Source organism: Paenibacillus mesotrionivorans (assembly GCF_046098205.1).
Classification (GTDB): Bacteria; Bacillota; Bacilli; order Paenibacillales; family NBRC-103111; genus Paenibacillus_AR; species Paenibacillus_AR mesotrionivorans.
Window position 1 is genome coordinate 400,745 of record NZ_JBJURJ010000003.1, and the last position, 56,138, is coordinate 456,882.

61 protein-coding genes (1 of these 61 cut by a window edge) are annotated in these 56,138 nt (G+C 51.8%); 9 read left to right on the top strand and 52 right to left on the bottom strand.

Features of this window, described 5'->3' with window-relative positions; translation table 11 throughout:
- Positions 1–15: 15 nt before the first annotated feature.
- Genes ACI1P1_RS06285 through ACI1P1_RS06300 form a run of 4 tightly spaced genes read right to left on the bottom strand, consistent with a single transcriptional unit; the run spans position 16 to position 2,200 of the window.
- On the bottom strand, positions 16–717 hold the full coding sequence (locus ACI1P1_RS06285; protein ID WP_416215520.1) for a PspA/IM30 family protein: 702 nt from the start codon (positions 715–717) through the stop codon (positions 16–18).
- A 4-nt stretch (positions 718–721) separates the two neighbouring features.
- Entirely contained in the window at positions 722–1,192 is a 471-nt protein-coding gene (locus ACI1P1_RS06290) for a PspC domain-containing protein (protein ID WP_416215521.1), read from the bottom strand.
- Positions 1,189–1,869, bottom strand: coding sequence for a PspA/IM30 family protein (locus ACI1P1_RS06295; protein ID WP_416215522.1), 681 nt, complete (start codon positions 1,867–1,869; stop codon positions 1,189–1,191). The genes ACI1P1_RS06290 and ACI1P1_RS06295 overlap by 4 nt, the downstream gene beginning before the upstream one ends.
- Positions 1,870–1,906: 37 nt before the next feature.
- The gene (locus tag ACI1P1_RS06300; RefSeq protein WP_416215523.1) at positions 1,907–2,200 is read right to left on the bottom strand and encodes a LiaF transmembrane domain-containing protein; all 294 of its coding nucleotides are present in this window, start codon (positions 2,198–2,200) and stop codon (positions 1,907–1,909) included.
- A 242-nt stretch (positions 2,201–2,442) separates the two neighbouring features.
- On the opposite strand from ACI1P1_RS06300, the gene ACI1P1_RS06305 reads away from it, so the two are divergent.
- On the top strand, positions 2,443–2,598 hold the full coding sequence (locus ACI1P1_RS06305) for a hypothetical protein (protein ID WP_416215524.1): 156 nt from the start codon (positions 2,443–2,445) through the stop codon (positions 2,596–2,598).
- Between the two features lie 462 nt (positions 2,599–3,060).
- Here ACI1P1_RS06305 and ACI1P1_RS06310 read toward each other — a convergent pair whose 3' ends face one another.
- Positions 3,061–3,612, bottom strand: a complete 552-nt coding sequence (locus ACI1P1_RS06310) for a hypothetical protein (protein WP_416215525.1) — start codon at positions 3,610–3,612, stop codon at positions 3,061–3,063.
- Between the two features lie 32 nt (positions 3,613–3,644).
- Positions 3,645–4,844, bottom strand: a complete 1,200-nt coding sequence (locus ACI1P1_RS06315; RefSeq protein ID WP_416215526.1) for a GNAT family N-acetyltransferase — start codon at positions 4,842–4,844, stop codon at positions 3,645–3,647.
- Between the two features lie 139 nt (positions 4,845–4,983).
- Between ACI1P1_RS06315 and ACI1P1_RS06320 the strand changes: the two genes are divergently transcribed.
- Complete coding sequence (locus ACI1P1_RS06320; RefSeq protein WP_416215527.1) at positions 4,984–5,103, top strand: YjcZ family sporulation protein; 120 nt, start codon at positions 4,984–4,986, stop codon at positions 5,101–5,103.
- An 86-nt stretch (positions 5,104–5,189) separates the two neighbouring features.
- Here the strand turns inward: ACI1P1_RS06320 and moaA are convergent, their stop codons facing one another.
- From moaA to ACI1P1_RS06400, 16 genes are all read right to left on the bottom strand, one after another.
- A complete protein-coding gene (moaA, locus tag ACI1P1_RS06325; RefSeq protein ID WP_416215528.1) occupies positions 5,190–6,194 on the bottom strand; it encodes a GTP 3',8-cyclase MoaA in 1,005 nt (334 codons plus the stop codon).
- Entirely contained in the window at positions 6,172–6,543 is a 372-nt protein-coding gene (gene lpdD / locus ACI1P1_RS06330; protein WP_416215529.1) for a prenylated flavin chaperone LpdD, read from the bottom strand. The genes moaA and lpdD overlap by 23 nt, the downstream gene beginning before the upstream one ends.
- 95 nt (positions 6,544–6,638) lie before the next feature.
- Positions 6,639–7,163, bottom strand: coding sequence for a hemerythrin domain-containing protein (locus tag ACI1P1_RS06335; RefSeq protein WP_416215530.1), 525 nt, complete (start codon positions 7,161–7,163; stop codon positions 6,639–6,641).
- Between the two features lie 277 nt (positions 7,164–7,440).
- Positions 7,441–7,599, bottom strand: coding sequence for a FeoB-associated Cys-rich membrane protein (locus tag ACI1P1_RS06340; protein ID WP_416215531.1), 159 nt, complete (start codon positions 7,597–7,599; stop codon positions 7,441–7,443).
- A 46-nt stretch (positions 7,600–7,645) separates the two neighbouring features.
- A complete protein-coding gene (gene feoB / locus ACI1P1_RS06345) occupies positions 7,646–9,700 on the bottom strand; it encodes a ferrous iron transport protein B (protein ID WP_416215532.1) in 2,055 nt (684 codons plus the stop codon).
- A gap of 31 nt (positions 9,701–9,731) precedes the next feature.
- Entirely contained in the window at positions 9,732–9,959 is a 228-nt protein-coding gene (locus ACI1P1_RS06350) for a FeoA family protein (RefSeq protein WP_416215533.1), read from the bottom strand.
- A 95-nt stretch (positions 9,960–10,054) separates the two neighbouring features.
- Positions 10,055–10,270, bottom strand: coding sequence for a FeoA family protein (locus ACI1P1_RS06355; RefSeq protein ID WP_416215534.1), 216 nt, complete (start codon positions 10,268–10,270; stop codon positions 10,055–10,057).
- A 287-nt stretch (positions 10,271–10,557) separates the two neighbouring features.
- The gene (gene mobA, locus ACI1P1_RS06360; RefSeq protein WP_416215535.1) at positions 10,558–11,169 is read right to left on the bottom strand and encodes a molybdenum cofactor guanylyltransferase; all 612 of its coding nucleotides are present in this window, start codon (positions 11,167–11,169) and stop codon (positions 10,558–10,560) included.
- A gap of 30 nt (positions 11,170–11,199) precedes the next feature.
- Complete coding sequence (locus ACI1P1_RS06365) at positions 11,200–11,739, bottom strand: hemerythrin domain-containing protein (protein WP_416215536.1); 540 nt, start codon at positions 11,737–11,739, stop codon at positions 11,200–11,202.
- A gap of 281 nt (positions 11,740–12,020) precedes the next feature.
- Complete coding sequence (locus ACI1P1_RS06370) at positions 12,021–13,367, bottom strand: glycoside hydrolase family 30 protein (RefSeq protein WP_416215537.1); 1,347 nt, start codon at positions 13,365–13,367, stop codon at positions 12,021–12,023.
- 83 nt (positions 13,368–13,450) lie between these two features.
- Positions 13,451–14,275, bottom strand: coding sequence for an AraC family transcriptional regulator (locus ACI1P1_RS06375; protein WP_416215538.1), 825 nt, complete (start codon positions 14,273–14,275; stop codon positions 13,451–13,453).
- Positions 14,276–14,297: 22 nt separating this feature from the next.
- A complete protein-coding gene (locus ACI1P1_RS06380; RefSeq protein ID WP_416215539.1) occupies positions 14,298–14,948 on the bottom strand; it encodes an MOSC domain-containing protein in 651 nt (216 codons plus the stop codon).
- A 52-nt stretch (positions 14,949–15,000) separates the two neighbouring features.
- Positions 15,001–15,591 (bottom strand): histidine phosphatase family protein, encoded by a 591-nt coding sequence (locus ACI1P1_RS06385; protein WP_416215540.1) that lies wholly within the window; start codon positions 15,589–15,591, stop codon positions 15,001–15,003.
- Positions 15,592–15,654: 63 nt separating this feature from the next.
- Positions 15,655–15,996, bottom strand: coding sequence for a winged helix-turn-helix transcriptional regulator (locus ACI1P1_RS06390; RefSeq protein WP_416215541.1), 342 nt, complete (start codon positions 15,994–15,996; stop codon positions 15,655–15,657).
- Positions 15,997–16,126: 130 nt separating this feature from the next.
- Complete coding sequence (locus tag ACI1P1_RS06395; protein WP_416215542.1) at positions 16,127–17,314, bottom strand: oxalate decarboxylase family bicupin; 1,188 nt, start codon at positions 17,312–17,314, stop codon at positions 16,127–16,129.
- Between the two features lie 102 nt (positions 17,315–17,416).
- Complete coding sequence (locus tag ACI1P1_RS06400; RefSeq protein WP_416215543.1) at positions 17,417–17,779, bottom strand: DUF488 domain-containing protein; 363 nt, start codon at positions 17,777–17,779, stop codon at positions 17,417–17,419.
- 209 nt (positions 17,780–17,988) lie between these two features.
- Between ACI1P1_RS06400 and ilvB the strand changes: the two genes are divergently transcribed.
- Together ilvB and ACI1P1_RS06410 are read left to right on the top strand one after the other, a co-directional pair.
- Positions 17,989–19,701 carry a biosynthetic-type acetolactate synthase large subunit gene (gene ilvB, locus ACI1P1_RS06405; RefSeq protein ID WP_416215544.1) on the top strand — a complete coding sequence of 571 codons (1,713 nt, stop codon included), beginning with the start codon at positions 17,989–17,991 and terminating at the stop codon, positions 19,699–19,701.
- A gap of 22 nt (positions 19,702–19,723) precedes the next feature.
- Positions 19,724–20,260 carry a flavin reductase family protein gene (locus ACI1P1_RS06410; RefSeq protein ID WP_416215545.1) on the top strand — a complete coding sequence of 179 codons (537 nt, stop codon included), beginning with the start codon at positions 19,724–19,726 and terminating at the stop codon, positions 20,258–20,260.
- A 106-nt stretch (positions 20,261–20,366) separates the two neighbouring features.
- Here ACI1P1_RS06410 and ACI1P1_RS06415 read toward each other — a convergent pair whose 3' ends face one another.
- The 6 genes from ACI1P1_RS06415 to ACI1P1_RS06440 form a co-directional block, all read right to left on the bottom strand.
- Complete coding sequence (locus ACI1P1_RS06415; RefSeq protein ID WP_416215546.1) at positions 20,367–20,660, bottom strand: CGCGG family putative rSAM-modified RiPP protein; 294 nt, start codon at positions 20,658–20,660, stop codon at positions 20,367–20,369.
- A 182-nt stretch (positions 20,661–20,842) separates the two neighbouring features.
- Positions 20,843–21,502, bottom strand: a complete 660-nt coding sequence (locus ACI1P1_RS06420) for a GntR family transcriptional regulator (RefSeq protein ID WP_416215547.1) — start codon at positions 21,500–21,502, stop codon at positions 20,843–20,845.
- A complete protein-coding gene (locus tag ACI1P1_RS06425) occupies positions 21,495–22,214 on the bottom strand; it encodes a hypothetical protein (RefSeq protein ID WP_416215548.1) in 720 nt (239 codons plus the stop codon). The genes ACI1P1_RS06420 and ACI1P1_RS06425 overlap by 8 nt, the downstream gene beginning before the upstream one ends.
- Before the next feature lie 241 nt (positions 22,215–22,455).
- Complete coding sequence (locus tag ACI1P1_RS06430) at positions 22,456–24,588, bottom strand: hydantoinase/oxoprolinase family protein (protein ID WP_416215549.1); 2,133 nt, start codon at positions 24,586–24,588, stop codon at positions 22,456–22,458.
- Between the two features lie 81 nt (positions 24,589–24,669).
- Complete coding sequence (locus ACI1P1_RS06435) at positions 24,670–26,019, bottom strand: citrate transporter (protein ID WP_416215550.1); 1,350 nt, start codon at positions 26,017–26,019, stop codon at positions 24,670–24,672.
- Between the two features lie 513 nt (positions 26,020–26,532).
- The gene (locus ACI1P1_RS06440; RefSeq protein ID WP_416215551.1) at positions 26,533–27,516 is read right to left on the bottom strand and encodes a threonine ammonia-lyase; all 984 of its coding nucleotides are present in this window, start codon (positions 27,514–27,516) and stop codon (positions 26,533–26,535) included.
- Between the two features lie 127 nt (positions 27,517–27,643).
- Between ACI1P1_RS06440 and ACI1P1_RS06445 the strand changes: the two genes are divergently transcribed.
- Positions 27,644–29,068 (top strand): aminotransferase-like domain-containing protein, encoded by a 1,425-nt coding sequence (locus ACI1P1_RS06445; protein WP_416215552.1) that lies wholly within the window; start codon positions 27,644–27,646, stop codon positions 29,066–29,068.
- An 11-nt stretch (positions 29,069–29,079) separates the two neighbouring features.
- Here the strand turns inward: ACI1P1_RS06445 and ACI1P1_RS06450 are convergent, their stop codons facing one another.
- Complete coding sequence (locus tag ACI1P1_RS06450) at positions 29,080–29,280, bottom strand: DUF2188 domain-containing protein (protein WP_416215553.1); 201 nt, start codon at positions 29,278–29,280, stop codon at positions 29,080–29,082.
- 553 nt (positions 29,281–29,833) lie between these two features.
- On the opposite strand from ACI1P1_RS06450, the gene ACI1P1_RS06455 reads away from it, so the two are divergent.
- A complete protein-coding gene (locus ACI1P1_RS06455) occupies positions 29,834–30,799 on the top strand; it encodes a hypothetical protein (RefSeq protein ID WP_416215554.1) in 966 nt (321 codons plus the stop codon).
- Positions 30,800–30,815: 16 nt separating this feature from the next.
- Positions 30,816–31,277: a DUF6630 family protein gene (locus tag ACI1P1_RS06460; protein WP_416215555.1), complete on the top strand. Its 462-nt coding sequence runs from the start codon at positions 30,816–30,818 to the stop codon at positions 31,275–31,277.
- A 76-nt stretch (positions 31,278–31,353) separates the two neighbouring features.
- Here the strand turns inward: ACI1P1_RS06460 and ACI1P1_RS06465 are convergent, their stop codons facing one another.
- From ACI1P1_RS06465 to ACI1P1_RS06505, 9 genes are all read right to left on the bottom strand, one after another.
- Positions 31,354–32,739 (bottom strand): SMI1/KNR4 family protein, encoded by a 1,386-nt coding sequence (locus ACI1P1_RS06465; protein WP_416215556.1) that lies wholly within the window; start codon positions 32,737–32,739, stop codon positions 31,354–31,356.
- 35 nt (positions 32,740–32,774) lie between these two features.
- Complete coding sequence (locus tag ACI1P1_RS06470; protein WP_416215557.1) at positions 32,775–33,329, bottom strand: hypothetical protein; 555 nt, start codon at positions 33,327–33,329, stop codon at positions 32,775–32,777.
- Positions 33,330–33,730: 401 nt separating this feature from the next.
- Entirely contained in the window at positions 33,731–33,925 is a 195-nt protein-coding gene (locus ACI1P1_RS06475) for a hypothetical protein (protein WP_416215558.1), read from the bottom strand.
- On the bottom strand, positions 33,922–34,434 hold the full coding sequence (locus ACI1P1_RS06480; RefSeq protein ID WP_416215559.1) for a MarR family transcriptional regulator: 513 nt from the start codon (positions 34,432–34,434) through the stop codon (positions 33,922–33,924). The genes ACI1P1_RS06475 and ACI1P1_RS06480 overlap by 4 nt, the downstream gene beginning before the upstream one ends.
- Positions 34,435–34,641: 207 nt before the next feature.
- A complete protein-coding gene (locus ACI1P1_RS06485; protein WP_416215560.1) occupies positions 34,642–34,989 on the bottom strand; it encodes a hypothetical protein in 348 nt (115 codons plus the stop codon).
- Between the two features lie 94 nt (positions 34,990–35,083).
- On the bottom strand, positions 35,084–36,289 hold the full coding sequence (locus tag ACI1P1_RS06490) for an L-serine ammonia-lyase, iron-sulfur-dependent, subunit alpha (RefSeq protein WP_416215561.1): 1,206 nt from the start codon (positions 36,287–36,289) through the stop codon (positions 35,084–35,086).
- 22 nt (positions 36,290–36,311) lie between these two features.
- The gene (locus ACI1P1_RS06495; protein ID WP_416215562.1) at positions 36,312–37,076 is read right to left on the bottom strand and encodes an enoyl-CoA hydratase/isomerase family protein; all 765 of its coding nucleotides are present in this window, start codon (positions 37,074–37,076) and stop codon (positions 36,312–36,314) included.
- A 61-nt stretch (positions 37,077–37,137) separates the two neighbouring features.
- The gene (locus ACI1P1_RS06500; protein WP_416215563.1) at positions 37,138–37,977 is read right to left on the bottom strand and encodes an enoyl-CoA hydratase/isomerase family protein; all 840 of its coding nucleotides are present in this window, start codon (positions 37,975–37,977) and stop codon (positions 37,138–37,140) included.
- Positions 37,978–38,005: 28 nt separating this feature from the next.
- Positions 38,006–39,232, bottom strand: coding sequence for a M20 metallopeptidase family protein (locus ACI1P1_RS06505; protein ID WP_416215564.1), 1,227 nt, complete (start codon positions 39,230–39,232; stop codon positions 38,006–38,008).
- A gap of 222 nt (positions 39,233–39,454) precedes the next feature.
- On the opposite strand from ACI1P1_RS06505, the gene ACI1P1_RS06510 reads away from it, so the two are divergent.
- Positions 39,455–40,768, top strand: a complete 1,314-nt coding sequence (locus tag ACI1P1_RS06510) for a transcriptional regulator (protein WP_416215565.1) — start codon at positions 39,455–39,457, stop codon at positions 40,766–40,768.
- A 1,239-nt stretch (positions 40,769–42,007) separates the two neighbouring features.
- Here the strand turns inward: ACI1P1_RS06510 and ACI1P1_RS06515 are convergent.
- The 14 genes from ACI1P1_RS06515 to ACI1P1_RS06580 all read right to left on the bottom strand — a co-directional run bounded on the left by ACI1P1_RS06515 (position 42,008) and on the right by ACI1P1_RS06580 (position 55,642).
- Positions 42,008–42,334 carry a phBC6A51 family helix-turn-helix protein gene (locus ACI1P1_RS06515; RefSeq protein WP_416215566.1) on the bottom strand — a complete coding sequence of 109 codons (327 nt, stop codon included), beginning with the start codon at positions 42,332–42,334 and terminating at the stop codon, positions 42,008–42,010.
- Between the two features lie 64 nt (positions 42,335–42,398).
- Positions 42,399–43,028 carry a stalk domain-containing protein gene (locus ACI1P1_RS06520; RefSeq protein ID WP_416215567.1) on the bottom strand — a complete coding sequence of 210 codons (630 nt, stop codon included), beginning with the start codon at positions 43,026–43,028 and terminating at the stop codon, positions 42,399–42,401.
- A 47-nt stretch (positions 43,029–43,075) separates the two neighbouring features.
- Positions 43,076–44,677, bottom strand: a complete 1,602-nt coding sequence (locus ACI1P1_RS06525) for a phage tail spike protein (protein WP_416215568.1) — start codon at positions 44,675–44,677, stop codon at positions 43,076–43,078.
- Positions 44,678–44,689: 12 nt separating this feature from the next.
- Positions 44,690–48,187, bottom strand: coding sequence for a hypothetical protein (locus ACI1P1_RS06530; protein ID WP_416215569.1), 3,498 nt, complete (start codon positions 48,185–48,187; stop codon positions 44,690–44,692).
- Positions 48,188–48,439 carry a hypothetical protein gene (locus ACI1P1_RS06535; protein ID WP_416215570.1) on the bottom strand — a complete coding sequence of 84 codons (252 nt, stop codon included), beginning with the start codon at positions 48,437–48,439 and terminating at the stop codon, positions 48,188–48,190.
- A gap of 63 nt (positions 48,440–48,502) precedes the next feature.
- Positions 48,503–49,438: a hypothetical protein gene (locus ACI1P1_RS06540; protein ID WP_416215571.1), complete on the bottom strand. Its 936-nt coding sequence runs from the start codon at positions 49,436–49,438 to the stop codon at positions 48,503–48,505.
- A gap of 2 nt (positions 49,439–49,440) precedes the next feature.
- The gene (locus ACI1P1_RS06545) at positions 49,441–50,049 is read right to left on the bottom strand and encodes a hypothetical protein (RefSeq protein WP_416215572.1); all 609 of its coding nucleotides are present in this window, start codon (positions 50,047–50,049) and stop codon (positions 49,441–49,443) included.
- A 424-nt stretch (positions 50,050–50,473) separates the two neighbouring features.
- Positions 50,474–50,719 (bottom strand): cold-shock protein, encoded by a 246-nt coding sequence (locus ACI1P1_RS06550; RefSeq protein WP_416215573.1) that lies wholly within the window; start codon positions 50,717–50,719, stop codon positions 50,474–50,476.
- Between the two features lie 293 nt (positions 50,720–51,012).
- Positions 51,013–51,273 (bottom strand): HNH endonuclease signature motif containing protein, encoded by a 261-nt coding sequence (locus ACI1P1_RS06555; protein ID WP_416215574.1) that lies wholly within the window; start codon positions 51,271–51,273, stop codon positions 51,013–51,015.
- Between the two features lie 290 nt (positions 51,274–51,563).
- On the bottom strand, positions 51,564–51,803 hold the full coding sequence (locus ACI1P1_RS06560) for a helix-turn-helix domain-containing protein (protein WP_416215575.1): 240 nt from the start codon (positions 51,801–51,803) through the stop codon (positions 51,564–51,566).
- 16 nt (positions 51,804–51,819) lie between these two features.
- The gene (locus ACI1P1_RS06565) at positions 51,820–52,770 is read right to left on the bottom strand and encodes a hypothetical protein (protein WP_416215576.1); all 951 of its coding nucleotides are present in this window, start codon (positions 52,768–52,770) and stop codon (positions 51,820–51,822) included.
- Between the two features lie 778 nt (positions 52,771–53,548).
- A complete protein-coding gene (locus ACI1P1_RS06570) occupies positions 53,549–54,298 on the bottom strand; it encodes a DUF3102 domain-containing protein (RefSeq protein ID WP_416215577.1) in 750 nt (249 codons plus the stop codon).
- 684 nt (positions 54,299–54,982) lie between these two features.
- On the bottom strand, positions 54,983–55,321 hold the full coding sequence (locus ACI1P1_RS06575) for a hypothetical protein (protein WP_416215578.1): 339 nt from the start codon (positions 55,319–55,321) through the stop codon (positions 54,983–54,985).
- A 21-nt stretch (positions 55,322–55,342) separates the two neighbouring features.
- A complete protein-coding gene (locus tag ACI1P1_RS06580) occupies positions 55,343–55,642 on the bottom strand; it encodes a hypothetical protein (protein WP_416215579.1) in 300 nt (99 codons plus the stop codon).
- Positions 55,643–56,078: 436 nt separating this feature from the next.
- Here ACI1P1_RS06580 and ACI1P1_RS06585 point away from each other — a divergent pair, with 436 nt between their 5' ends.
- On the top strand, positions 56,079–56,138 hold the 5' portion of the coding sequence (locus ACI1P1_RS06585; RefSeq protein ID WP_416215598.1) for a helix-turn-helix domain-containing protein. The gene runs 159 nt beyond the window's last position; only the first 60 of its 219 coding nucleotides appear in the window; it begins with the start codon at positions 56,079–56,081; the stop codon falls past the right edge of the window.

Consider the following 56,138-nt stretch of genomic DNA (forward strand, 5'->3'; position numbering starts at 1 on the left):
TACTTGAATCTTGCCTTATTCCCCTGCTGCTTCATCCTTAGCGGGACCCGCCAGCTTTTGCTTCAGGGCTTCCAATTGCTCGTTGACCTTCTCTTGTTTGGCCAGATCAACAGTGGTGTAGGAGGCAACACCGGCGCTGGACAGGTACGGCTTGCCGGCAATTTCAGCCTCGGCTTCCAACTGCATGATCTTCTCTTCCATACGGTGGAATCCTCTGGAGGCGTTGCCGCCCTCAATGGTGTTGTGGTTGGTCACTTGGGCCATTTGCTTCTTGGCCTTGGCCAATTGCACACGGGAGATCAGCTCGTTGCGCTTGTTGCGCAGCTTGTAGAATTCATCCTTCATTTCATGCAGCTGACGGGTCAGCTCCTCGGCTTGAGCTTTGGATTGGGCATGCATTTCCAGATATTCATTGAGCTTTTGGTCATGGTACAGCTTCTCTTCCAAGGCTTGACGGGCTACAGCTTCCTGCCCGTTCTTCAAGGCAGCGGCTGCTTGATTCTCACGCTCTGCACCCAGGCGGGAATGCTCAGCCACCCGTTGCTGGAGCTTGCGCTCATTGGCAATTTGCTTGGCAACTGTTACTTCCGCTGTGGCAATTTCCTCTTCCATGTCGCGGATGTACTGGTTCAGCATTACAATCGGATCCTCTACCTTATCCAGCAACTCATTCATCGACGCCTTAGTCATATCCTTCAGTCTTGTAAATACACCCATTGTTTTATTCTCCCTTCTCGTATTTGGCCACTTTGGCCCGGAGTTCTTCGATTTCTTTCCACATGGCTTTCTTCTCTACATCCTTCATCATCTCATCGATGGAAGGGGCTGCAGGCTGTGCCTGCTGGGGAGCGGACGGCCGGGCTGCATGAGCCGGACCGGTGTGATAAGGGTCTTGGGGACGGGCAGGACCGGATTGGTAAGCACCGCCTTGATAAGGTCCGCCGTAGGTATTGCCGTAGTAGCCTTGACCACCGCCGGGCGGGTACATCGGAGGAGGGGGATTAAACCCTGGCTCCTTCGGAATGACCAGACTTGCGATAATATAGATGGGAATCACGGTGCCGCCGGAGAAAAAGGTCGTTATCACCACCACCAGACGCAGAATGGTGGAATCGACATTCAGCTGCTCGGCAAGGCCGCCGCACAAGCCTGTGAGCTTGCTGTCCCTTCTGGACCGGTACAGTTTTGTCATGATTTGTCCCAACCTTCCTTTTCCAGCTTGCTCTTCAGCTTTTCCATCTCCACGTCCAGCGCGGATTGGACAGCTGCTCCTGCGGTATACAGGAAATCGCGGCCGGCCTGGCGGATTTCCCGCAGGGTTTTGGCCTCCATCTCCATATCGGAGACCTTATCCTCCAGCCGGGCGAACATCCGGGGCGTATCTCCCGTTTGTCTGCCCGCCATTCTGGCGTTCAGCTGCTGCTGCAGCCGCAGGGTTTCCAGACGAGCCTGGTAATAGCTGCGTTTGGCAGCTACTTCCTGATAATCGGCTTTCAACTGATTCAGCTGATCCTGCAGCTCCAGGATGGCGTTTTTGCTGTCCTCATACAAGCCGCGGTACTGCTCCGCTTTTTCCTCGTGAAGCATTTTTTCCTGGAGGGCCAGCTTGGCTACTGCCTCTTCCCCGGCCTTCAATGCGATCAGCGCCTGCTGCTCCCGCTTATCCCGCATTTGCTCCGCCGCGGTCAGCTGCTGCCGCAGCCCCTGAGCGTGGTTCAAACATTGCATGTATAAACGCTCGGATTCGTCAATCTGTTCTTTCTGGCTGTACAGGTACCGGTCAATCAGCTTTACCGGATCTTCCGCCTGCTCCAGCATTTCATTCAGCGTGGCTACGCTAATATCCCGGACCCGCTTCATAATGCTCATCTGTTCGTTGCCTCCTTGCCTCTATAGTCTATAATCATTAAATCATGGGGCGGTTGCGCTTCAGAAGAGATACTCCGTAGCCGATTAATGCAATCGCCAGCACCAGGCCGATAATCCAGGAGAGCTTGCTCATCAGCACCAGACCGCCGATGATCAGAATCACCCACCCTATAAACTTGCTGCCGTTTTTGACACTGTAGAAGCCCAGAGCCACCATGGCGGCTGCGATGATGAAGCCGGCGATATTGCCTAAGCCCAGCCTGCCTACCAGAATCAAGGCGCCGCAGGCGATAAGGAGAATGGCGAACCCGCTACCTCCGTTTCGTTTCATTTGTCGTTCACCCCTTTCGTTTATGTCCTTGTGTTGTTCATGTCTTTATTTTAGGCTATACCGGCTTTCTCCAAAACGGACCCGCGACTGTTTTTCGGACTGGACCTAAGTCGGGGACCGGCACCGCCTCAAGGATAAGCCGGGGACAGGCCCTGGCCGGACCCGGATGCGCGGGATGCATATTCAGCCTGCGGCAGGCGAACATTAACCCTATCCTGCAAGCGGAAGGAGGGAGTGTCCATATGCCGGAAAACAAGGTCCACCAAGGCAATTACAAGGGAACAGGCCGGATGAAAGCGGAGAACCAGGATATGGAGTTTGTGAACGATACGCTTCAAGTCGGCGCCGACAAGAATGCCTTCAAGGATGCGGACAAGAACCGGAAGCGGAAGAAATAAAGCTTCTCGGAGAATGCCGGCCTGCCCGCCTCTCGCGGCTTAGCCGGAGGCGGTTTAGGCAAGGTAGACATAAAAGCGCTTACGCAATGACTCTTGTTCGACATACTCCGACGTCCAGGGTGGAGGGGAAACCGCCGCTTTATCCTCAGTATGCTGACTATAGCCCCATCGTTACTGCGTTACCGCATGCCTCCAACACTCTTCCAAACCGCTAACGGAACTATCCGACCCTTACAATGTAAAATCGGGACCTTTAGAAAAATAACGGAACCCAGCGACTCTTAGAGTAACAAATTGCCGTCATTGAACAGCTATTTGTCTGCTAAGTGCTTCTGGGTTCCGTTAACATTACAAACCATCTGTTTTGGGCTTTTAAGTGTCGCTAAGTTCCGTTACAGCCGGAACCCGGGGGCTTCCAGTCTGTTTCGTTCCACTACAACGGTCTGCCCCGCTCCCCGCGTCCTACTCCATCGGCCGCGCATACTCCCAACGGCTCGCATACTCCTCCAGCAACGGATGCCGGGCACCCGCAGCCGGTGGAGCAACAACCAGGCGCAGCTGGCGGATCCATTCCTTGAAGGAATCATACCCCGCCCACTTTAGCGCCAGCCTCTCCGGCATCCACACAAAAAAGGGACCGCGGTGCTTCTCCGTAAGAAAAGCCAACGCCGTATCCACAGGCGTATACTTCTTCCGCTTCCCCTCCCACTGATCCAGAAGGGCCCGGGCTCTCACAGGCAGATATGGCTCCGCTTCCTCCATGGCCGCCTCCAGCTCCTGAACCCGCCGGTAATAAGGAGAAAGCTCCGCAAGTCCCATCCGGCGCCCCGTCTCTTCGTGGATGGGATAGAGCACAATCCGGTCGAAGCCCCGCAGTCCGGCAAAGCGGTAAACCTCCGCCAGCCCGGAGACGGCTATATCCGTGAAATCCCCGTATACGATCAGTGTCCCGGTTCTAACCTCTTGCGGCGGCTCATAACCAAAAGGGACCTGTTTGTTTTCGTTGGCCACCATTTCCCCTCCATTCCTGGATTAATCGGATGCCGTCAGAAAAAGTCCAGCAAAAAGGGCTGTCCATCCGGCAAAGCAGCTTCCAACAGCTCCAGTTGGCTGGGGTCGCCTGTCAATAGACCATGCTCATACCAAAAGGAGGGCCGCTCATAACCCAGCAGCATGGAAGTGAGAATGCCGATCCCGCAGGACAGTCCTTCACCCTCCGCGCTTTCCCCGCCAATGGGTCCCCGCCGAACCTTGGGTCCAGGGCCTTGCTCCTCCGTACGCACCGTATAACTGCCTTCATTCCATGGGGCTTGCTCATCGCGGATATGGAGCTTCAGTTCCCCTGCAGCTCCAGGACGGAAAGCATAACCGTTCAGAAAAGCCTCGGCGTCCACCAGCCTTGCCATAGAATACGGCACCGTTTCATGGCTGATGCGCGGGTCCTTAAGCAGCGAAGCCAGCCTGTCTGCCGGATGAGCCATCTTCAGCACAACCTTGCCTTGGCTGCCCAGCATGGAATCATGATCGGCTACGAAATTCCATAAGCCCCTATAGGCTTCCCCGTCCAGGGCTACCCATTCCTGGATTGTTAAGATGCTGTCTGCCACCTTGTAGAGCATATATCCTGTTGCACGTCCGTCTCTGTCACAATAAACAGCTCCTAAGCCCCCTTGGTTTTTCCGAGCCAATACCCCTTCCACCCACCATTTGCGGGTGCGGACCATCATGCCGTTATGGCGTGTGGCGTAAGCCTCATAAACCGGCGCCAATACCTCCAGGTCAACGGTACGTTTGATCCGTCCGGAAGCCGCCGGAAACCGGGGCAGCTGGTGGGGGGCCAGCTCGTATTTCTTGTATTCGGTATTGGCTTCCCAGCCGAATCTCCGGTAAAACTCGAACTTGAAGGGATGGAGCATAGAGATGGTTTGGCCTTGTTCTTTCATTACCCGCAGCGAATGGGTGAGCAGGTCCGCCACTCTGCCGCCGCGGCGTTTCTCCGGCCAGGTGGCAACAGCGGCGATTCCACCCATAGCCAGCGGCCTGCCGCCCACATAAATCTCCATAGGCAAAAGCATCAGCTTCGCTTCCAGCCCATCCTCTCCATAACAACCCCAGTTCTCAGAGGGCATCAAAGTTGCGGCCCGTTTAGCCCGCTCCTCAGGTGTCAACGTGTACTGAAATGCAAAAGAGGAAAGACGTGAGTATTCCTCCCTTTCATCCTCCTGCATCTGGCGAATCTGTCTCATTCCTTGTCCTCCAATCGGTTTGCCAAAACATTGGCGCAATCCGGGCATACGTCCATACCACCCAGCGGCCCCGGCATATAGTGTATTATTCGTTTCCGCATTACCCCCGCTTGAAACTCTTGAGGGGAGGTGAACAACAATGGGTTATGCTGCTGCAGCTGCAGGTTGCGGTCCCGTAGGTGGCGGTTTTACCACTACTGGCGTTATTCTGGTGCTCTTCATTTTGCTGGTGATCATCAGCAGAGCATGGGTATTCTAATCTGAATCTCCCTTCGCTTTTCAAAAAGCCTTTCGGCTAATGCCGGAAGGCTTTTTGCTAGGGCGTATTTGCAAACACGCCCTATTTTATCCCCCGATCTGGGACATCCTCCGCACCGTTGGGGTATGGGATGCCCCGGTATCGGACATGGCCAGAGCCATCTCATGGTTTTCAGGTTTGGTCGCCAGCGCTTTGCGGATCAGTATACGGAGCGCTTCGTCATCTCCGATGCTGCTTCTTACATGGAATTCATCGGACCAGTACAAACAGGGTTTGATATATCCGTCTGCAGTCAACCGCAGCCGGTTACAGGCCTGGCAGAAATGGTCGCTGACCGGATGGATCAGCCCAAAGGTACCCTCCGCCCCCTGAAGACGGTAATTCTCCGCAGGCCCATTGCCGGTTATACCCCCGGCAGGCTCCACAGCCAGGCCCAAGGCCTCCGCTTGGCGCAGCACCTCTTCCAGAGGCAGATATCCGGACTTCCAATCCTTCCCGCTGTGGCCGATAGGCATATATTCAATAAAACGGACATTCAGTTTGCGGTCCAGCGTTAGCTTCAGGAAATCGGCGATTTCATCGTCATTGACCCCTTTGACCAAAACCACATTCAGCTTCACGGGATCAAGCCCGGCCCGGAGAGCCGCGTCCACACTGGCCAGCACCTTCCGGATATCGCCGCCTCTTGTGATCAGACGGAACCGGTCCTCCCGCAGGCTGTCCAGGCTGATGTTAATCCGGGTAAGCCCGGCCAGCTTTAAAGCTTCCGCTTTTTTCTCCAAAAAGATGCCGTTGGTCGTCAATCCGATATCCTCGATGCCGGGAACCGCCGCCAACATGGCGACCAGCTCCGGCAAATCCTTGCGCAGCAGAGGCTCACCCCCGGTTAGCCGCAGCTTGCGGATGCCCATGCCGGCCAATACCCGGACAACCTCCCGGATCTCCTCGGCCTGCAGAATGTTTTCCTCAGGTTCAAACTCCACACCCTCCTCCGGCATACAATACACACACCGCAGGTTGCAGCGGTCGGTTACGGATATCCGGATATAATCATGCTTGCGTCCGTGTTTATCCGTCAGCTGCTCCTCCATGTCTCCACCTCCTGTCTCTAAGAATCTCCAGCTCCGCATGGAACAATGTCTTTGTTTCAGCCACCATAGCGCGGATTTCAGGCAAGGTGGCGCGGTCAATATGAATACCGGCCACCACCGTAACCGCTTTGCCCAGCGTGCTGCAGGCCATATCCGCCAGCTCACGGGCAAGCTCGGCCTCCTTGTGGCCGGGCAGCCCGATGACCTCCGTATGGACGCCGCCGCCTTCGGTGGGATACGAAACCGCTGTTGCACCGATATGGGCTTGTCCTCCGGTAACCAGCAGAATATAGTCCGCGCCGGCTTCGATGGTCCGCACAGACAGCCCGTAGAGATTGCGGATTGTCATCTTCTGACCCCTTTAACGTTTTCATATGATTATAACAAACAAAAACGCCGCCTGCATGCAGACGGCGTAACATTATGATCACATATCAGGATACTTTAGCAGGAAAAAAACTGTTCCAGATCCATCAGCATTTGCTCCGCCAGCGGAAACAAATTCTCTTCTTCATTGCGGAAGTGACCGGCAAGCACATTGTAGGCCTCCAGCAGGGAAGCCGCAGCCTCCTTGGCCTTCTCACTGTTGACGGGAGCCGAAGCCCCTTCCAGGATTTGCAGGAAGCGCATAATATGGCCGTGAGCCAGCTTATGCTCCTGCTCCAGCGCCATCAGCTGCTCCAGATCCTGGCCGGAATAGTCGCGCACCATGGGAAACAGGACTTGATCCTCCCACAAGGAGTGGGCATCCATTTTCTCCACAAACTGAATGGTTTTGCCGCGGAGATAGTTCAGAGATACGCTCCAATTCAGCACATCCTCATCCTGTCCCACTACCTTGGCCATGCCATAAAGCTCCATCATTTCCCGCTTCAGCAGCTCATGCTCTTCCTTCAGCTGTTCCATTCCGTCTCCCAGCACGTCTACTGTACTAACCACTTGCTCTTCACGGGATAACGTTTGAAGCATGTTCATCCACTCCTCTGTATTCATCGCCACAATCGGGTGTGATGCTTATGGCAACCTCTATCTTCGATAAATATAATTTATATGGCGATAACTTATACCATCAGTATAGTCTCTGCCATATGGTTCATCTGTGATTATAATCACAAAGTATGCCGCTGAATATTGCTAACTTGTGTCATCTCATTTTTTCCCTTCACTCCAAAAAAATACCCGGCCTCCCGCTGCTGTTCACCAGGAACAGAAGGAGAGAGCCGGGCACCAATATGAGGACGAAGAATTAACGGTTGATCATGCCGCAGCTGTCTGCTTTGCCGCAGGTGGAGCTGGCGCTGCCGCAATTGCAGGCGGTGCCGCCGTTTTTGCGATTCTTCAGATAACGGAAAACAGTAAAGCCGACGATGCCGACAACCACTGCGATAATAATTACATCTGCCATGTGAATCCCTTCTTCCTTATGAGTATGGCGATGGATGGACTTGACTCTAGAGTCCGATTCCCAGGAGACGGCCGACTTGATATACAAGAAGCGAGATGGTCCAGGCAATGCCGCATTGGTAGGCCACGGTGAACAGGGTCCATTTCCAGGAGCCCAGTTCCTTCTTGGCTGTGGCGATAGCCGCAAAACAAGGGGCATACAACAGAACGAATACCATGACGGAGAAAGCCGCAAGCGGCGAGAAATATCCATGCAGGGCAGTGCTGAGGGCGTTGGTCAGCTCTTCCGTGCCCTCATTGATGTAGAGAATTCCCAAGGTGCTGACTACCGCTTCCTTGGCGATCAAACCGGTCAGCAGCGCAGCGCCTACCTGCCAGTGCACTTCGCCGGTGCCGTTAATCACACCGAAGCCGTTCCAGGTAAAGATCGGAGCGATCAGCTTGCCGATGGAGCCGAAGATGCTATCTGCAGCGTCCCCCACCATATGGAAGGAGAAATCGAAGGTTTGCAGCACCCAGATGACTACGCTCATGGACAGCAGGATGGTACCCACCTTCACCACATAGCCGCGGGCTTTTTCCCAGGTATGCATCATAACGGACTTCAAGGAAGGCAGTCGGTACGGCGGCAGCTCCATAACAAACGGAGGTGCTTCACCCTTAAATACCGTTTTGTTCAAAATGATACAAGAGAGCATGGCCACAAGAATGCCCAGGCCGTAAATACTGAATGTGACAAGCCCCTGATTGGAGGCGAAGAAGGCGCCGGCGAACACGGCGTATACCGGGATCCGGGCTCCACAGGACATAAACGGCATCAGGGTGATGGCCAGCTTCCGGCTCCGGTCATCCTCCAGGGTCCGGGTGGCCATAATGGCGGGAACGCCGCAGCCATACCCCATCAGAAGCGGAACGAAGGCTTTGCCGGACAGGCCAAAGCGTCTGAACACACGGTCCATCACGAAGGCGATGCGGGCCATATACCCGACGTCCTCCAGAATGGACAGACAGAGCATCAGGATTACAACAAGGGGCAGAAAGCCGAGTACTGATCCAATACCTGCAAAGATACCGTCAATTACCAGGCCCGTAACCGTATCGGATGCTCCGACGGTTTCCAGGAAGGTCGCTACCCAGCCCGGGATGGTTTCCCCGGTGAATTCTGCGAAGGGATCGGCGATAAGTGCAGCCACCGGACCCAAGGAAATCTGGAATACGGCATACATAATCAATATGAAGATCGGAATGCCCAGGTAGCGGTTGGTGACAATCTTGTCCACCTTATCGGAAAAGGTCAAATCCCCTTCCTTTCTTCCCTTCTTCACATGCTTTTCGATGGCTTCACTGATATATTTGTAACGCAGGTCGGCAATCATCGACTCCAGATCACCCTCGGCGCCTTCGGCCTGGGCCACGATCTTATTGACGGAAGCCGTCATAGCCGGGCTCATGTTAAGCTCTTCGATTGCTTTTTCGTCTCTTTCCAGCAGCTTCACGGCATTGTAAAGCGGGTTGGGGTAATTATCCTTCTGCAGAAGCTCACTCAGCGCCTTGACGGGTGCTTCCAGCTTGGTGCGCTCAAGGGCAGTTTTGATGGCACGCTCATGCTTGTGGTCCAAGGACAAGGCCCGCTCCAGCAGCTCCTTGATCCCCTGATTCTTGGTGGCGGTGATGGGAACCACGGGCACACCCAGTTGCTTCTCCAGACTGGCCGCATCAATGCTGTCTCCCCGGAGCTTCACCTCATCCATCATGTTCAGGGCAATGATCGTAGGAATCCCCAGCTCCAGCAATTGGGTGGTGAGATACAAGTTCCGCTCAATGTTGGTGGCATCCACGATATTGATGATTACATCCGGTTTTTCCTTGGAGAGAAAGTTGCGCGCGATAATTTCTTCTTGGGAATAAGGTGACAGCGAGTAAATACCGGGAAGGTCAATTATGGTCACATTTTCCTTTACCTTTTTGCACTTTCCCTCTTTACGCTCCACAGTTACCCCGGGCCAGTTGCCAACATGGGCATTGCTCCCCGTCAGATTGTTAAATAGGGTAGTCTTTCCGCAGTTAGGATTGCCAGCCAGGGCAAATCTGTACGCCGCCATACTCATTCTCCATTCTTACGTGAAATTTGAACTATTTCTCGACTGTGATTTGTTCCGCTTCGGACTTCCGCAGGGTCAGCTCGTAGCCCCGCACATTAATCTCGATGGGATCTCCCAAGGGAGCCACCTTCCGCATAATGATCTTGGCTCCTGGGGTAATCCCCATATCCATCAATCTTCTCTTCACCGGGCCGCTTACCCCGATGCTTTTGATCACGGCGGTTTCGGCAGGTTTCAGGTCCTTCAGGGAAATGTCCATATAGTCCTCCATCTAAGGTTGATTGATAATGATAATCATTCTTAATAAAAAGCGGGACATCTCCCTTGGAGGAGCCCCGCCGCTAGTTATTCAAATTACGGATTGACCATCAGTTGTTGAGCGACGCCTTTATTGAGGGCCAGTCTGGAGCCCTTCACGCTGACGATGAGGTTGCCCTTCATCTCGGATACGACGGAAATAAAGACTCCCGGTACAATGCCCAGTCCAGCCAGAAACTTCTTGGTATCCTCCTTGGCTCTGCACTCATTCACAACGGCTTCTTTTCCTATAGGAAGCATCGTTAACGGCATAATTCCCGCTCCTTTCATTAAGAAAAAACGGATGATAGTTTATCTTATTCATGACCCGGTAGTGATAATCACTTTCACTGTTACGATAAAAATACACCTTCTACCCCCCTGTCGCTGTGAAATAAATCACTAGTCAATAACCGCAACCTGCCCATTTATCCTCAATTTCCACATCATTTGTCGTTTTGTCACATTTATCCGTCCCATGCAAAAGCCTCCAAAGCGTTTCTCCGTCCGAACCGCAGTAGTGTGTTCACCTTTCCGCAATAAAAAAACAGCCCCTCCTTTTAGGAAAGGGCTGCTTCTCCGGCATGCTTCAATGCCGACTCGTATTCTTCGGGTGTGTTCATATTCGTAACAAATTCCAGGCCGATATGCTTTTCTTCAAAATGGGCCTCCGGCGCCTCCTGCCAATAAATCATCCGCAGCATTTCGGAAACCCGTGACTCCCCGGACAGGAGCAGCGCCGATATGGCATCCGCACAGCCTTTGGAATAAATCCCGTGGAGGGGATGGGACCGTCCTTCAATAACCGGGACCACCGCATCGCATTTCAGGGTAGCCTTCAGCTCCTGCATGGCTGTAGCGGCGGAGGAGGACAGGAACGGCATGTCGCAGCCGACAATCCATACCTCCGGATTCCGGGCCAAGGCCAATGCCGCATGCATGCCGGACAACGGCCCCTTGCCGGGATAATAATCGGTAATGATCCGGATGGAGCGGTCGAGAACCGGCAGAAACAGGGTCGGCTGGTTCGTCACCACGATAATTTCCTCACAAACCTCGCTCAGCGTTCTGATCTGACGCTGGATGAGCAATTCACCGGAAAAAGGAAGCAAGGCTTTTTCCTTGCCCATTCTCCGGTTTTGGCCTCCGGCCAATATGGCGCCCGTAAGCATAGCTTCCCATCCTTTCCGTGTATCTATCGGTTATTGCTTCTTTTTGCGGATCATCTGCAGAACGAGCACCTTCTCCGAATCGGTAAGCAGGTTCTGGGCCAGTTTAAAAGCGGCATTCTCTTCCTTATAACAATGATCCCCGATGACTTGGCAGGCCCGCCGGAATTGAGCGGCAACCTTCTGGAATGCAGCCTCGTCGCCGGGATGCTCCGCCAGATGGTCCATGGTTGCTTCCAGCTCATCGAAGGTCTCTTCCAGCAGCTCATGCTCATACTTCATAACAGCAGCCGGACCTTTATCAGTATCCAAATATTTGGACAGGACACCAAGCAGGATTTGCTCCTCCTTCTCGGTATGCAGATTCCAGGCACTCCGCAGCTTCTGCTCCCGGCGGATCCATTCCCGCACGAAGTCCTCCCTGCGCACCGAGGACTTAGCTGCAAATTCCCAAACCTGCTCCATCCCTCTGCGGAGCTTGGTATGCTCCCGGCTCAGCAATTGAAGGGCAGGCGCCATGCCTGTGTTTGGCTTGATGCTGTCCGTTGCCGCAAATCCCTTCAGCCGTGACATTAGCCAACACCTCCCGACGGGCCCTGCAATGGCTTTCTGACATGGTTGAAGCCAATGCCAATAAAAGCTTTTTATCATCAAGCCCGGTAGTTATTTACGTTTATTTATCTACTTCCATGATACCCTGTGCCCGCCGTAGTCGTATGTTAACTATATCACAGCGGCAGCCCCACCAAAAACGCAAAAAACCAGCCCGCAGGCTGGTTAAAAGACTCGAAAGCGTTCGAAGCATGTCCGTTTGACCCGATTTGGAAAGAAGTTTCGAGTGACCGGGCTGGTGCTTAAAATACCAAGGTTTGGATGGCATGGGCAGGGATAACCGCCTCCGCCAGCTCCTCCTTGTACCGGAGGACAAAAGGAAGCTCCTCCTCTGTCCGGTTTAACACCACCACGGCAATGGTGCCGTCCTCATTGAGGAAAGCGGTGGTTTCCAACTGGTCCGTGTATTTGGTGCAGCCGATGCGAACGGCTCCGGGCCGGATATATTTGCTGAAGTGTCCGATGTAATAATAGGAGCTTCCATAGATAACCGAATCCGTAGTGGTATCGGCAATAATCGGCGCGTCGCAGAAATTGCGCACATGGTTGGGTCCGCCCTGTTCGTCCAGCACGATGTTCCAATCCGTCCAAGCGGTCATCCAATGGTTCAGATTGCCCATGATATCATGGCCATAACGCTCCCCGGTTAGCCAGGACCCGGCATGGACGCCGAAGAATTCCTGACAGCCTTCCGTGAAAACCAGCGCCTTATCCGGAAAACGGTCATGAACGGCGGACAGCGCTTCGAAGTGGTCCCCGGAGTACCAGTGGAAGCCGATGCCCCAGATGTACTTGGACGCCGCGGCGTCCGTGAAGGCTACCTTCGCCCTGTCATAAACCCGTTCCTTGTTATGGTCCCAGATCATCACCTTCACATGGGACAGCCCATGCTTCTCCAGGGCGGGACCCAGATGCTCCTTCACAAAATCCCGTTCTTCTTCGGCGGTGTAGATGCAGGAATCCCACCGCTGCTTGGCCTTGGCTTCATTCTGGACGGTTAACCCCCAGATATCCACACCTTCGGCGGCATAGGCCTGTATATACTTCACGTAATACTCGGCCCATACCGGCCAGTATTCCCGGAGCAGGTGGCCGCCATGGTTCATTTCCCCGTTGGACTTCATCCACGCCGGCGGGCTCCAGGGGGAGGCAAACAGCTTAAAGCCGGAGCCCGCCGTCTCCTGTGCCCTGCGGATCAGCGGAATCAGCGATTGTTTGTCCCGGGAAATATCGAAGTGTTCCAGCTCCGGGTCCTGTTCCTCCACATAGGCGTAATTCCCCAAGGAGAAATCGCAGCTGTTGATGTGGGTCCGGCAGAAAGTATACCCCAAGCCGGTTTCCTGCCCGAAGTAAGCCTGCACAATCTCCTGGCGGCTTCCTTCCCCCATCCGGTCGATGGTTACGGATGCGGCCTCCGTCAGAGCGCCGCCGAAGCCGATCACCGTCTGGTACCGCACATCATCATAAATATTGATCAGATGGTTTTCGGTACCCTTTTCGTCAGGTTGAAAGGTTATGCTTTTCTTCTCGGCCAACCGGTCCGCGGTATCCTTTGCCGTCTGGATGAGCCGCACTGTCCTGCCTTCCATAATGGTCACCACTTTTCAATAGGATGTACCTTCATCATAGAAGAAAGGAAGCGCCGGATGTAGAGACTAACTAACCGCAAACCTCAACGATCTGACTGAGCGATAGCTGCCGGATGCTCTCTGCGGTATTTGCCCGGGGATATCCCGTATTTTTCCCGGAACACCCGGTGGAAGAAGGTGTAGCTGCCGAAGCCGGAAGCCTCCGCAATCTGCTCCAGTGTCATCGGTGAAAGCTCCATCAGCTGCAGCGCAATCTCCAGCCGGAGCTTATGGGCGTATTGAAGAATGGACAAGCCGAACTCCTGCTTAAAGAGGCTGACCGCTCTGGATACACTGAGCCCGGCATGGCCCGCCACTTCCTTCAGTACAATAGGCTTCACCGCATGCTCTTCAATATAATATTTCATCCGCAAGGCATAATGGGAGCTGGCCGTCAGCATCCCTGCCGCCTCCTGCACCGTACGGTCCATCATATAACAAAGGGATTGCATCAACGACCGCACCAGCGCGGGATTAGCCTCCGACATCCGCCGTGCCTCCAGCACCAGCTGGTTCCAGACTGCCGTAAGCCGTTCACTGTCCGCTACCTGGGTGAGTCTTGGGCGGGCTGCCGACTTCCACCACCGGTCGATCCATTCCCCTTTGCACATCACATAATAATCGCCGCTAAACTCGGCCTGCTGCCCGTTTTGGACAGTCCGCATCTCATACAATTCCCCCGGTTGAAACAAAAGCAGCTCCCCGGGCAGAATCCGCCGGTAGCCGCCGTCCATCCAGATCTCGCAGAGTCCTTCGGTCTGCAGCCGGAAAATATAAATATCCAGCCCATGCCGGTAAGTCTGCCGGAAGGGCTGGGTATGAAGGGAAAGACCGCACAGCTGAATCTCAATGGAACCGGAATCCTCCACTGCCGACGCCTCCGAACTCTGCTTAACTTAACCGTTTGGCCAGCGTATCCCGCCAGCTTTGGGACAGCTCCGGTACGGCCAGAAGCCGTGCGGTTTCCTCCTTGTTGTCCTTGGCGGTGTACATAATCCGGTTGGCCTCTGCCACGCTGATCCCGGAAGGAGACTGCTCCACCAGGACAACCTCATCCCCCGGCGCAGTGAAACCCTCCTCCAGCACCCGGAAATAATAGCCTGTGTAGCCGGTGGTTTGCACCAGAAGCGGCATGTCCGTCCGGTTGTACTTATGCCCCAGCTTGTAGCAGGGCTGCCGCGGCTGGCTGACCTGCACCAGCGCCTCTCCCATCCGGAAGATATCCCCGATGCGGACCTCCTGCTCCGTGAGCCCTTCCATGGTTACATTCTCCCCGAAGGCGGCCGAGTCCAGGGATAGCCCCAGTTCCTTCTCCCAGAAGGCGTAATGCTCAAAGCCATAGACACAAACAGCCTTATCCGGTCCGCCGTGATTCACCCGGTCCGCCTGGCCGTCCTCCGCATATCCCTCAACCGTCAGAAAGAGCCTTCCTTCTGCCGGTCGTTTGCCCATACCCGTGGTAAACTCCTTGCCGCCCCAAAGGTATGCGGCCGGTTTTCCGACTTGCAGGCTCTTGAGCCTGCCGGTTTGTTCCTTCGCCATCCTGCCAACGCCTCCACATCAAGTGATCCTCACTGCCACGCTTGACCAGGCATTATCCGCAGCTTGTCCCGTTCTCCAGATGTCTGACGCAGTTGTGCAAGCTGCAGCTCCAGCCCTCAGGCGTTTTTTCCAGCACATTCACGCAGGTATTCTTGAGGCCCAGATAACCGAATGCGGGGAACAACGTCTCCACCAGGGCGCCAATCAGCGCTCCGTGGGACACCAGCAGCACCCGTTTGCCCGGATGGCGGCGTTCCATTTCCTCCAGTAGCTGCATCCCCCGCTCTACAACGGCCTCGCGGGTTTCCCCGCCATGCTCCGCATTCTTCCAGTCGGGGCCCCAGCGGTCGATCCGCTCCTGCTCGGTAGTCCCCTCCAAAGTGCCGAAGGAACGCTCCGCCAGGAGAGGATCATACCCCGTCACCTGGATGCCCATATGCCGGGCAATAATGTCCGCAGTTTCCCTTGCCCGACCCAGGTTGCTGGAGTAAATGTAATCCCATTCCTCATCCTCCATACGCCTGCCCAGCAGCTCTGCCTGCCGCCTGCCCTCCGCATTCAGCGGAATGTCGTTTTTGCCCTGCATGCGGCCTTCCTGATTCCAATCCGTCACACCGTGTCTGACCAGCCCGATTGTCGTCATGCTTGTGCGTATCTCCCTCGCGATTAATCCTCTTGCGCCTATCCGCGGCTCTATTTTTCTGTATTATGCTTCCTGCGGCGGGCATTCATCATGCCCTGCCCATTTTTCCGCCCATTCCTGGACTTCCTTCATGGCAAACTCCAGGCCCTTGCCTTTTTCCGTCAGCTCATATTCGATCCGTACCGGGGTCTCGGGGTACACGTGGCGGATAATAATGCCCGCGGCCTCCAGCTCCTTGAAGCGCTCCGACAGCATCCGGTCGCTCATTCCGGGGATAATGTCGGACAAATCCTTAAAGCGCTTGGGACCGCTTAGCAGCACCTGGATAATCAGGCCCGTCCAACGTTTGCCCAGGAGCTCAAAAGCAGCCTCAAACTTCGGACATAATGTATGGGGATTCGACATTTAGCATCAACTCCTTTTGTTAACTTTATTTTACCATAGTCGCTTTACAAAAGTAAGTTTTTTGCACAAAAAACAGATTTGCGGCCGCACTCACGGCTGCCGCAAATCTGTCCTCCCGCTTACATGAACGTTAAGGTTTGGGGTAATAGGCAAATCCGGGGTAGGTGACCACCGGCCATTTTTCCTTCCGCAGCGCATCCAGCACCTCAGGACCAACATTCAGGTTGCCCGCCACCAGTTCCTTCGGGGTTAAGGCCATCCACTGGTTCAGGGACACATCCTGGAACCGGTCGCTTTTGAACATTTCCAGAAACCAGAGGGTTTCATCGCCGGTATTCTGCACGTAATGCCCCTGGGCAAAGGGCACGTAACCCACATCCCCCGCCCGGAAATCAAAGGTTCGGGCTGCTCCATTGCCGGCGAAAACGGTCATGCGTCCCTGGCCGGTGAGATAATACTGCCATTCGTCATTGTTGGGATGCCAATGCAGCTCACGCATGGCGCCGGGTTTGATTTCCACCAGTGCCGCGGCGATGGTCCGGGAAACCGGGAACACGCTGGAATCCACAATCCGCACACTGCCCCCGGGCAGGGCGATGGGAGGCTGAGCCAGCAGTTTGTAGGTGAAACTTTGAGGCACTGTACCATACGGGGACTGAACCTTTTGGGAGTCGATGGGACCGGGCACCTGATCCTGATAAATATAGACCTGGCCGTCGGGAATCCGGGCAAAGGCCTCCATCGGCACCCCGAAGTTGGCGGACAGCACATCCTTGGGCGTATGGGCGAACCAGTCGGAGATGGACAAGGTATTCAGATCGGAGAAGTGCCCGTCATCAAATACCAGCAAAAATTCGCAGCCGTCCTCCAGCCCCTGAATGGAATGGGGAATACCTGGAGGGAAATACCAGAGATCACCCGGCCCCACATCGGCAATAAAATTAGTTCCGTTCTGGTCAACAGCAGTGATTCGGGCATGGCCGAGCAGCATATAGGACCATTCCGCCTGCTGGTGCCAATGAAGCTCCCGGACTCCCCCGGGGGTCAGACTCATATTTACACCGGCCAGAGTCGTCGCCACCGGCAGCTCCCGGATGGTGATCTCCCTGGACCAGCCTCCCTGATTCAGCTGCATATGGGTATCGGAAAAGGAGAAGCGCAAATTGGGGATGAGTCCCGCATCTGTGGCCGGAGGTACCAGCATATCCGGATTCTGGCGGTCCCGCATCAGATCCCTTGGCCCACAGTCAACGTTCCCGAAGCCGCCCTCCCGGATGGGCTGGGGAATATGCTCGGACGGCGGTAAACGGCTTGTCATTTGATCCACTTTCCCACCTCATTATCGAATCATGTCTGCCGCAATGTATATGCGTGGCGGAAGCGGATTATACCGGACGCTCCGAGCTGCAAGTCCTGCCTTTTAGATAAGGTTCATGTTTTCCTCCAAAAATTGCTTCAGCACCAAGGCATGGTTACACTTTGTATCCTTAGCTGCATAAACAAGGGTCACTGGTCCGCTGCGGAGTATCCTGCCTAACCGCTCCAGCTCGTCCTTCCTGTCTTCGCTCTCTAACTCCTCCCTGTACAACCGGGTAAATTCATCGAATTTCTCCGGCCGGTGATTGAAGCTTTTCCGTAAATCCGCGGAGGGGGCGATTTCCTTCATCCAGGCATACAATGCCGCCGCTTCCCGCGTCACGCCCCGGGGCCACAGTCTGTCCACCAATATCCGTTTGCCGTCCTCTTCGGACGGCTTCTCATAAATCCTTTTAATCTGAAGCATGGTCCAACCATTCCCATCCGGTATATTTGCAATCTCATAATTCTGTGATGCCAATCACAAGTTCAGCCATTTTTTTGCGCTAATCTTACTGGAATAACATGGTCCACGCCGAAGGCCGGATGATGTTATGGAAGCCTCGAAACCGGCACAGCCGGTTTGAGGGCCTTCTACGATGAATCATCCTCCATGGTGCCGCTTGCTCAAGCACCATGATGGCTATAGGAAATAGGAGGTGTGTTTTTTTGACAGGGGCTGAATTGTTGATTGACTTATTGCTTGAGCAGGGGGCAACCACGGTATTCGGTTATCCGGGAGGCGCTGTGCTCCCCATCTACGATGCGCTGTACGATTGCCCATCCCTCCGGCATATCCTGGTCCGCCATGAACAGGCTGCGGTACATGCGGCCGACGGTTTTGCGCGGGTAACCGGCAAACCCGGCATCGCCCTGGTAACCAGCGGTCCTGGCGCCACCAACGCCATAACCGGAATTGCCACAGCGTATATGGACTCTGTGCCGCTTATCGTGTTGACGGGACAGGTTTCCACCCACTTGATCGGATTGGACAGCTTTCAGGAAGTGGACATCTACGGGATGACGATGCCCATTACCAAGCATAATTTCATGGTTATGGATGCGGCCGAGCTGCCGAGAATCATCAAAAGCGCCTTTCATCTGGCCACCACGGGCCGCCCCGGACCGGTGCTCATCGATTTGCCCAAGAACATCATGCAGGGTCCTGCCCCCAGCCGGAACGAACCGGTGGAGCTTTCCGCCGTTCCCCAGCTGAAGGGCTACAAGCCCGATACGGTCATTCCCGAGGAAACCCTACAGCATGTATTCGAGAAGCTTGCCCAGGCGAAGCGGCCTGTTCTGCTCACAGGAGGCGGCTGTATGTCCGAAGTGGCCTCCGGGCAGCTCCTCACATTAGCCGGACAAGCCAACATTCCGGTTGCCTCCACTTTCATGGGGCTGGGAGCCTTCCCCACCGGTCATCCGCTGCACTTGGGCATGGTAGGAATGCACGGCACCGTGGCCGCCAATAATGCCATCCAGCAAGCGGATGTGCTGCTTTGCCTGGGTGTGCGCTTTAGCGACCGGGTATCCGGCAATCCCAAGGCGTTTTCCCCCCACTCGTACAAAATCCAGGTGGATCTCGACGAATCGGAGCTGAACAAGAATGTCCCTGTGAATGTGGCCGTTCACGGCTCTGTCCAGGACGTGTTCTCTCATCTGCTGGCCGGCGGATTAACCGGTTCTTGGGAGGAGTGGAACAAGCAGGTGCAGTCTTTTTCCCGGCGGATTCCCGCCCTGTCCACCAAGGGAGAAGGGCTGCTGCAGCCCCAGGAGGTCATCCGGATGATTCATGCCCAATCCTCCGGTGAGGCGGTGGTGGCAACTGACGTGGGGCAGCATCAGATCTGGACGGCCCATCATTATCCGTTCACCCGGCCCCGTTCCTTCCTGTCCTCCGGCGGCCTCGGCACCATGGGCTTCGGCTTGCCGGCAGCCATCGGCGCGGCCTCAGCCGGTATCGGGCGACCCGTGGTTTGCATAAGCGGCGACGGCAGCATCCAGATGAATATTCAGGAGCTGATGACCGCAGTCGATTATGATCTGGATCTAAAAATCGTGATCCTTAAAAACGGCTACCTGGGTATGGTCAGACAATGGCAGCAGCTCTTTCATGATAAACGCTACTCCTCCGTCAAAATCTCTTCCCCCGATTTCGCGGCGCTGGCCCGCACCTTCGGCGCCCGTGGCTATTATGCCCGTACCCGCTCCGAGGCGGAGTCCATTATCCGTGAAGCATGGGCCCAGCCGGGAGTGGCCGTGCTGGAATTTGATGTGACCGAGGAAATGAATGTGTATCCCATGATTCCCCCAGGCGGAGATGCCAGCCAGACCATCGAGCATGAATAACAGAATTGAAGGAGAATTCCCTATGGAAAAGATAAGTGTGAATCTCGAAAAGCTGTATTACGGATTTCCGGTGGTGTTGATCAGCTTTTATGATCAGAACGGCGTTCCCAATGTGACCACCGTCTCCTCCACCTACACCTTGAAGAATATGATGATGGTGGGTCTCAGCAGCAAGGGCTTCGCCGCCCAGCAGATTAAAGAAGTGAAGGACTTCGTGATTAACCTGCCCATGCGCACCATGGAGCAGGAAATCGGCATCTGCGGCTCTCACAGCGGACGCGACGCCAACAAATTCGATCTGGCCATGCTAACTCCGGTCAAATCCTCTGTAGTGAACGCCCCCATTGTCGGGGAATGTCCCATTGCTATCGAATGCACCCTGAAGGATGTCATTGAAAGCGATCATTTCGGCGGGTTAACCAATCTCATGGCTGAAATCAAAGGACGCTGTGCAGATGAAGGTTATCTGTCGGCAGAGGGCGGACTAGAGCTCTCCAGGCTTGATCCTATCCATTATTACGGGGACGGCAAAACAAAGGGCTTCAAATTCACCGTATAAATCGCCCCATACGAACCTCTCTTATCCGCTGGCCGGTTGTGCCGCCGGGCAATCCTGCTTGTTCCGATTACCTGACGGCAAACCGCCTTTATTATGTTCCCTGCATCTACCGGCACACACGGGTGATATACCCGCCGCAGCCGCATTCTCCCACATACACCACCTTCTCCACCGGCAGTTCCTTCTCTGCCAACAACCCTTCCAGCCGGGAAATGAACCATTCCTCAGGATTGCCCATTTCACCCGGTGTAATAATGTTCACATAGTGCTCGTATTTGGTTTGGGTCACCGCCTCTATCGAGGACTCCAGCATCTCCGCCTCTTCCCCGGGCCCATACTCCTCCTCCAGATTTAAGGACCAGTCCCCTTTATGCATGGCATTCAACGGAATCTCTTTCATTTCTCATTCCTCCATTCCCTCACACTATTCGGGTTCCGGCAAAAACCTGCCTTCGTGCTGCCATTTTAGCACATCTGCCGCTTTCTTTTGTGATTCGGCTCACGCTGCAGAGATTTGCCCTGACGCCGCAATACGTAAAAAAACCGCCAGGCATACACCCTGGCGGTCGGTTCCGTATAATTTTAGAAAAATTGCGGGTATTGCTTGGCCATCCCCTGCACCTGCTCCAGCAGACTATTGGAGTGCTCCGCCACAATGCTTCTCATAGCGCCTGCATCCCGCTTCCGGATCGCAGCCACCATCCGCATGTGACAGTCCATGTGGGACTGCTCGGCCCCGTACATTTTGCCGTACAGCAGCCGGACCCGGTTATAATGAGAGGTCACTTCTTCAATGGTGAACCAGGACAATTCCTGTCCCGCCGTCTCGAAGATAAGCTGGTGAAACCGGTTGTCCTTGCAAAAAAATTCGAAGAAATTCTTCTTGTCGGTATACTTCTTCTGCTTGCTGATCAGCTCCTGCATGGTATCCGCCACCAGCTCGCTGCACTTGAGGATGAATTCATCCACAACGGCCGTTTCCAGCGACGTCCGGATAAACCACTCCTCCCGGACCCGCTGCAGGTCAATCTTGGAGACCACGGTTTTGCGTTTGGGGTAGATCTCCACCAAACCTGACTGCTGAAGGCGCACCACGGCTTCCCGCACAGGTGTCCGGCTGACTCCGTAGCGTTCAGAGAGCTTCGGCACACTGACGTCCGTACCCGGCTCCAGCGTCATATTCATAATATCTTCCCGGATCTGGTTGTATGTGACATCATTTAACGAATTCGTGTTATTCATAATCCACGGTTTCCCTACACCTTCCTGAGCTCACTTCCAGAACATCACGAAATATTTTGTGGGCACTAGCAGCATCATAGCCATAATACAGAAGAACATCCAGCACAAAAGGAGAATATTCAAGTCCGTTCAGTTCCCGTGTAAATGCCATTGCTCCAATTTCGCTCAGGGTACGTATTGTAGAGACATTTTTCCACCCCAGAAAATTCCATAAACATATTTTCTCTGTGCGGGTATAAATTTCCTGCTCGAATTGTTCTTCTACAAAATGAAACAATTCATGCCCCAAGATAGTATTTATTATACCCTTTTGTGTAAAAAGTTCAACTATCCCGGGGTCTTCCGCAGCCGTCAGACGGACCGCCTGATCCACAGGCTCCTGCATGATGATGATTTGATCCGGAGGGGCAAAAGAAGCGAACAAAACCCGTTTTCCCACCATGGATACATCCCGGAACTCCACCTTCAGCTCCAGCTTTCCGGCGATTTCAGCCGCATCCGCAGTGCCATGCTGGTGAATGATCCGCCTGGCATATTCCTTGCCGCATGCGGTTGCCTTGGCTATCATCGCGTTCTGCTGGTCCGGTAAAATGCGTTTTTTGAGAAGTTCTCTGGAAAATGCATACCGTCCCCAGGTTTCATCATCCACCTGCAGTAATTGATGAATCATGTCTCTCAGCGTGATTTGCCCCTGCTCCTGCATAGCTTTCATTCCTTCCTCATAAAAAACCCGAGATTAGAAGACTACTCGGCTGCGTTGGTAAGCTAATATTCTGCGATAGGAACGGGAGGGAAAGGATGGCTTGAGGGCGAGTTTTTTGGCGGCTTTGAAACCTTAAAATTCTAATCCAATCAAGGCCGCCAAAACGTGTTTGAGCATCCAAGACATCCCTTTCCCGGAAGTGAGTGTCGCACCCGAATATTTGCTTACCACTATTACACCGGACAACCCTCTAGCTCTGCTTAATATTGGCCGCCACCACGATAATCTGCGTATCCGGCTCGAAGGTGGATACCTCAATATCCATCAGCAGCTCCAGCTGCTCGAAATCGGAGGCCGAGAAGTCCATAATCCGCGCGCCCAGACACAGATAGAAGTCAGGCCGGGCAATCAGCTCGGTTTGATACACCGCCATACTTTCCCACAGCTTCTTCACGGCATCGAGGTAATCGCCTGCCGTGGTTTTGATGGCCATCCCCCGGCCACGCTGCACCTTGATGAAACCCTTGGTGTCGAGAATCCGAATAGCCCCGGCATCTCCCGCCTTGCTGTTTTGCTCCCCGTAGATGGACACATATTTGGTCTTCTCCAAAAGCCGGGTCTGCTCCACGGAAATCCGCATATCGTTGGCCGCCAGCTGCCGGAGCTCCTCATCCGTACATTCCTTCAGCAGTTCGTTGGTTTTCACCTCGGTAGAGCCGGTGGCGATGGCGGTCACCTTGGAGGTCTGCGGGTCAATATCAATGTGGATTTCGATGCTCTCCGGCGTTGCTCCGCTTTGGATGGCCTTATTCATGGCCTCCACCTTCAGCGCGCCGATCATTTCCTTAGTCGGGGAAGGAATAATCCGTTCCACCACATCCCGCACCATGGACAACGCCACGCCGATAGATGAAATAACTTCCGCATTTTCAGGAATACTATACTTCAACCCCATTTTTTCGGCAAAATATATAATTAGGGAAGCGGCGCCCCCGCCAACGCCAACCAGGGAAATCTGATCCTTCTCCAGCTTGTACTTCTCGGCCAGGGACAGAATAACCGGTTCAATCTTGGCGTATGCCTTCTCCATAATTTGCTTCGCAATATCCTCGGCGGTGGTACCGCAATAGTCGGCCAAAGCCTGCATGGCTTTCCGGGCGGCTTCCACATTGCCGTAGGAGAAATGCTCCTGCTTGACCAACCCCAGCACATTGGCCGCACAGGAGTTGGTGATGGTCACCCGGTCGCCGTTTTCCATACGAATGGCCACATAATCGGCAGGATCACCCGGCTTGGGAGAGAAAAACTCCACCTGGGGTCCTTTAATCCGCCCAGGTTCGGTAAATACGGAATAATCCAACCCAGCGATGTGTGCTGAACGCGGGCCCACATCCACAATGCCGCTTTTGTTGGCACGGACCATAGAGCCTCCGGCTACACCCAGCACCCGCACATCCAGGGAATTCACATAAGTAGGGTGACCGCCGACGATGGAATAGTCAATAGCCGGACGGCCGTTTTTGATAACCCCGATATTGGTTGTGGTGCCGCCCACTTCGAAATATACACCGTTGGATGCTCTCAGATACATCAAGGAGCCCATAACGGATGCCGCCGGTCCGGACAGCATGGTGAGCACGGGACGTTTCTTCATCTCGCTGATTTCCATAACGCCGCCGTCGCCTCTCATAATCATCAGCGGAACATGGACGCCGGCTTCCCTGACAGAACGCTCTGTGGAGTTCGCCGTATCCAGCATCTTCGGCAGAATACTGGCATTGATCGCTGCCGTTCTGGTCCGTCGGGTCAGCCCATACAGCTTTGTTATATCCGAGGCCATGGTGGTCGGGATCCCTTTTTTCTCCGCTTTTTCATAAACGACTGCTTCCGGTCTGCCGTTGTCCACACCAAAGGCCATGGACGGCACAATGACCTGGGCTCCCTGCTTCACAAGGTCATTAATGACATCCAGGACGGAAGCATCGGTCATCTTCTTGATATTGATAAAGCTGTTGAAAATCTTGATTTCCTTGCCGTTACCCAAATCTATATTTTGCAGCTTCGTTTGTCTTTTGGCAAAAAAGCCTTCCAGGCCGCCCTTGCTCATGCCGATAATCCCAACCTGGGCAATATCCCCTTCAATTAAAGCGTTCGTAGCTTGGGTGGTACTGTGGGCAACAAATACCACATCTTTGGCTTCGATATTATTTTCCTTCAGACAGTTTTGAAAGCATTTGACAACCCCCGCAGCCACACCCTTGGGATCATCATGTGTGGTTTTTACCGACGATTTGCCGATAATCTCCTGTGTTTCATTGTCGATGGCCACTGCTTTTGTATGTGTTCCTCCTACATCTATTCCCACTCTAACCGATTTACTCATGGTCGTCCTCCGATTCTTTTGTAATGGTGGAATGACCGGCTTTTACACAAGTGCAAAAGCCGGTCAGGTAAACGCGTAAGCTTAAACCAGACTACCGTACATAAAAAATACGATGGCGCACAGAATAATTCCGATAATCCAGCCTGTAGGAATGGACATCTTCATATAATCTCTTGCAGGCACCTTCGTGTAGCCGAAGCCCCACGCAACCCAGGATTGAGTAACGTCCAAATGCTGAGGCGCAACGGTAGTAATGGCGAACAACGGATAGAGGAACTGCACGGGCCATGCGGCCGTGGATACCACTACAGCCAGGATCGCCGAGCCGGAGCCTACCAGGTTCATCGGGCCACGGAAGAAGCCCAGCGGTGTTAATACAGCAAACACGATACACAAGAGAAGCGCCGAGGTAGGCATTACACCGTTCAGCAGGGTTTTGAAGTACGGTGAGGCATAGGTTGCCGCGTTATTAAACATGGACAGAGTCAACAGGAAGCCGATCATAGGCGCAACATCGATGGCCCCGTCGGAAAATTGTTTGGAGAGCATCCGGGACACATTGCTGAAGCCACCCTTCAGCTTTCCGCAGGTCAGCAAGGCGAACAGCGAGGAGAAGATAAAGCCGAAGATAATCGGCACCTTGAACACCACCACGCCAACAACCGGCAGAATGATGGAAATCCACGAAATAGCCGGGGCATCCTTGGTGGAGCCCTCATCCGCAGTTGCCGCCCATGCACGGGTCAGCTTCTTGCGGTTCATGAAGAGGTTGGCCACAACCAGCACAACCAGCAGGGAAACACCCATACCGATCATCCCGAAGTTAAAATAAGCGTTGTAATCATAGCTGGCATAGCTTTTTTCGGCTGTTGCAAAAATCGCCTGGTACTGCTTGAAGTTGACGATATTCCCGAAGATACCGGCCATAATCGATCCCATAAAGGAGAAGAGTGCAATCGGAGCGGGAATACCCAGCGAAAGCATAATCGGCAATACAATTACTGCGATGGAGATAACCGGCCCGATGCCTGTCATGGAGGTGAAGATTATGGCGGTGACGATACATAAGAGGGACATGGTCACCCGGGGTTTATCCCCGCCCAGCTCGACTACCTTCCGGATCAGCGTAGCTGCAATACCTGTGTCAATGAGCACCCTGCCGAAGAAGGCGCCGAAGAAGATGTTGACCAGAATGGCCTTGCCGTAATTCTCCGGCCCTGTCTGAAATACGTTGGTCAAAACGTCGATCAGTGATTTGCCTTCCATAACGGAAGTGGGGTGAATACTGTTGCCGATCAAGGCAATCGTTGTCCAGAGGACCGACATTACAAAAAAACCTACCATGAGGTTATAACCCTTTACGCAATACCACACCAAACCGAAAAACGATAAAATCATGATGAAACCGATTACAACATTCGTAACATCCACACAATTTCCTCCCTTTAATTGATCAACATGTTGGTTGTCTAACATGCTACACACCGATACTAACATGTTAGTTATTTGCCGTCAATATATTTTTTAACCGCTTTCATAATGCACAAAAAACAGCCGTTCCCCGACAATTTCGAAGGAACGGCTGCTGTCAAATTGCCCTTTTATACATGCTTTTCGCCATAGTAATGCGGGGCACCGCACCTGCCAAGCGGAATGGAGAAGATGGATCCGGCATGTTCGTTTCTGGCGATGGTCCATTAAACCGGGATCCGATTCTAACGGCGGGGAAAGCCCTTATTTCAGCGAAAATGCCCCTTTAAAAAATGTAACGGCGGCCACAGCCTCTATTGGGGCTCATTCCCCCATCACATGTACTATTTCCGTTCAATAAGGGCTCCTGCTTCCGTTAGATATCCGCCCCCCTGGTTTTGGGGTCAAATAGGGGCTCTCACCGCCGTTAGAAACATAGTCAGCCGCCGCCACGGACAGAAAGCGAGGGCGACTCTAAGAGCCCGCATGTATACTCAGGACTTCCCGGATACAGTCCAGGCTTTCGTTGCCGCCGCTCATCTGCACGGCTACCTTTTTGCCGGCCAGCCGGCTGCCCAATTTAACGGCGGCCATCAGGGCAACGGCTCCCGCCCCTTCCGCCACCTGGTTGGTATGGGCCAAGGCCAGGTACATGCCCTGCTTGATCTCATCCTCGGTCAACAGCACAAAATCGGTGAGATGATCCTTGTAGATGCCAAAAGGAAGCTCGTACGCCCCCCCGGTTGCGATCCCTCCTGCAAAGGTGGTGCTGGGCGACTGGAGGATGGTTCCGGCCTTCCAGGACAGGTACGCACCCTGGGCCAGCTCGGCTTGGACCGCATAAATCTCTACCGCCGGATTCATAGCCTTGCACACCGTCACGGCCGCCGCCAGCTCGCTGCCGCCCCCGATAGGCACGATCAAGGCATCCACATCGGGAAGCTCCCGCAGGATTTCCGTAAAGCAGGTCCCCACTCCATTGATAAGATGAGGCTCGTTAGCCGCGTGGATACAATAGAGATTCTTCTCCTGCTGAAGCTGGAGGCAGACTGCCGCCGCTTCCTCGAAGCAATCTCCGGCCTCTACCAGATTAGCCCCTGCTTCGCGGATACGACGGTTCTTCTCCGGATTGTTTCCCTTGGGCACCACCACAGTGGCTTCAATTCCCGTCATGGAGGCAGCTGTGGCAATGGAAATCCCGTGATTGCCCATAGAGAAGGTAATAACCCCCGCCGTGCCCGCCTGCTTCAGGTGATGCATCACATTGAGCCCGCCGCGGATCTTGAAGCTGCCGCCCGGCAAATGATTCTCATGCTTTACATAAATGTCCGCACCTGTAAGCTTGGACAAGCTTTTATATGCCAAAAGGGGAGTAGGACGGATGGAACGGTATACCACCTGCTCCGCCCGGAGCACCTCTTTGATGGATACCATGGACATAGTATTGATCGTCGTCATAAGGGTTCCTCCTCTTTGTTTACCATACAATCCATACAATATATATAATAATTCTACTTTATCATGTGGTGTTTCAGTTTCAATGGTATAATTGTATGGAATACAATTTTAGTGAGGAGTCCTGCCCATGCCCGTCAATTCCTTCGAAGATTATCCCATGTCCTGGAAGCCCGACCGGGCCCGGTTAAGCCCTCCGCTTTACGCGTCCATCGCCAGTCTGCTGGAGCAGGACATCACCTCCGGGCTGCTTCCACCGAACACCCTGCTGCCTCCCCAACGGGAGCTGGCGGATTTCCTGGACCTGAATCTGAGCACAGTCACCCGGGCGTACAAGGTCTGCGAGCTGAAGGGGCTGATCTATGCCAGCGTGGGCAAAGGCACCTTTGTCTCCCCCAACATCAACCTGCCCAACGTGGTAGAAAATCACAGCCAGCTTTCCCCTGTTATCGAAATGGGCGTCATCAAGCCTTTTTATAATACCAACTCCATCGTTCTGGAAACCATAAGCGCCCTCACCAAAAAAAACGGGGCCGAAGCCCTTCTGGAGTACAGCCACCCGTTGGGTACCCCTTACCAAAAGCAAAACGCCCAAAAATGGCTGGCCGGGTCCGGGGTAAAAGCAGACATGGATCATATTCTCATTGCCTCCGGCGCTCAGAACGCCCTGACCGTGGCCCTGGTTTCCTTGTTTAAACCCGGCGACAAAATCGCCACCGACATGTTTACCCATCCGAACTTTATCAGCTTGGCCAACATGCTAAACATCCAGCTTGTCCCAATTGCCGGGGACACCTCCGGGATGCTTCCCGATGCCCTGGAAGCCGCCTGTACATCCCATAAGCTCGCAGGTGTGTATCTGATGCCCTGCTTCAGCAACCCCACCAATATCACCATGCCTGCACTGCGGCGTGAGGAGCTGGCCCGGATCATCAACACCCGCAGCCTTACCGTGATTGAGGATGAGGTGTATGCCTTTTTGGCTCCGCCGGACTGTGTCCCGTTTTTCCAATTGGCTCCCGACCATACCGTGTATATCTGCAGCACCTCCAAATCCGTCTGTGCAGGCCTGCGGGTGGCCTTTATGGCATGTGCCCCGCGTTTCCGGACACCGCTCATCAGCGGCATCTACAACATTAATCTCAAAACCTCGTCGCTCAATACGGAGGTTATAGCCGAGCTGATTCACAATGGCACCGCCCAGCTGATCGTCCAGCAAAAAACAGAGCTGGCCCGGATACGGAACCAGCTCTGTGATGAAATTTTGGGGAATGGAGATATACAACCGAAGCAGCGCGGAGCCGGATTTTTCCGGTGGCTGCCTCTTCCGGGTACGCAGAACGGACTCCTCTTCGAGAAGCTTGCCCAAGCTGCGGGTGTGCACCTGTTCTCCTCCGATCGCTTCGCCGTAGGCGAAACCTCAGGCCAGTCCTTCGTCCGGCTGGCTATCTCCTCCCCGGAGGATCATCACGAGCTGGAGAAGGGCTTGCGCATTGTACAGAGCTTGCTTCAGCATCCGGGCAGCCTGCCGGAGGAACCGGATTTTATCGTCTGATTCCATCTTCCTCAATCTTCCGCAGATTTCTTACGGATCTGCTTATCGTGGTTTTCGCCCCATTCCTTCGCCTTGGCGGTGGCGATGGATATGGCTCTGCCTTCATCATATCCTTCCTCCAGCAGGGCGTTGGCAATATCGATGGCTTTGTTGCGGACGGGTGCCATGAAATTCTTCAGGGAATCCGGGTAATCGTCTTTGGTCCAAGGCATAATCCTTCCTCCTCCTGTGCCGCGGGAAGCGGAGTGGTACGTTCCTTAGTTCATTACCCGGATTGCAAGGCCGCGAACCCAGCCCCTAGGCTTTAGTCATGCAGCTTCCTCTTAAGCTGTCTCCAAAACCCGTTATTTCTTCGTGTGATATATTGCTCATTGTTCACCAGCAGACCGTAGGAGGACTACAAGGTGGTAATTTGAATCATGATAAAAGCCCCTATCGCGATAAGAACGATAAAAATCGGGTAATACGGAATCAATAAACCTTCGGAAATCCCCTTTTTTTCAAGTAGAAAAGCACTATACACCCACCACCGATTTTGTTCCGGAGGAGGTTTTCCCGACCTTCTGTTAAACCCTCAATTTGAAGAAATCTAAATCGCCCCTTCATTTGGCTCGTAACCCAGGTTACGGGTCAAATTTCATTTCCGTACCATTTCAGACGAAATATCAACAAAATATACGAATATTCCTAAAATATTGGGTAGTTCGTGTCGAAGGAAAGGTTTAAACTAAGGGGGTGGAAAAACCTGTTCAAGGAGGGCATATCGTGAATCCAAAGAAGGTTTCATTGGCTTATAAAAAATATACAAATAATTATATAAAGGGAAATTTAATTCAAAGGTCTAAAGAGAATTATGCAGACATTATAAGTGAAATTACAGACATCATCGAATCGGATAACACGGAAAAGGATTATATCTTGTCAATCGATCTGGGCACGATTTATACGTACTATTCGCGAACATGGAAGGAGGATGTATTGCTCCAAAACAGGAATCGGAGTGAAGCCCTCAAACTGATGTATATGTCCACATTTTATCAGTGCATCACTCAGGAACTGTATGAACTCGGCATTCCCGATTACGCATTTAGTGATGTCGTCGCAGCCCTGATTCATTTTACAATGTTTGGATGGGAGAAGGAAGAGCAAATCCTGTTCGACTTTATTGCAGAGCATCTTGACGGGAAAATAATGAAGGCGAATGATTGGAACAAGCATGTCTGGTTTTTGCTGGAGCTCTACCTCCAATACCGAAACAAGACCCTATGGGGCATAAATCAGCATGTACATAGAACCGTCAGGGAAAAATTAGAAGCCGCAGAACGGAGATATGAATTAATACCAGATGACCTGGGCATTTATTCAGAGGTATTGGCAAGCTGGTCCACTGCAGATGAGAAGGCGGCTGCCGATTTGATTGGCAGCATGATTGCCTACCATTCGGAGCTGGCCTCCGATTTAGGCAATTCGATTGAATTTGGCGACTACAGGTACGGCTTTTATCCGTATGAAATCTTGTTTCTGATTCATGTCAGGCAGAAGCAAGGGCTGCCGGTTCCCGAACAATACGAGGAGCTCTTGATGAACACAGCTGAAGCGAAGATGACATTTGAAGCTCCTGAGCCCTATCCGCAGAAGGACCCTCTGCTGGTGCAGATCGACGGTTATCATCGCAAGCATTACCCCAAGTATGCTCTGAACCGGTATGACGATACACTTTTTGAGGAGTAGAAAGGGGAGCATTCCTATGTTAATCGATGAAGAAATCCTAATGATTTTGCTTGAAAACAAGGATGAGGTAGAATTTGTGCTGGAGGATCGCGACAATCCTGACTTTTATGATGATTTCCTGAAAGAAGCGCATTCTTTGGGTATCTTTCTGTTTATTGATTATAAGGGTGAGGAAGGCAATGAAATCGTCAATTTTATTATTGATTATGAGGAAACCCACAACATAGAGCTGGCAACAGAGGACGAACTCGAGGAGCTTGGGGAGTATGAATACGATTTTTTCCCGGATAAAATCAAAGCGGCCAATGCATGCTTATTCACTAAAGGGTATGGTTTATTCGTCTTGCCCTCATTCAGCGACTTCTACATCCTGTTTATCTCCCGTTTGGAGAACAAGGAAAAATTAACCGGAACCGAGCTCTTTGACGACGAGTCGATCCCGCCCGGGGAAAGATGTATTCAATATTTTTACGAGTAAAAGGTTAAAAATGGCAGCCCTTCCCTTAATGGAGGAGAAGCGGCTGCCCTTCCATCTGCCTGTAAACCTCCACGAATTATTCCTGTTCTGGGAGTTCCCCTTCCATAATCTCGTCCACATGCTCGATAATCTGACGCAGAAGCGCCTTTTTTGTCCGCAGCGGCTCTTCCTCATACAGCTTCTCCAGGAACTGAACGAATGCCTCCCGGCTGGGCACACCGCAGACCTTAATCGGCTTAAGCGTGTACCACCCATAAGCTGGAATTGTGTCATGCTGCTGCTCCCGAAGCATATCGTCCAAAGCCTGCAGGAGAGTCAGCCTCTGCCGCATATCGCCACCCGCCCATTGTTTCACATCCGCCCAGTCCGGGCGGGAATAAGCATATAATCGGGACCAGCCCTCAGCAGCGGGTAAGCGGCTGTATTCCTCCATCCATCCGATTACGCTGCGGTGCTGGAAGGGCGCCAAATGCTCAAAAGCATCGTACCCGCTCATTTTGCCGTCCGTTTCCTGCTCCAAAAATGTCATCACCCGGCGGCAGCCCTCCTCCAAGGGCAAGCAGCGGACCGTCAGGTATGAGCGTGTCTCTGCTGTCAGAAGCGGCTCTGACTCCTCCCAAAGCCCGCGCACCCATTGAGCTGCATAGCTTCCCAGTCCTTCCCCGACAATCCGGCTGAGCGCGATCCTCTCGTCCGGTGTGCTTTCCGGCAGCTGCTGCAGGACCAGCCGGAATACATCCGCAGCCGGGAATCGGCGGAGCCCCTCCGTTTCCCGGGCTCTCACTGCCCCGTGATACTTGATATAAGTGAACAGCGAATCCAGCGTGCGTGACGCCTCCTCAATCTGTAGACTTTGGAACGTGGCAAACCAGTCTTTCCACCGCCGTGCCTGCGCCGAACCCGTATCCAGACCGTCCGGTCCCAGGAACGCCTCGTACTGCCACAGCTCAGAGCCGATGCAGGACAGCTCCGTCATTCGCTTCACATACTCCTGAAAGCTTGGAGCAAGGAGGCGTACCTCGTCCGTCTCGTGCTCCCAATAAACCACAGGTGGTTCTCCCGCTGCTTCCTGATTCATATCCAGTGCCAGCATATCCCCATTGCCGGCCTGTCCGAAAACCATCATGCCTGCAAGCCCCTCACATCCGCTTGCTTCGGCGCTGTCCTCCTGCCAATACTCCAGTTCCTCCAGGCTCCAGCCCAATTCTCCGGAGAAAATCTCCTTGAACTCCTCCGGCAGAATGGCCTCGTCAGGCAGCGACCATCTGAAGTACAGCTTGCGGGTATGCTCCGCCAGCAGTTCTCTTAATGAAGCAGGGATGAGCACTCCCAGCTCCTGCTCCTTATCATGAAGCTCCTCCGGTAGAGCAGGCGGCTCCAGCTCCAGCTCCTGAATATCTCCTCCCTGCTCGCGGACCTTATTCAGCACTTCGTTCCACGCCTCTACCCATTTTGTAAACATGGTATTCCTCCGTTATATATCCGTTTTTCCCTTTTTTAAGGAGCAAAAACCTCCGGGTTATCGTTCCTCCAGGCGCCGATGCAGCCGATTAAGCAGGCCGTGTAGCTTCTCAGCACTCTATCTTCACCTTGGTCCGCATACTCTAAGGCGATATTAATCCCCGGCTTGCGCCATGCGATAATACGACCCGTGAATCCGGGCCACTCGCATTCTTCATCCAATTGTGGCGGGCCGTACGCTGCAATCGGCTCCTCCGGGGCAGAGCTCATCGTTATCCCCTCAGGCAAGATACCGGGATAAGGCGTTTTGATCCGGTCGTCCGAACCCGGGGCAAGAAAGTGGACTGCGCCGATGATCCATTCACCGGAATTCGTATACTCGAGTCCGGTCAGCTCATTCAGTTTGGGAGCACGGTAAATATCCATACGTATGGACGCCTTCACGCACCAGATGATGTCATCATTGAAATAACTGCTGGGTGCCGGCATCCGCTTGACGCCATAAGGCTGCAGCAAGGCTTGAACGAGCTTGGGATGATAAGGCTGGCCCAACATGGCAATAAGCTGAACAGCCGGTTCATTCATATACATATCCAGTCCTTCCCTTCATCGGATTCTGCCTCTGGTTATTCAACTCTATTATAGCAAAAAGCACTCCCCTCTATATCCTGAGGAGTGCAGCTTGCATTTCTCTGTTCTATTATATCTCCGGCTGCCTGCCCCTAAGCCTCACTTGCTTCAGCGCTCATATCTGCTTCCTTCCGTAATGTTAGCCATTACATCCATGATCTCACCAGTTGTCACATTAACGATGGCCAGGTTAACCGTTGGCATTTTGTCCGTAACCTAATAGTGTGCTTGTTATGGTTTCTAAGCACCCACCATATCTCCCAGGTCATGACCGGAAAAGCATTTCCCGCTCCTGTGAGGATCTAACTAAAATTCCGAAACTTTGAATACCCTGAGAGGCGACGGGCCGTCCCCCCATACTATTAGTTTCCTCCCTTTTGTATAAGCGAGGCTTCTTGTGCTGAAAGCTCCTCCAAAAGTGTATAAATGGCATCTGTCGGTATCATTACACCGCAACCTGCGCTTAATCCTAACAGCATATGAAGGTAGAATTGAACCCTCTTTTTCTCGCGAATGATTCGATCTAATTCTGAGGTTTCCAGTTTTTTTTCCTTCATTGGAGCACACCCCGTACTTCCTGTCCGTAATAGGTTTCAACACGGGCCACCAAATCACTTATAAATTTCCCAATCGTCTGCAGTTCAGCTTCCGTATAGGATTCAATGAATTGATAAAACTTTTCCTCTTTTTCTTTGTGCATCTTTTGATGCAGATGATAAACCTGTCTTCCCTTATCCGTTAAACTAAAATAAATCTCCTTACGGTTGTTATTCAATTGGCTTCTTCTAATAAAATCCATCTCCAACAGCTTGGAGGTAATATTTGTAACGTTGCCTTTGGATAATTTCATTTTCCTTACAATCCCCGTGTGGTTGATCGGCTCATGATCACCGATACAATCCATAACGTGTACACTCGTAATATTATTGGAAAGCATGTCAATCTGATGCTTTTGGGCTTGCTCCCGAAACAAGTTACTTTCATGCTCCGTATACAATTCATTCAAGTGCAGCATTCTGATATATTGCTCATAAAGATGACCTTTAAGATGCTTTTGAAATTCCAAATGTATATTCGCCCCTCTCTTGAGCATTTAAGACTCAGAGCCTATGCTGTAATTTTGTTCAAGACTGAACAAAAAAATCATAACATAATTGATAATGATTATCAATATCATTTTAACGATATAATAAAAAAGTCCACAATGATGTACAGTGTACACCTTCATGGACTTTTTGCGATATGCCGCCGAGAGGACTCGTACGGTGACTTTTTAGACAGCCCCTTCGCTTTTTTTGCGTCTGAAAGATAAAAGGGTAGCGACGAATTGAACCAATAGGATCGGAAAAAATAAGCTCCAAATGCTTGGAATGGAAGCAATGGAGAGATAGAGGGAATAGGGCGCCAGCCAGACCAAAGAAATGGTCATAAGCAAGCGAAGGCCAAGCCAGATTGAAATGGCCATAACGCCTGAAGGTAATAGGAGCATGAGGACCACAATCACTGTTGTGCTGCTGGATACCTCCTGCTCACTGTAAGGGTTAGCAAACAGAAAAAAGAAGCTTAACCCAATACCCAGTATGGATAAGAAAAAGGCTGGCCACCTCATACCAGGACTCAAATGCCCCACCTCCTGTTCATGGGAAGCTACATTATTCCACAAAAGAACATCCCTTCTGTCAACAACAGCTAGGGACGTTCTTCAATCGTAGCATTTAACTGTCCATTCTGTAAAGCTTGGCGAGCCCGCCCTCAGAAGTTTCGCGGTAACGACTGTTCATATCCAGGCCTGTCTCATACATGGTCTGCACAACCAGATCAAAAGAAATCTTACGGGTACCAGACAAGAACTTGGCCAGGCTCAGCGCATTGATCGCCCGCATCGCACCCACAGCATTACGCTCAATGCAAGGGATCTGAACAAGACCGTTAATCGGATCACAGGTTAACCCCAAGTGGTGCTCCATGGCAACCTCCGCCGCATATTCAATCTGGTCGATCTCCATACCAGACAGTTCTGCCAGTGCAGCCGATGCCATAGAGCAAGCCGTGCCAACCTCCGCCTGGCAGCCACACTGAGCACCGCTGATGGAGGCGTTCTGCTTGACCAGATTGCCAATGAGCCCGCCAACGGCCAGAGCACGAAGTACCTGCTCATCCGGGACCTGCATCTTTTCCTGCATATAACGAAGCGCAGCCGGCACGACACCGCTTGCCCCGCAGGTCGGAGCCGTTACGACTGTGCCCGCGGCGGCATTCTGTTCATTGACGGCGAATGCGTAAGCGCTGACGATCCTGTTCTCCCTCGTCTCCGGGCTCTCATCCATATGCTGCTGTTGAAGATATTTCGCCTTGCGTTCAACCTGGAGACCACCCTCCAGAATACCTGTGACGGAAAGTCCTTCATCGATGGAACGCTTCATCGTTTCCCAGATTCCTTGGAGAAAACCCCAGATCTGTTTGCCTTCACACTGCTCCACATAATCGCTTAGGCGGATATGATTCGCTTTACAAAGGGTACTGATTGCTGCGAAGCTGTTCTCCGGGTAGACCTCAGGCCCAAGCGTCTCCTCCCGTCCCTCAATAACGATATCACCGCCGCCGATACTGACAGCACGCATGGATGTGGTTTGCCGCCCGTCTTTGTAAGCGAACAAGTCCATGGTATTGGGATGGGGCAGAACAAAATCGGCTTGTGGAACAAATTGAATCTCGGTCCGAACGGGTGACAGTGCTCTAATAATAGCCTTGTCCGTCATATGACCTCTGCCTGTTTTGGCAAGAGAACCATAAATCAATGCCTTAAATTGATCTGCGTCATCATTTTCAGATTTGAAGATTCTGGCCGCTTTCTCCGGCCCCATAGTATGGGAGCTGGATGGCCCACTGCCAATCTTATAGAGTTCAGTCAACGATCTCATAGCACCCATACATCCTTTCTGGCTACCGCCCATTCCTCTGAAAGCGTTCCTTGATTTTCATCAGCCTTTCATGAATACCCTCTTCATCCATGGCCATGTCAACCAATTGGTGAGTGAGTTGGAGACCCTGATCATGGGCAAGAGCTTTTTTCCACGGGTGTGCTGCAATCGAATGTGTAAGATGTCTTACAGAGCGGGGGGCCTGCATGATCATCTCTGCCAGCTCCCACGCACGGGGAAGAAGCTGTTCACGAGGCAGCACCTCACTGACCAGACCGAGGTTTAATGCCGCTTCGGCATCAATGTTCATCCCCGTGTATGCGTGAATGGCCGCATTCTTGGTTCCCAATATCTTTTGCAGGGTTAAGACAATTCCATCTCCAGGCGGTACACCGCCCAGATAATGGGCATCGAAAAACGCTGTGTCCTCCGCACAAAGGGTAATATCACAAAGTGTCCCCAGCTGCCAGTGTGAGCCTGTGCCATTGAACACCCCAATAGTGGGGATGTCGAAGCAATGAATCATATTTTCAACCATTCGGAGTGACTCATGGTACATTTCCACTTTCCGGCTATTCGGCCAATCTATGAATTTGGTTGTCCAGACCTCAGGATTACCAATCTGCCACAACTCTCCTGTCCCTGTAAGGATCATCACCTCATTCTCAGGATCACGGCCAATATCTGACCATACATGACCATATGCTGTTTGGACCGGCCAGTCGAATTGTAACGTTCCCCCATTAGTGTGCATGCGCACTTCGAGGATGCCATTACGGCGGGTCATGGAAAATAAGTCCTTGTACTTCTCCGAGTATTCTTCGAATCGCGTAGGTCCCGCCATCTGTCTATTGAGCATCTTTGCCCATTAGACGTCCTTGCATTTTCTTCAGCCGCTCCAGAGCTCCTTCTTCATCAATGGCCATGTCGTACATTTGGTGGGCAAGCTGGAACCCTTGATCACTCACCAAAGCTTGCTTCCATGGACGGGAAATAATGGAATGGGACAAATGTCTAGTTGAACGCGGTGCCTGCATAATCATCTCCGCCAGCTCCCATGCCCGGGGAAGAAGCTCTTCGCGGGGCAGGACTTCACTAACGATACCCAGGTCCAAGGCGGTTTGACCATTGATATTCTTGCCGGTGTATGCGTAGTATGCTGCTTTCTTGAAACCGATCATGTTCTGCAGTGTAAGCAGCATTCCATCTCCGGGAGGTGTGCCTCCCAGATAATGCGGATCAAAAAAGTCCGCGTCTTCTGTACAAATGGTGATATCACAAAGCGTTGCAAGCTCACAGTGCGTTCCCGGCCCGTTGACCGCCCCGATGGTCGGGATGTCAATGCAGAAGATCAAATTCTCAAGCAGTCTCAGCGATTCATGATACTGTTCAAGCTTCTTTTGCTTCGGCCAATCCATAAATTTCGTATTCCAGACCTCCGGATCCCCGATTACCCATTTATCCCCTGTTCCAGAAATAATCATAACCTCGTTCTCAGGGTCGCGGCCAATATCTGACCATGCATGGGACCATGCCGTATGAGCTTCCCAGGAATGCTTGTACGGTCCTCCGTCGGTGTGCAGCCGCACTTCGATGATTCCGTCACGACGGGTCATTAATAGAAATTCCTTGTATTTCTCCGAGTACTCTTCAAATTTAGTCGGTCCAATCATACGTCTCTCCGTCATTTCAATACCTCCTAGTTTGGTTTAAAACTTAACTATTACCTTCAAGCCAATCTCTGGCGAAAGTAGCATAAGCCGCAGCTCCTTTATACAGCACCTCATCCGAGAACATTGTCTTTGGATGGTGTACAGGATAACGATAACCTTCTTCGGTATTACCTGCGTTAAGAAACACTGAGGTACTTGGCACCGCTTGTGATACAAAGGCAAAGTCTTCCGATCCCATTAATTTACCACCGGGTATCAATTGAGTTATACCGATTAAGGAATTCGTGCCAAAGTTGTTTGTAATCGTCGTTCTCATTTGCCGGTTAAGCCCGCTGTCCGTTTTCACCTCAGGACAACCCCTGGTATAGATCACCTCCACCTTTGCCTGAAAGGTTTCTCCAATACCTGCAGAAATGTCATGGATGCGGGTTTCCATTGTATCCCGCAATGCGGCGTTAAATGTGCGTACACTGCCTTTCATTCGGGCCGTATCGGGAATCACATTGTTTGTACTTCCGCCTTCCATCACGCCAATGGTAAGAACTGCATTCTCCATTGGCGATATTTCACGGCTTACAATTCCCTGCAGCGCCAGATAAAGATGAGCAGCCACATTTAATGGGTCTACTGCGGCCTCAGGCATCGCACCATGTGCGCCCCTCCCGCGGATGATGATTTCGAACCAGTCCGAGGAAGCGGAAATCGCTCCACCGGTCTCGGGCACTACAAATTGCCCGATAGGAATTGGCATTCCGGTCAACACGTGAAGCATCATGGCTGCATCCACCTTAGGATCGTCGAGAATCCCATTCTCAAGCATCATTTTCGCTCCGTGCAGAGTCTCTTCACCCGGCTGAAACATAAGCTTAACCGTCCCGCGAAGCTGCTCTTCGTTAGCCTTCAGGATCTCCGCAGCTCCCAGCAGCATGGAAGTATGCATGTCATGACCGCAAGCATGCATGTTTCCATTCAACGATGCGTAAGACAGATCCGTTTCTTCTTGAATCGGCAGGCCATCCATATCCGCGCGAAGAAGAATCACCTTTCCTTCATGTTGCCCGCCGATGGTAACCATTAGGCCAGATTCTCCTACGCGAATAGGCTTCAGATCCATCGACTCCAACATCTCTTTTACATAGTCCGTTGTCCTGGGCAAACGTAAATCAAGCTCCGGAACCGCATGAAGATGATGCCTGTACATCATTAATTTTTCCTGCAGCTCATAAGCCATACCCACAATGTCTCCAGCTTTTTCAATCACAATAAACATCTCCCAAAACACAAATGGAATGAACGTGGAACAGAGTTAACATTCCTCCTTCTTATTTTAAGACTTTTTAGGAACAAATTCATCGTACTTACAAATCGATTTACTGTCAAGATAAATTAAGACATTTTAAGAATAATATTTTGGAGGCTGCTTGGACATTGAAATATCACATTTATTGTGATATAACTCTTTTGATTGAAGTGTTTATGAAAGGAATCGATCATGAAAATCAAGCTGGGTATTATTACGCCTGAGACCCATATGGACTATTTCCGCGCCATTGAAGAAGAAATGCGGCCCTTATGCCAGTTCCGGTTTCTTACAATCAGCAACTTCCGGGAAACAACTGACCTCTATCTCCAAAACGTAGATTCGGTGGATGGATTTGTGATCAGTGGCAGGATGCTTTATGAGTCAATCGATAAGCAATGCCTGAATGATAAAGTACCTGTTCACATTTTGCAGGATGATGAAAACCTGCTGTACAGGGAGCTTTTCCGGCTGCTGGTTACAGAGCCCGGGCTTGATATATCCCGGATCTATGTGGATTATGCGTATATCATCGAGTCTTTCAGTGAATTCCAACAATACCTGACTCACGAGGGAAAGCCTGTCGACAGCGGAGATTTGCTCGAACGGGTGGAAACGATGCTGGAGAACCATATCACTCTGTGGGAAAATAAGAAAATAGACCTGTCCATCACGGCGTTCGGCCACTTTGTTCCGAAACTCCAAAAGCACGGAGTCAGATATATCTTAATCCGGCCCACTTTGGAAAACGTCAAAGAGACCATAAGCGAGATCATCAACAAAATTACTATCCTCAAGCTTAAGAACCAAAGGGCAGTTGTTGCATGCTTATCGTCCAAAACGGCAGAGCCATCATCTGAAGAACAGCTTCATGAGCTGAAAGTCCTTGTCGGCAGGTTTCTGCACAGCATGAATCTGGCAGACACGGCCCAAATTTCGGAAGGCTTTGTCAGACTGTACACCACCTACGGCAATTTCATGAGAATCACCTCTAATGCGCATAACTGTACCCTGCTGGAGTATCTGGACGGACATATGAGCGATAAGGTGAAGATCGGATGGGGCTCGGGGCATGAGTATTTTCAGGCTAACGTCAACGCCACCAAAGCTTTCAGACAGGCGGAGGCCTATACGGGCAGCTGCAGCTTTTTTATTAACGAGGAGCAAAAGGTTATCGGCCCAATGCGGAGCATGAATGTCATGCAGTTCTCTGAACAGGGGGACCCGGAAATCATCGCGTTAGCCAAAACCATCGGAATTAACAACATTAACCTGCAAAAAATCATGTCCTATGCAGAAATCATGAGAACCAATAAATTATCCTCAGAGGATGTTGCCGGGTGCCTGTCCATGACCGTCAGAGGTGCAAACCGCATCCTTAACAAAATTGAAGAAAGTAAATACGTCCAAACGGTATTTGAAAAACGGGACAACAGTAAAGGGCGGCCTAAAAAATACTACGAGCTGTTGTTTCTCGACAAGGAAGGGCGAAAATCAAGCAGATGACACGTGATTGTTTCATTTTCACTGTAGCCGCATTTGGATAAACCTGTATGTATTTCTCGATTCGTCGCAATGTCTACTCTAAGGGGTACACTTCAAAGGGACTCTAGCTTAGCTTAGCCTAGCTTAGCAAGGGTCCCTTGTATGGAGAATATCACATTTGGAATACAACAAAATAAAAAAGCCCATTAGAGAATACCTCTAATGAGCTCTTTAGCTAATGCCGGCGAGAGGACTCGAACCTCCACGGTTTCCCTCACGATTTTGAGTCGCGCGCGTCTGCCATTCGAAGGAAACTCCGCTATTAGCGCTGATTATGCCCTTTTGCATTGCGTATTATGCGGTTTTCATCGTGCTATTACCGGACAATCGACGGATAATCATACGCAAACGGATCGTTATTTCAGCCGAATAATGCGCATCTCCAGCGTAACTTTAATATAGGCGGAGACGCGGCGAATGTCAACGCGGATAAAATTGTGCTTTCTATTATATACGCAGAAAAAGCGCCTGTGACCGGAATACTGTTCCGACCAATGAGCGCAAGTTACCGTCAAGTTAAATCGTTCGACACCGCACCATTTCCGCTACGACGTAACACCGTGAGTTATTTTTGCTACGCGCAAACTCCGTACAGCAGAATCGGCCTCACGCAGCGACCGGGTTGGGGGTCCACGATTACCCCGTTGCTTCACCGCATTAATGCGTCTATATGCGATAGTGACCGCATAAACGCTATGCATAAATATTCGCAGACTATTTCATAAAAGTCGCATTTTTACGTAAACTACTATTACTTGACATCCTTCGTAAACCCGCGCCGTATCTACGTTTATACCTCACATGCGCCGTCGTCCGAAATCACCCGTTATACACACGTTATACATAGGCGTTTGCTTAACGCCATTAAACGTAAAAACCCGCATCACTGTAGAGTCCGCTTTAATACGGTAAAGTTACGCAGGATCGCCGCTATACATTGCGTATACATTGCGTATACATTCGTAAATATTACGTTATACATACGGTGACTAGCGTAACCCTACGTAACCCCGTGAGTTTGGCGCTGTCTTCCGGTCCGAGCGTTCCAGCGGCTGAAAATTTCGGAGTGGACGCACGTCTCGACCCTGCTGCGGAAAAAATCCGGAAATGCGAAGTTTTGTAACACGTAGTTTCATAGTGTGAAACCGCGCCACGTATACGCTTATCGCACATTTGCGCAAGGGTGACTATCTTTCGTATTCACACACTATACGAAAGCAATCCAGCGTTAACAAACGCCCATTCGACTATCTCCGCGTCGCCTTTCATTGCATATGCAAGCACGTCCACGCTACGCCCACGCGTTAATATGCGTACCTTCTCGCTAAGGATACGCCGATACTCCCGGTCGAAGTCCGGCCGGTTGCGCCAACGAAATAGCGTCATCCTCGTTATGCCGAGTTCCTGCGCAATCTCTTCGTGATTCTTCCGCGGATGTGTCGTCAGTAAATCAATAGCGCGGTAATGGCGTTCATCCAGCGGAAGTCTGCGCTTCGGATAGTTGCCGCGGCGTTTCTTACGTGCCATAACGTTTCCTCCTTTCGTGAGGCAAAATAAAAGAGCCTCGCGCGGAGGCTCCGGTATTATTGTGTTATTTGCGGAAGTCGTCCGGATAGTATTCCGTATTAATCCAGGTGCTTCCATCCTCGAAAACGATCCAATATCCTTCTTTTCCGGGGTATCTTACTCGCGCCGTTTCGCTTCCGTCCTTGTTTCTAAATATCGTTCCCTCTTCGTAGCTTACCTCTTCAAACGGTTTGAACGCAGCAGATTTATATCGATCCGCGTATTTGTCGTTAAATTCAGTTCGTGAAAAGTATTCAACGCCTTTGTACTCAATAGCCTTAATTCCTTCATACTCAAACCTTCTTGTAATATTACCGGTATAAGCATACCCAGCTTCAGTAGCAATTCTCTCTTGGTAGTCTCCTGCGAATACAGGATTCCCGATAATCCCATTCTGCTTAATTTCTATTGTCAAGGTTTCATCCTTCCAATCTACTTTTTTATTCAAAATCCCGGTGATTTCACGAACCGGCAGGTAGGTGCTGCCGTCATAGACGATTGGGACCGCATTTAACTTTACAGCCTTTCCGTCTACGTTAACATTAAAGTCGGGCCGAAGATAGGCGTCAACTTTCTGTAACGTGCTGGCAGAAAATGCAACAGTAGTGAACGACAATAAGATTCCGAAGAATGCCCCTACAATATATTTTCTCAAATCCAAAAACCTCCAGTACAAGTGGTATGCGCCAATTATACCGCTTATTAGACGCCTCTGGAAGAATTTATTGCTGTCCATAGAGCGTTGATATTTGACCACACGAGCATCATGTCCGACTGTAGGGAGCTAGTTCTCGCTAGGACGTCCACGCCGTTCAGGTATATTTTATTCCCTGCGTTAAGGTAAAGAGAGTACGTGAACACATCGCCTTGAATATTTACACCAATCCCCGAAGGACCGAAGTATAGCCGCTTCGAGTTGAGGTTGTCAGAAGCTTCCATGTAGATATTCCGGCCAACGTAAAGGTCCGTATTCACGTTAATATTGCCACCGTTGATAGTAGATCCGTTGATTTGCGCTCCGGTTACAACACCGCCAAAATACGCATTCCCCGTTGCTGCGTCCTGCCATAACGTCTTTACTCCGGATGTGTTAAACATCGCAAGTCCGTAAACACCGGGGGACGTCTGGCCGAGGCGCACTAACTCCTGACCGGCGGGATTACTTACACCAATGCCTCTGCCATCAACAAAACTAACCGAATCATCGTACCGCTGACCTTTGAGGACTGCGTTAATGGACGTATACCGCATCGCCTTCTTAACACCGGTACGCGCTTCGTGGATATAGTCGTCTTTACTTAATTCCCGGAAATTGGCGAGAGATACGCTGCCTCTTTTTGGCTCAAACGGATAGTGGGTCCACTCGACCGCGCGCGCCGTAAACGCATATCCCAATTCTGAATCCGTAACGGTGACGATATCGCCGATACCGCGGATTTTGTAAGCGTCAAACTCCGGATCAATCTTTTCCATCTCGACGAAATCGACAGTGTACGTAACGGACGGCGCTTCGTACTTCGCAAGGTGCTTTTGCATTTCCGCCAGAAGCTGCGCCTTCTCTTCGATTTCAGCGAAGGTAACCGAAGCCTCAAATGGGTTATCCGGATCGTACAGCGAGCTATCTATATATTTTTCGGAGTGACCCGGAAGACCCTCTACGGTCAATCCGTTCTTGCCGTAACCGTATAGCCGTGTTATACGCTCCATATTATGACTCTTCCGCTGGATGCCTTGCATATTGTGACGGTAGATAACGCGCGCGCCGTAATTGCCGCCAATCTGCGGAGACAGCGTAATAGTATAGTTGTTGAACGATATCTCAGCGCCGTACAACTCCGCTAATTGGTCGAGTAGATTACGTTTCCTGTCCTCTCCCCAGTTAAACACGTCCTTAGCCGCGAATGTCCCGGCAATGGCGAAGTCATACGGAGTATCCGCGGAGAGTAGCCCCAGCATATCCGCCATCGGGACCGCAGCCTGAAAGTCGATATAGCCGTCGAAATAGTATTGATTAAGAGATATGGCGACGTGGTGCGCCTCTACCGCTTTATAAATGCGCCTACCCTGACGAATCTCCGCAACGCTGCGGATTTTATACTGCTGTCCGCCGTATTCCGCAGGGAACGCCACAATATTATCCTCCGTAATAGCCGCGTAACGGGCTTCATCGTCTTCCATACACGGATAGACGAAGGAAACGTAATTCTCGTCGAACGATTGATATACGCGAACCTCGGAGGCATACGCCAAGATATGGCGCATAGCCCCCACATATAGCGATAGTTGGGACTGAAACTTGCTCAATTCGCTACCTCCTTAAATGTCTTTACGCAGGATATCAAGCGCAGCCTGCCCCGCATTTCGTTCGAAGGCAGCGAAGTCCTCTGCGCTATCAAACGTTGCATTTTCGATATGGACAACGTTGCCAATATTCGCGGCTTCCCGCTTACCTCCGCCAGATACCGACTCTACTACGGACTTTACTTGTTCCGGAGTCAGCGTAACCTCACCCGCTCGCAATATTGCCCGCAATTCATCCGAAGCTAACGCGCTACCACTCGCAAAAGACATGCCGCCAGCAATTCCGCCTGTATGAAATAACGGGACGCCGTTCTTGTACCATGACCCGTTATTATACGACGCTCCAATCGAAGCCCCCAGCGCTTGTGACTCCGCTTCAATTTGCTTCCGGCCGGAGTCGCTCGCTGTCCACCACGCGTTAGCGTTCGATTTCATTTGCCGGAGGATAGACGCTTCATAGGACGATTGTGGAGTCGCTACGTTGTTCATTGCGGACATTTCCGCTGTGAACCGTTCCATTTCCGCCTTGATGCGCGCATTTGTCGTCACGAACGCGGAGAACCGGGAATCCTCGGTAGCTGCGTAGATAGACGATACATCACCGCTGAACGATTCAATTGACGCTTTAATCTCATCGTACCATGATTCGATATCGTCCTTCCTACGGTCAAGCGTATCAACCTCGGCGTCGCGAGCATTTGCCAAGGCAGTTTTTTGGTCCTCCACGTCCATTTTCCGAAGCTGCTCGATTAACTCGGCGTAATGCTTCTGGCCTTGTTCGGACGTAGCAAGCCGGTACTTATCCGCCTCAGCTTGAATCTCGGACCGATCGCGCTGCCTTTCTACGGAATCGAGCGCCTTAATCTGCGCGTCGTAGTAATCCTTCCGCGCTTTTTTCTGTGCCTCAATTGCGCTGAGTTCCGCCTTCTTCTGCTCGTCGATAGCGTCGAGAGTCGCTTTCTGCGCCTTATCCCGGCGCTTCTCTGCGGATTCATCTGCATCTTTAGCGGCCCTTTCCGCTTCTTTGATAAGCGCCATTCGAGCGGTATATTGCTCCTTGTCCGCGGATTTATATTCGTCCGAGCCTTCGATGTACTGCGCCTTAACCCGCGTCCAAGCGTCAAGCGCCATTTGCGCAACTTCTGTCTCGGTAGCGCCCTTCTCGCGAAGTCTGCGTTCTTCCATGGCGATCCACTCGGAAGAGTAGCTATACTGCGCCTTGGCCGCTTTCTCTGCGTCGTCGACCTTCGTTTCATTCAGTGCCTTAATCTGAAGCTGAAGCGAACGTTCGTCCTCGACGTTTTCGGAGAGGTATTGCGCATGAGCCTCGCGGATACGCTCGATAGCAGCAATCTGTTCATCCGCCGTTTGGTCGTACATCTGCGCATTATAACGCGCTGTTGCCATATCCTGCGCGAATAGGTCGCGCCTCATTTCCGCAGCGATTTCCGCAGCAGTTTTACCGGACTTTTTCGCGGCATCTCCGCCGCTAGATGTCGCTCCACTCACGCCAGTTTTTGGGAGATAGTCGTCCCATTTATTCGCGTCGATATCCTTTACCATGCGGCTCAACTCGATCAAGGACGCCTGCAACTCGTTCGACTTTTCCCTTTCCGACTTGATCTGACGCTGAGCCTCTTCGTTCAAGCGCTTTCCTTCGGCTACCGCATATTCGCGCGCCGTTCCAGTAAGCAGCGGATTAACCTTCGATTCGTCAAACGCCGGGGCATCGATTACGGACTTCTTCGTCGTGGTCGCTTCGAGTACGGCCTTCAGCGCTGTAATCTCCGCCGTTGCCGCCTGAATCTTCGCCTTTGTAGCCTTTTGCAAGTCCTGAAGATCCTGCTTGCGCAACTCGGCTTTCGTCCGGATGATTTCGCGCTCCGTGTTAATCTGCGCGTTAAGGAGGTCGGTGTTCGTGATTATGTACCGGCCTTCTTCGTCCATTTTCGCAATGATATCCGGATACTCTTTCGCCAACTGTTTGACGGTGGATGCGAGCTCCGCCTTTTGTGCGTCATTCAGCTTTTCCACCTTACTCAGTTCTTCATATTTCTTACGCAACGCCTCAGTCCCGTTTGTCTGCTGCACCCGTTGGGCAATCTCCGAAATTGTGGACTTTTCCACTTGGACGCGTGCGGGAATTGAGTCCTCGTAAGCCTGGTTCATCCGCTGAAGCGCCTTTGACGCCTCGTCTGCGTTCTTGAAGTCCATCTTGCGCAGGCTGGCGTCGACTTCCTTGATCCCGTCGGCCAGTTCGAACATTTTATTCGTATTTTCCATACTGCCCTGCCCGGATTGTGCTTTACGCTCGAGCGCGCTGTATTCGTCCATCAACTTGTTACGCTGTTCCATGATCTTGTTAAGCGCTTCAATGTCGCCCTGCAATCCCTTTACGTCATCAGCGGAACGCTTGGTTGGGTCTTGCGCCAACTTCGCATTAAGCACGTCCTGATTCTTCGCCCATTTCAAAGCGCTATCGCTTGCCGCATCCGAAGCCGCTCGGTAAGCAGTTATAGCGCCAGCCGCTGCGGTTACTCCCGCGATAACCCAGCCCACAGGCCCGAGGCTTACTTCGAGGAGTGCGAGCGCAGTTTTTAGCGCGCCTACTGCGGCCGTTACCGCCAGAATCGCGCCTGCTGCTGCGGTTAATCCGGCGACCATTTCCTTATTGGCGCTGGCCCACTTCGTCACGTCAACGATAATAGGCGTTAAGGTTTCGAGAAACTTCTCGACGATCGGCAAATACGCCTCGCCAAGCTCGACTTTAGCGGTCTGCAGCGTCTGGTTAAATACCGCCTGCGTACCCGCGAAGCCTTGCAGCGCCGTGTCCGCGTTACCTGCGTACAGCGCCGACTCTTGCATAATTCCGCTATAAGCTGCCTGAACCTTCTGCGCCTCGGTTAACTTATCCGCCGTAGTCCCGATAGACTTCGCATAACGATCTTGGAAAACCGACAAATTGGTCGTAATCCCCGCCGCATCGGTCAATTCGGAGTTACCGGATTTGATACCTCTTGTAACTTGGACAATCGCCTCACCCCAGCTTAAGTGCTGCTCGCGGTTGTAAGCGGCGGCATCGGCGGTTGCATAAATCAGCTTACGGGTTTCGTCCAACCCTAATCCGGACGACAGCAGAGTTTTAACCGAACTGCTCGCCTCAGCCAGTGTCATAAAGCCTTTATTGGCGAGTTCTTGCGCCAACCCCGTCGATTGTTCGATATTGACATTCAATGCCTTGGACACTTCCGCTAGACCATTGACCGCCATAGACGCAGCCTGCGCCTCGTCCGTTAGCGATTTCACCGTACGCACCAGGCCGACTAACGCCTTTGACGCGCCGAGGGATACGAGTGCTCCCGCAATTCCCTCGATACTCCTAGCGGTAGTCTTCGCACCGGCGTCAACCTCACGCATTTGCTTCTTTGCGTTGTCCATTCCGGATTTAAAATTACCGGTATCAAGCGTAAGCTTAGCCCTAATCGCGCCGACATCCGTTGCTCCCATCGCCATTTAGCGGACTTCCTCCTTTGTAATGAGTTCAACGAACATAGGCGCAAACAACTTTGCAATTCCCTTCCGGAAATCTGCGTCAGGTAACTCGATAACCTTCGCCGTGTTAAGCATATCTAACGCCATATCCAGGCCAAAAGCTGCGAAATTCTCGCGCTCCTCTTGCGTCTCACACGCGCGAACACCTTCGACCATACCCGCGACTGTGCTCGCTAATGGTTCGATCATAATCGCCATGACTCCGTTATCCATACGTAATCCCTCCGTTTAAATGATAGAAAAAGGGTCTGCGTCTTAAACAGACCCACTCCGTCCCTATTCCGCTGACGTTCCTAGTGCGTCTGCTCGCTTCTGAAGATCAGCAGCCTTTTCCTTCAAATATGCTGCTTCTCCAAGAGAACGAGCATAGTCACCTAAAGCCTTTAGTTTTAACCACTCCTCACGTGCAGCTTCCCTTTCGGCGTAGATATCAAGTTCTTCCTCAACCTCCGGTTCCTCTGCAACGTCCTCCGGTTTTAACGACTCGTTCCCCTCAATAGAAAAGAAATCTGCGGGAGAGTTGATATACTGCGCGTGAGTCTTACCAAACAACTCTTCGGCCGCATCTTGTATAATCTTCCCGGTACTGTAGAGTTGAGGTCTTTCTTCTACAGCCTCGGCCTCCTCGTAAATGGCCCTCGCTTCCTTAACTTCTGCGGATTCATAATCGCCTTTTAGCCGTTCAAACGTGGCCGCAAGCTTCAGCTTCAAGCTCCCGTCAGCTTCCGGAGCATTCGTAATAGCAGCCGCAATCTCCGCAAACTGGTCGCGAACTACTCCCGCAAGATAGGGACCGTCTATATTCCGCTTGATGAACGATGTAAGCGCCTCATATCCGCTATCAGCACGCGTAGACAGCATAAGATGCGTCCTAAGCTCCTTTAGCGCAGATTCAAACCGTTGCAGCTTCTTAGCATCAGGTTTCGGAGCTGGTGCGTACAAAATCTCCTCCGCTGCTGCCTTCGCCTTGATAGCGTTGCGCTTTACGTCCTGCTGGCGGATATACGACGTCTGCAAAAACTCTACGCCCATCTTCTCGCGTAACGTCTGGATAGCGTCCGCTTTACCTTCTGCGGAGAGTTTAGCGTTGCCTTCGATCTTGGTGGACTCTGCTGTGAGCTTCTGTTTATTCTCCAACAGGAAGCTCGTTCCCGTGGATTGGGTTTCCTTGACCTTTTCGAGGTACGCTTTTGCTACTTCAAGTTTGCTCATAGTTATTTAACCTCCGGTAATTTTTTAAACTGCTCGATATGGCGAAAGTCTTCGTAGGTTACTAACGGTAGGCTGTGAATATTTGCGATTTCGTGAACGGCAATACCGTCTCCCGGACGCTTATCGTCGTACTCCAAGATCGCTATTTCATGACGCTGTAGCCGGTAGTCCTCAACTAATTGGTAGTACTCTAGGACAGCGCTGTAATATGCATCTCTAGCCGCAGCCATCCGTTTAACAATCGGATACAGTTCCGCCTCACGCACCGCTTTAAGGTATGGGCCGTTCCAATCTACTACTAGATCCCGGATAGTAACGCGATCCTTTTCGGATTCTGCCCGGACGTAATCTGCTGCCCTTTCCCGTTCTACTTGCGCCTGCGCTACGTCTGCTTCGGCTTCCGTAATTCTTGCGCGCATCTTCGTTTTTTCTGCGCCCTTGTCTGCGCCTGTTTGAATCTCAGTCCGTACGATAGCGTCAAGCTCCGCCTTCAAATCTTGAAGCCGGGTTCCGGCGTCGATTACCGCCTTTTCGTACTTATCCGTAATTTCTACGAACCTCAATGCCTGCGCGTCGTAGCGCTCTTTCAGTTCCCAACGCAATTTTCCCATTTTCATTTCTCCTCTGTTTGTGTATTATTTCCTACCGGTTGGATTACGGTATCTTTGCGCCTTGCTGCGTCCTCTAGTAGTAACCGGGCATATGTCATTTTCCGGCGCGGAGTCTCCGTAAAAGTGACGGCTACGTCATGTGTGATAACGTTATCCATTATCTGGCGGTGATATAGCAGATGCGGCAACCTGTGGAATATAGCGATTTTCTGCGCTCCTGGTCCGCTATACCGGATAATTGCGCTAATAAGCGTTGGCAGCGTCTGCTTAACTGACCGCTTTTTACCGTCGGGTAGGATCGCGTCGTAGTATGCGGAGATAACGCAATAATCCGCAGGGCCATCCGGCCCATGACGATACAACACAACACCCGCAGCAACCTCGCCGGACTGCGCCTGCATTAATGCTAAGTCCGCGTATACCGTTACCACTGCGCCTCTCCGCTAGGGTCGATAAGATGGACATCAACAGCGCGGATAGCGCCTGTTTTTCGGTCTGGCGCCTGCTCATACGCTACCTTTGCGCCGGCCTTATAAAAGCGGAGATTACCGTCGATTACCGACTTAAAGTGGAAAAACATATCCTCTCCGCCGTCATCCGGCTTGATAAATCCAAAGTAGCGGTCCGGGATAACGTGCATGATCGTACCGGTATGTGCGCCGGATAGCATCGTCATGTACTCCGGGGTTTCTTTCGCTGGCGGCTTGGCTGCGGCTTTGCATTGTCCGAGGCTTGGTCCTAGATCCAAGTCTAATCCCGTACCCTGGCCTTGCTTAGGACTCCACGTGCTCGATTGAATAAACAAACTAACCTCTCCCTTTTAAAATAGTGTGAGTCAAATACACGCATTTTTCATTTCGAAAACACTTGCATACCGGATTAATCTCGCCTTTGCGCATATCAAGCAACGCACATATCCCCGCCTGGAAAAACGGACACCACGCTTTAGCCGCCTCTGATGCGCTACTCATTAGCCGCCTCATCCACATTAAAGTGCAAATAGACGTACTCGACATACTCGGCTGCGGACATTTCGTTTACCAACGCGAGCAGGCCGATCATGTGTGCGAACTTAACACGGTGTATCCCGAGCCGTTCCCCGTTATCACGGAACCAGTCAAAGATATTTGTGTTGCCCTTTGACGCGTTCAGCCATCGAGCAATTGGTATCATGTTGCCGATTGCGGTACGACCGCCGTACTTAAGCGGAATAACGTGATCCATCGTCACATCCTCCGTCGATCCGGTAAGTATGCAGCGGTCCCCGCCGAGCATATCCAGTGCATCCATAGCAGCTTGATACGTCCAAGTTTGCGCAGCCTCGACGTCACCGAGCGCAATAGCCCGGTTACGCTGAGAGCGGATACGGAGTCGTAGCGCGTTTTGTGGACGACGATCCCATGCGCGCTTACTTGCGCTGTCTCGTTTTGCACGACAGGACGGGCATACCCTTGCACGATTGGACCTGGGGTTAAAGGACTTTCCGCAATCTGAACATGTCTTTTTCATGTCATTCACCTTTTCTCAGTTTTTTGGTTAAGCTCATTGCTTAGGGCGTTTATCTTAGCGATTCTTTCGGACGTAAGGCCAAGCTCTTGCTCAATTTTCAACGCTAAGCCCTCCGGCAAAGGACGGTGCCCAATCTCAATTTGACTAATAAAACTCGGATGCACATCTAACATTCCGGCTAACCGGGCGGCGGTAACGCCGTAATATCTCCGCACCAACGCCAGATTATTGCTAGTGACCAACATACAAATCCTCCTTACTCTATCTCCTCCTCGTGGAATTGAAGACAACCGCTAAAGCTTCCAGTTCGCGAAGAGACTTAGCGTCACCGGCGAACAAGACACGCGGATTGGCGATAATACGGCGCTTACGCCGATCCTCCGTATCCTCGACAAATGCAAAAACTGGCTGATCGTCTAGCCTTACTTTGCCCATGGCTCTTTTCAACTTAGACGCGTCGCTGTATTGAAGAACGAGGGCAAGTTGATCCAGCGTCATAGGCACAACGTTACTGTCGTAATACTCGGTTGGGTTCATGGCTACGATGTTGTAGCGGAAATTAAGGAATGGAATAACCATAAACACAATGGACAACTGCTTAACATCCCTCCCCTGACCGAATTTAGCGTAGAGACGGCGAATCGTGTCCCGGTACAGCCGGATGCTTTGCATTCCCTCGCCGACGTCCTCTCTCTTCCCGCGAATAAATAGCGCAGGGTTAACGCGGATTCGCCCCCCTTCCAATTCACAAAGTACGCCCTCGGATATGAGTTTGCCGTAAAACTCCGAAAACCGGCTGCGGCTGAGTCCGACTAACTCTTCGACTCCGCTGCGGTCAATAATGCGGCCGTTATCGTGCTGAAGTGTTCCGTTGTACGCGGTGTACGTCGCCAAAAACATTAACCGGCCAACGTCCGATTGTGATAGCGTCGGATACTGCTGTTCCAGCGTCACACACGGCGCATAATAGGCGTTGACGAATCCGCCGTTTTCGTCCGCAAATCGCCCCATATCAGCGCGGTTCTTTGCATACCGAGCCTGCGCAAGAGTCGTACGGGCAACGAGTTTCATGCGGTGGCTTACGTCGACTCCGTCCGGCGCAAAAATCGACCCGTTGCGAATTGTTCCGTTTTGAAAAGTCGCGAATAAGCGGGCTTTCTGGCGCGGACGCATCCCTTTCCACTCTCGTGTGCTTTCTGCCGATCTTCCCATGTAACCCCTCCTGAATTTTTGCTATTATTTATTTAGCAGTTGGGTAAAAAAATGGCTTCGAGAAGACAGCCAAAAATTTGAATTGGCGTTTTCATATCCTCAGATACACTTTCATGCCTTTTATCGGGCCTCATAATATAGCGCCTACTAAAGGTCGAAAATATCGGTAATACCCCTCAATTCGTATAGACACGAGACTTTGCGAAATATCGGAACAACCCTTCATAATGTAGTACGACATGGTCGAGAGAAATATCGGGCTTCCCTTTTATAGTCCCTGAGACAGGAAGAATAATCGGGTTCTGCATACACCGGCGGACTTTCCTTCACCAGTATATAGATAACTGAAGGCACAAAAAGCAACAGACCTCCTCATAATATATGGTCGGGAAAACAAGGAATTAATACGCGGTAGAAAATTAGACTGCCTTTCGGGAACAAAACAGGGGAGATAGGTTGCCTTTCGGGAACAGAGGAAAAGGCCGGAAACTCGCGTGGCACTAAGGTTGGCGGCATTTTTGGAGGGTTCTATCCTTCTTTTCTTCTACTTAAATTCCGTTGACGATACGAATATTGGCGGAGGAGATTACGTAAAGAGTCGGAGTATAGCGTTAGTCTACGTTGAATCATATTGATTCACAGCAGACAGCCAGACAGCTTCCGTAGACTCGGTACGAGTCAGCGCAAGCGTAAGAGCCTGCCGCGGTCACTATCGTTCCCTTGCCTCATCCGCCCCAAAACCGGGGACGTCTGAACGTGTTATATATCAACGTCATAATTAACCGTTTAAGACCGACGTTAAAATATAGAATAGTCTGATACGCCGCGGTTTTTGGCGGAGCAGGGCAAGGAACGGAGTGACGCGGCAGCTTCTTTTATGCTCGCGCTGATTCATATTGAATCTACGGGAGCTGGCGTTATAGACGCCATACCTCGCTTCATACCGCTTTAACCGGTCACTCAGCGTAGGGTCAGCGACATACTCCGTCTGTACTTCGATACGCGGTAGTGGCGGAGGCGTAGACGCAAGGGATTCAACGGTACCGCGCAGGACTGCGTTTTCGTCCGCTACTTGCTCCGCGCGATCCTCCGCCATTTTGCGCGCTTCCTCTGCGGCTTTAAGCGTATCCTCCGCCTTTCTCAGCGCCTCTTTAACTTCGCGCAGTTCGCGGACGGTCATTTCCGCAGGCGACTTCGTCTCACCGGACTTCAGCGTGTGGTCGCGTTCGCGTTCTTCGGGAGGCAGCGTTGCTATTTCGTAAAGTGCTTTCAGCCCCAAATGCGAGTACGTACTCGTTTTTAACTGCGAGTGGTCCGATACCTTCATCATCTGCTGTGCTATTCTCGGGTGAATGTCTAACTGCTCCAACCACTCCCCGAACTGTCCGTGAACCAAGTCGTTCTCCTTAACGTGCTTCAGCCGCCGACCAATCTCGAATATAGCATCGCCTGCGATCCGTTTATACGAGTTGATTTCCGCGGTGATTACGGTTAAATCCGACGATAGAGTTACGAGTTGCTTCGCCATAGGGTGCGCCCTCCTTCCGTCTTATCCTCTCGTAGGTATAGTACGCCCCTCGAAGTTCATTTCGCGCAATTCTCCAAAACTTTCTTTTCTGCCTCCTTTCGTTTTTTTTTCTCACACCATATGATACGGAATGACTTTGCCGTCTTGCGCACTTTACCGGAAACTATTTTCGGATAATTACGCTATCCTCTACCGGATAGGTAACGTCTCCTGACGTAAACTTTCCATACAATCCGCTTGTTGGCGTTCCCGTACCACTGAACGCCCAATTAAAACGCTGGGACCGCGATAAACTTGCGCGTGCGGACGCTGGCGGGCAAAATTCCGGAAGAAATCGGACAATACCTCCGTTACCGTTTCCGCTTCAAGATGGATTAGCGGCTCCTCCTCATCCGGAATAAAATAGGCCCTACACTCCATGTAATCCCTCCTCGAAAAATAATTTATGAAACTTCGAAACCAAGCGAATGTATGTTCGTATTAATGGGTATAGAAAAGAAGAAAGATCGTCTGGCGGTCCACATTCGCTACTTTGGCGAGTAGGCTGCGGAACGACGATCTCCATAGCAGGGTCCGTCTGGCGGTCTGTTGGAGTTTACTACGTTGGCGCGTAGTTGTCAGAACGACGGACATATCGAAAGTGTCCGGAATCACTTTGCAGAGGGAATACCGGACATGAGGTAGTTAAACAGCGATAGGTGCGGCGCAGGCATTAGAGAGAATAGCGACATTCTCACCCGCCGCCCACATCGCAAAAGAGAGCGCAGCTTCTACCGGAATGGAGGTGATATCAAAGGACTCGGTATTGAGAAGGTCGATTTCGCACAGGATTCCATTATCATCGTACAAATCTACTCCTTCAGCGGAAGGAACGACATGCAGAAAGAATAAAGTGCGAAGGCATGTGGAGACTGCGATATTAGGCGTAATCAAATACCCGGCCTCCTCCGACTGGCAAGCCACCGTCCCACCGTTTACATAATCAATATCCTCGTAGTTGTACACGATTGTAATTTTCTTCATCCTCGTAATACCTCCCCCGTTTTAGTGTCTTGCGACAGCCTCGCAGGACTTCCTTTCATTTGTGAACCCAAGATTAGACAGCACGGTGGCATCCGCGTCAAAACGGCCGGCAATAGCGTCAGGGTTAGTTCCGGTTACGCGATGAAAGAAACCGCGGCAATATACCGCCTTAGCTCCGGATTCCATGTCAGTCACGGTTACGCAGCCGGAGCGGGAATCTACGGACCAGCCGAGTGTAATCGGTAATGCTGTACGCAGCGTTCCGGCTCCGATAAAATCTCCGCGTTGATTATCCCAAACGAGAATATTAAACGTCTTCATAGCGCATCTCCTTCGTTTCAATTGCGTTACTATATAAAGTGGAGACGCGCAGCCTCCAACGTAGGTGGACGCTAAACTGCGTCCCTATAACGGATATCCGCGACTCAGGACCGCAAGGCCCTTCGTTTCGTCCGCTTCCGCTGCGGACTCATCAGGCGGAGACTAAGAGATAAGATGACGAAGAGCTTCCGCCAGGACTAAACCGAGCATTTTTGCGACAAGCTTCGGGGTCAGGCGGATACGGCGGGAATGTGTATGGGATCGAGCGGGAATGGTCGATGTTGTCATAACGTTGAAACCTCCTCTAATTGATTAACGTATAATATTTAACGTCTATCGTTAAAACGAGTATATAACGCCTGTTGATAAACGTCAATAGATTATTTCCCATTGTTTAGTATTACGGTATACTTTTCTTGAGGTGGTGTGCTTGGCTATGCGGATTGCTCTTCAAAAAACTCTAGACGCTGAAGGGATTACGAAAGGCGCGCTTGCC

Bases quoted from the DNA above. Each gene is read 5' to 3' on its own strand.
- ACI1P1_RS06470 (WP_416215557.1), bottom strand. From the start codon at position 33,329: ATGTATATGAATGAACCGGCTGTTCAGCTTATTGCCATGTTGGGCCAG.
- ACI1P1_RS06310 (WP_416215525.1), bottom strand. From the start codon at position 3,612: ATGGTGGCCAACGAAAACAAACAGGTCCCTTTTGGTTATGAGCCGCCG.
- ACI1P1_RS06505 (WP_416215564.1), bottom strand. From the start codon at position 39,232: ATGTTTATTGTGATTGAAAAAGCTGGAGACATTGTGGGTATGGCTTAT.
- ACI1P1_RS06390 (WP_416215541.1), bottom strand. From the start codon at position 15,996: ATGTCGAATCCCCATACATTATGTCCGAAGTTTGAGGCTGCTTTTGAG.
- ACI1P1_RS06420 (WP_416215547.1), bottom strand. From the start codon at position 21,502: ATGAATAACACGAATTCGTTAAATGATGTCACATACAACCAGATCCGG.
- ACI1P1_RS06530 (WP_416215569.1), bottom strand. From the start codon at position 48,187: ATGGCGATGGGAGCAACGGATGTCGGCGCGATTAGGGCTAAGCTTACG.
- ACI1P1_RS06285 (WP_416215520.1), bottom strand. From the start codon at position 717: ATGGGTGTATTTACAAGACTGAAGGATATGACTAAGGCGTCGATGAAT.
- ACI1P1_RS06445 (WP_416215552.1), top strand. From the start codon at position 27,644: ATGCCCGTCAATTCCTTCGAAGATTATCCCATGTCCTGGAAGCCCGAC.
- ilvB (WP_416215544.1), top strand. From the start codon at position 17,989: ATGATGGCTATAGGAAATAGGAGGTGTGTTTTTTTGACAGGGGCTGAA.
- ACI1P1_RS06320 (WP_416215527.1), top strand. From the start codon at position 4,984: ATGGGTTATGCTGCTGCAGCTGCAGGTTGCGGTCCCGTAGGTGGCGGT.
- ACI1P1_RS06510 (WP_416215565.1), top strand. From the start codon at position 39,455: ATGAAAATCAAGCTGGGTATTATTACGCCTGAGACCCATATGGACTAT.
- ACI1P1_RS06475 (WP_416215558.1), bottom strand. From the start codon at position 33,925: ATGAAGGAAAAAAAACTGGAAACCTCAGAATTAGATCGAATCATTCGC.
- ACI1P1_RS06450 (WP_416215553.1), bottom strand. From the start codon at position 29,280: ATGCCTTGGACCAAAGACGATTACCCGGATTCCCTGAAGAATTTCATG.
- ACI1P1_RS06570 (WP_416215577.1), bottom strand. From the start codon at position 54,298: ATGGCGAAGCAACTCGTAACTCTATCGTCGGATTTAACCGTAATCACC.
- feoB (WP_416215532.1), bottom strand. From the start codon at position 9,700: ATGGCGGCGTACAGATTTGCCCTGGCTGGCAATCCTAACTGCGGAAAG.
- ACI1P1_RS06385 (WP_416215540.1), bottom strand. From the start codon at position 15,591: ATGACGACAATCGGGCTGGTCAGACACGGTGTGACGGATTGGAATCAG.
- ACI1P1_RS06430 (WP_416215549.1), bottom strand. From the start codon at position 24,588: ATGAGTAAATCGGTTAGAGTGGGAATAGATGTAGGAGGAACACATACA.
- ACI1P1_RS06315 (WP_416215526.1), bottom strand. From the start codon at position 4,844: ATGAGACAGATTCGCCAGATGCAGGAGGATGAAAGGGAGGAATACTCA.
- ACI1P1_RS06305 (WP_416215524.1), top strand. From the start codon at position 2,443: ATGCCGGAAAACAAGGTCCACCAAGGCAATTACAAGGGAACAGGCCGG.
- ACI1P1_RS06575 (WP_416215578.1), bottom strand. From the start codon at position 55,321: ATGAAGAAAATTACAATCGTGTACAACTACGAGGATATTGATTATGTA.
- ACI1P1_RS06440 (WP_416215551.1), bottom strand. From the start codon at position 27,516: ATGACGACGATCAATACTATGTCCATGGTATCCATCAAAGAGGTGCTC.
- ACI1P1_RS06465 (WP_416215556.1), bottom strand. From the start codon at position 32,739: ATGTTTACAAAATGGGTAGAGGCGTGGAACGAAGTGCTGAATAAGGTC.
- ACI1P1_RS06365 (WP_416215536.1), bottom strand. From the start codon at position 11,739: ATGTCACGGCTGAAGGGATTTGCGGCAACGGACAGCATCAAGCCAAAC.
- ACI1P1_RS06535 (WP_416215570.1), bottom strand. From the start codon at position 48,439: ATGGATAACGGAGTCATGGCGATTATGATCGAACCATTAGCGAGCACA.
- ACI1P1_RS06500 (WP_416215563.1), bottom strand. From the start codon at position 37,977: ATGACGGAGAGACGTATGATTGGACCGACTAAATTTGAAGAGTACTCG.
- ACI1P1_RS06335 (WP_416215530.1), bottom strand. From the start codon at position 7,163: ATGCTTCAAACGTTATCCCGTGAAGAGCAAGTGGTTAGTACAGTAGAC.
- ACI1P1_RS06540 (WP_416215571.1), bottom strand. From the start codon at position 49,438: ATGAGCAAACTTGAAGTAGCAAAAGCGTACCTCGAAAAGGTCAAGGAA.
- ACI1P1_RS06340 (WP_416215531.1), bottom strand. From the start codon at position 7,599: ATGGCAGATGTAATTATTATCGCAGTGGTTGTCGGCATCGTCGGCTTT.
- ACI1P1_RS06550 (WP_416215573.1), bottom strand. From the start codon at position 50,719: ATGCTATCCGGCGCACATACCGGTACGATCATGCACGTTATCCCGGAC.
- ACI1P1_RS06395 (WP_416215542.1), bottom strand. From the start codon at position 17,314: ATGACAAGCCGTTTACCGCCGTCCGAGCATATTCCCCAGCCCATCCGG.
- ACI1P1_RS06460 (WP_416215555.1), top strand. From the start codon at position 30,816: ATGTTAATCGATGAAGAAATCCTAATGATTTTGCTTGAAAACAAGGAT.
- ACI1P1_RS06355 (WP_416215534.1), bottom strand. From the start codon at position 10,270: ATGCCGTTAACGATGCTTCCTATAGGAAAAGAAGCCGTTGTGAATGAG.
- ACI1P1_RS06490 (WP_416215561.1), bottom strand. From the start codon at position 36,289: ATGAGATCGTTGACTGAACTCTATAAGATTGGCAGTGGGCCATCCAGC.
- ACI1P1_RS06350 (WP_416215533.1), bottom strand. From the start codon at position 9,959: ATGGACATTTCCCTGAAGGACCTGAAACCTGCCGAAACCGCCGTGATC.
- ACI1P1_RS06560 (WP_416215575.1), bottom strand. From the start codon at position 51,803: ATGTTGGTCACTAGCAATAATCTGGCGTTGGTGCGGAGATATTACGGC.
- ACI1P1_RS06555 (WP_416215574.1), bottom strand. From the start codon at position 51,273: ATGGATCACGTTATTCCGCTTAAGTACGGCGGTCGTACCGCAATCGGC.
- ACI1P1_RS06425 (WP_416215548.1), bottom strand. From the start codon at position 22,214: ATGAAAGCTATGCAGGAGCAGGGGCAAATCACGCTGAGAGACATGATT.
- moaA (WP_416215528.1), bottom strand. From the start codon at position 6,194: ATGGAGGAGCAGCTGACGGATAAACACGGACGCAAGCATGATTATATC.
- ACI1P1_RS06400 (WP_416215543.1), bottom strand. From the start codon at position 17,779: ATGCTTCAGATTAAAAGGATTTATGAGAAGCCGTCCGAAGAGGACGGC.
- lpdD (WP_416215529.1), bottom strand. From the start codon at position 6,543: ATGACAATCCGCAATCTCTACGGGCTGTCTGTGCGGACCATCGAAGCC.
- ACI1P1_RS06380 (WP_416215539.1), bottom strand. From the start codon at position 14,948: ATGGCGAAGGAACAAACCGGCAGGCTCAAGAGCCTGCAAGTCGGAAAA.
- mobA (WP_416215535.1), bottom strand. From the start codon at position 11,169: ATGCTTACGGGCGCCATATTGGCCGGAGGCCAAAACCGGAGAATGGGC.
- ACI1P1_RS06290 (WP_416215521.1), bottom strand. From the start codon at position 1,192: ATGACAAAACTGTACCGGTCCAGAAGGGACAGCAAGCTCACAGGCTTG.
- ACI1P1_RS06300 (WP_416215523.1), bottom strand. From the start codon at position 2,200: ATGAAACGAAACGGAGGTAGCGGGTTCGCCATTCTCCTTATCGCCTGC.
- ACI1P1_RS06410 (WP_416215545.1), top strand. From the start codon at position 19,724: ATGGAAAAGATAAGTGTGAATCTCGAAAAGCTGTATTACGGATTTCCG.
- ACI1P1_RS06545 (WP_416215572.1), bottom strand. From the start codon at position 50,049: ATGGGAAAATTGCGTTGGGAACTGAAAGAGCGCTACGACGCGCAGGCA.
- ACI1P1_RS06495 (WP_416215562.1), bottom strand. From the start codon at position 37,076: ATGACCCGCCGTAATGGCATCCTCGAAGTGCGCATGCACACTAATGGG.
- ACI1P1_RS06370 (WP_416215537.1), bottom strand. From the start codon at position 13,367: ATGGAAGGCAGGACAGTGCGGCTCATCCAGACGGCAAAGGATACCGCG.
- ACI1P1_RS06565 (WP_416215576.1), bottom strand. From the start codon at position 52,770: ATGGGAAGATCGGCAGAAAGCACACGAGAGTGGAAAGGGATGCGTCCG.
- ACI1P1_RS06580 (WP_416215579.1), bottom strand. From the start codon at position 55,642: ATGAAGACGTTTAATATTCTCGTTTGGGATAATCAACGCGGAGATTTT.
- ACI1P1_RS06515 (WP_416215566.1), bottom strand. From the start codon at position 42,334: ATGGCACGTAAGAAACGCCGCGGCAACTATCCGAAGCGCAGACTTCCG.
- ACI1P1_RS06415 (WP_416215546.1), bottom strand. From the start codon at position 20,660: ATGAAAGAGATTCCGTTGAATGCCATGCATAAAGGGGACTGGTCCTTA.
- ACI1P1_RS06295 (WP_416215522.1), bottom strand. From the start codon at position 1,869: ATGAGCATTATGAAGCGGGTCCGGGATATTAGCGTAGCCACGCTGAAT.